Consider the following 56,608-nt stretch of genomic DNA (forward strand, 5'->3'; position numbering starts at 1 on the left):
GGGGATACTCCAGATTCTGACCTCGCGTAACAGCACCATGATCATCATTTCCCATGATCGCCATTTTCTCAACAGCGTCTGCACGCACATGGCGGATCTGGATTTTGGCGAACTGCGCCTGTTCCCCGGCAACTACGATGAATACATGACGGCCGCCACCCAGGCCCGCGAGCGTCTGCTGTCTGACAACGCGAAGAAAAAGGCGCAGATCGCCGAGTTGCAGACCTTCGTCAGCCGCTTTTCGGCCAACGCCTCCAAGTCCAGGCAGGCCACCAGCCGCGCCAGGCAGATCGAGAAGATCCAGCTGGATGAGGTGAAGCCTTCGAGTCGGGTCAGCCCGTTTATCCGTTTCGATCAGTACAGGAAGCTGCACCGCCAGGCCGTGATCCTCGACAAGGTCAGCCAGGGTTTCGACGGCGAGCCGCTGTTCAAGAACCTGAGTCTGCACATCGAGGCCGGTGAGCGCGTGGCGATCATCGGCCCCAACGGCATCGGCAAGACGACATTGCTACGCACCCTGGTGAATGAACTGCCGCCGATGACCGGCACGGTCAAATGGGCTGAAAGCGCTGATCTGGGCTATTTTGCCCAGGAACACGCCGACGACTTCAAGAACGACGAGACCCTGATCGACTGGATGGCGCAGTGGACCCTCGGCGGCGATCAGTTGGTGCGCGGCACCCTGGGCCGCATGCTGTTTTCCAACGATGACATCCTCAAATCGGTCAAGGTGATTTCCGGTGGCGAGCAGGGCCGTATGCTGTTCGGCAAGCTGATCCTGCAGAAACCCAACGTGATGATCATGGACGAACCGACCAACCACCTGGACATGGAATCCATCGAGGCGCTGAACCTGGCCCTGGAGAACTACCCCGGCACGCTGATTTTCGTCAGCCATGACCGGGAGTTCGTTTCCAGCCTGGCAACACGCATCATCGAGCTGAACGAAAACGGCGTGACGGATTTCAATGGTACCTACGATGATTATCTGCGTGAGTTGGGCGTAGCGGTCTAAGCGCTGCCTCAGCAGCAGGCCTCCTCCACCCAGGTGAGCAGGGCCTGGGCGTCTTCATCGCCGCATGCCTCGAACAGTTCGCGGATCCGGTTGATGTTGGCGTGGATCAGGAACAGGTCGTCCGGTTTGGGGCCGGATTTCGGGTTGCGTTTGCCCAGGAAGTAGTCCCAGAAGGGAGACTGTTGGGCCGGATCGGCGGTGTATTCCTCGATCAGGCTCATGACCCGGCGGGCGTTGCCGTCGCAGTCCAGGTCCTTGAAGCTGATGTAGCGGGCGTTGGCGGCGTCGGGGTGGAGATTGGGACGGGTCACGAACGGGCTCCTTGAATCGGTATTGTGCTGAGTATCAAGCAAGGAGCGAGCCAGTTTCTATGGATTTTTAAGTGCCTGTTAATATGACGGAATTTTCGGGGCAGGGCACGGGATGTGCTGGGAATTGTAGGGAATATGACAGGTTTTGGGCTTTTTGAGGCCCTCACCCCAGGCCCCTCTCCCGCAGGCGGGAGAGGGGCTTTTTCAGCGCGACGGACTCACAGCCGCCGGATCTTCTCCAGCTGGGTTTCCAGTTCCCGCAGGGTCGTTGCCATTTCGGCCACCCGCTCCCGCTCCTTGGCCACGACTTCGGCCGGGGCACGCTCCACGAAGCCCGCGTTGGCAAGCTTGCCCTCGCACTGGGCCAGGTTCTTCTGCACCTTGGCGATTTCCTTTTCCAGACGGGCGATTTCCGCGTCCTTGTCGATCAGGCCCGCCAGGGGGATCAAAAGGCGCATCTCACCCACCAGGGTCATGGCGGATTCCGGGGCCTCGGTGCCTTCCAGCCACTGTACCGACTCGGGCCTGGCCAGGAACCGGATGAAGCCCTGGTTGGCGGCGAAGCGGGCCTGGTCTTCCGGTTTCCAGTTGTCCAGCAGCACCGGCAGGGGCTTGCCGGGGGAGATGTCCATCTCGGCGCGGATGCGGCGCATGCCCAGGATGAAGGTCTTCACCCACTCGATTTCCTGTTCCGCGCCGGCATCCTTGAGGGCTTCGTCCACCACCGGGTAGGGGCGGTGCATGAGGGTGTCGCCGGTCACCCCGGCCAGCGGGGCCACCTGGCGCCAGATGGCCTCGGTGATGAAGGGCATCACCGGGTGCATCAGGCGCAGCAGGGTTTCCAGGACTTGCACCAGGGTACGGCGGGTGCCGCGGCGGGCGGCCTCGCTGCTGTCCTCGCCGGTGAGCACCGGCTTGCACAGCTCCAGGTACCAGTCGCAGTAGTCGTACCAGGTGAACTCGTACAGGGCCTTGGCCGCCAGGTCGAAGCGGTATTCTCCCAGTTGGCGATGGGTCTCGGCGATGGTGTCCTGCAGCCGGGAGGTGATCCAGCGATCCGCCAGGGACAGTTCCACCGCGCCGCCGCAAAGGCCTGTGTCCTGGCCCTCGGTGTTCATGAGCACATAGCGGGCGGCGTTCCACAGCTTGTTGCAGAAGTTGCGGTAGCCTTCGATGCGGCCCAGGTCGAACTTGATGTCCCGGCCGCTGGAGGCCAGGGCCGCCAGGGTGAAGCGCAGGGCGTCGGTACCAAAAGCGGGGATGCCGTCGGGGAACTGTTTTTTGGTGGCCTGGGCGATGCGCTTTTCCATCTGCGGCTGCATCAGCCCGGTGGTGCGCTTGGCCAGCAGGTCTTCCAGGCTGATGCCGTCGATGAGGTCGATGGGGTCGAGCACGTTGCCCTTGGACTTGGACATCTTCTGGCCTTCCGCGTCACGGATCAGGCCGGTGACGTAGACTTCCCGGAACGGCACGTCGCCCATGAACTTGAGGCCCATCATGATCATGCGGGCCACCCAGAAGAAGATGATGTCAAAGCCGGTGACCAGTACCGCGGTGGGGTAGAAAGTCTTGAGTTCCGGGGTCTGCTCCGGCCAGCCCAGGGTGGAGAAGGGCCACAGGGCGGAGCTGAACCAGGTATCCAGTACGTCCGGGTCCTGGGTCAGGCGTACCTCGTCCCCCAGCCGGTGCTTGCGGCGCACGGCGGCCTCGTCCTCACCCACGTAGATGTTGCCGGCCTCGTCGTACCAGGCGGGGATGCGGTGACCCCACCAGATCTGGCGGGAGATGCACCAGTCCTCGATGTTGCGCATCCACTCGAAGTAGGTCTTGCTCCAGTTCTCGGGCACGAAGCGGATGCGACCGTCCTCCACTGCCCGGATGGCGGGTTCGGCCAGGGGCGCGGCCTTCACGTACCACTGGTCGGTGAGGAAGGGTTCGATGACGGCGCCGCTGCGGTCACCCCGGGGCACCATGAGCTTGTGATCGTCGATGCGCTCCAGCAGGCCCTGGGCCTCCAGGTCGGCGATGATCTGCCGACGGGCATCGAAGCGATCCAGGCCGCGGTAGGCTTCGGGCGCGGCGTCGTTGATGCGGGCATCCACGGTGAAGATGTTGATCATGGGCAGATCGTGCCGGGTGCCCACGGCGTAGTCGTTGAAATCGTGGGCGGGGGTGATCTTCACGCAGCCGGAACCGAATTCCGGGTCCACGTAGTCGTCGGCGATCACGGGGATCTCGCGGCCGGTGAGGGGCAGGGTGACGGTTTTACCAATGAGGTGGCGATAGCGCTCATCCTCCGGATTCACCGCCACGGCGGTATCCCCCAGCATGGTTTCCGGGCGGGTGGTGGCTACCACCAGATGACCGGAGCCGTCGCTCAGGGGGTAGCGCAGGTGCCAGAGCTTGCCCTGTTCTTCCTCGGAGATGACCTCCAGGTCGGACACGGCGGTGTGCAGCACCGGATCCCAGTTCACCAGGCGCTTGCCGCGATAGATCAGGCCTTCCTCGTACAGGCGCACGAAGACCTCGGTCACCGCCCGGGACAGGCCGGCATCCATGGTGAAACGCTCCCGGTGCCAGTCGATGGAGGTGCCCAGACGACGCAGCTGTTGCTGAATCTGGTTGCCGGAGTGGTCCCGCCATTCCCAGACCTTGTCGAGGAAGGCCTCCCGGCCTAGATCATGGCGGGACTGGCCGTTCCGGGCCAGCTGGCGTTCCACCACCATCTGGGTGGCGATGCCCGCATGGTCGGTGCCGCCCTGCCAGAGGGTGTTGTCGCCCCGCATCCGGTGGTAGCGGATGAGGGTATCCATCAGGGTGTCCTGAAAGGCGTGCCCCATGTGCAGGGTGCCGGTGACGTTGGGCGGCGGCAGCATGATGCAGTAGGGCGTGCCCTCGCCCGCGGGAGCGAACCAGCCACGGCCCTCCCATTCCTGGTAGATGGCTTGCTCGATGGCGTGGGGGTCGTAAGTCTTGTCCATGGTGCCTGTGTCTGGGTGCGGGCGAAAGTGGCGGATTATATGATGCTTTTCGGTGGGAGTGGTCATCCCAGCGGGTGGTGGTGCAGGTCGCAGCCGTGTTCCCGGTAGTAGCGGAAACGGTCGCGCCCGGCCTGTTTCACCACGGGGTCCTCGTTGACGATTTCCGCCACCCGGGCAAAGCCTTCGTAGCCTTCGGGCACGGTGTCGGCCAGGTTCAGCAGCAGATCCCGGGCCGTGGGTGGGACCCGGTCATGGCCGATGCTCACCGGCATGTCCGGATCCTGGGGGTTGATCCCGTGGGGGATGAAGGCATCGTCCCGGAAGGTCCACAGCAGCTCATCCAGTTGCCGTGACAGGCCGGGGGAGCCGGTGTGCACGTGCACCCGGTGCCCCAGCCCGAAGGCCTTTTGGATCAGCCGGCAGGTGATGGCCAGGCGGGCCTGGGGCTGATCGCTCTTGATGGTGTAAAAATCGACTCGGGTCATGGTGTGAGCCGCGGGGCGCCGTCTAGTCCTTCACCCGGCTGGCCAGGAACTGCATCAGCAGCGGCACCGGACGTCCGGTGGCCCCCTTTTCCTTGCCGCTCTTCCAGGCCACCCCGGCGATGTCCAGGTGGGCCCACTTGTACTTCTTGGTGAACCGGGACAGGAAACAGGCCGCGGTGATGGTGCCGGCCGGTCGGCCGCCGATGTTGGCCATGTCGGCGAAGTTGCTCTTGAGCTGTTCCTGGTATTCATCCCACAGGGGCATTTCCCAGGCCCGATCGCCGCTGTGCCTGCCCGCGGCCAGCAGTTCATTGATCAGCGGACCATGGTTGCCCAGTACCGCCGAGGCCTGATGGCCCAGGGCGATGATGCAGGCGCCGGTGAGCGTGGCCAGGTCCACCACCACGTCCGGATCGAAGCGTTCCACATAGGTCAGGGCGTCACACAGCACCAGACGGCCCTCGGCGTCGGTGTTGAGAATCTCCACCGTTTGTCCCGAGAGGGTGGTGACGATATCGCCGGGCTTGGTGGCCTTGCCGTCGGGCATGTTTTCGGCGGCGGCGATGACACCGATGATGTTCATGGGCAGGCGGAGCTCGGCCACGGCCTTCATGGTGCCCATGACCGCTGCCGCGCCGCCCATGTCGAATTTCATCTCGTCCATGGCCTCGCCGGGTTTGATGGAGATGCCGCCGGTGTCGAAGGTGATGCCCTTGCCCACCAGGACCACAGGCTTGTCGCCCTTTTTACCGCCCCGGTAGTCCATGACGATGAGCTTGGCCGGTTGTTCGGACCCCCGGGAGACCGCCAGCAGGGCGCCCATGCCCAGCTTCTCCATCTCTTCCTCGTCCAGCACTTCCAGCTTCAGGTCCTTGTAGGCCTTTTTGAGCTGTCGGGCCTGTTCCGCCAGGTGGGTGGGGGTGCAGACGTTGCCGGGACGGTTGGCCAGATCCCGGGTCAGGGTCATGCCCAGGGCGGTGGCCGAGGCCCGGGCCATGGCATTGGCGCCGGCTTCCAGGTCCTTGGCGTCCGCCACGTTGAGGACCATGCGCTTGAGGGGGAGCGGGTCGGATTTCTTGCCGCTCTTGAATTCATCGAATCGGTAAAGGCCGTCTTCCACCACCAGCACGCTCTGCACCAGCTTCCATTCCAGGTCATGTCCCTTGACCGGCAGATCCGTGAGATAATTATGCACCTGGTCGGCACCGGTCCGGCGCAGGGCGCCCACCATGGCGGCGGTGACCTGGCGGAAGGCGGCTTCGCCGAACTCCCGTTCCTTGCCGCAGCCGATCAGCAAAATCCGGTCCGCCAGATCATTGGGGACATGATGCAGCCACAGGCACTGCCCTCGCTCGCCGTCCATGTCGCCCCGCTTGACCAGGGCGCTGATGGCGCCGCCGGTGGCCTCGTCCAGGGCCTTGGCGGCGGCGGAGAGCTTCCGGCGCTCGAACACCCCTGCGATGATGCAGGCGCTGCGCTGTTGTGCGGGATGGGTGCTTTCGACTGTGAATTCCATGCCGTTCCTCGGGAGAAACTGGGTGGGGGATGGTGAGGGCAGGGCAAGGGCCGTGCTCATCAGCCTGCCCATGACTGACAAGAGTTTATCCATTCTATGGAAAATCCGTTCTCTTCACCAACAGGCGCCCGGGGCGCCGGGGCCGCGGTGACGGCATGCGCCTGAAGGTGCTCGACCGTTATCTGGTCCGGGAGATGCTGTTCACCCAGCTTGCCGTGACCCTGGTGCTGCTGCTGATCATCATGGGCGGCGTGCTGGCCCGGCTGCTACGGGAGGCGGCCGAGGGCCGCATTCCCGGCGATGTGCTGCCCCCCATCCTGATCCTGGGCACGTTCAACGGGCTAATCCTGCTGTTGCCCGTCTCGTTGTTCCTGGCGTTGATGCTCTCCCTGGGACGACTCTACAAGGACAGCGAGATGGCCGCTCTGATGGCCTCCGGGGTGGGGTACGGGCGCCTGTACAGGACCATTCTCATCCTGGCCCTGCCGCTGACCCTGATCCTGGCCTTCCTGTCCCTGTTCGTATCGCCCCAGACCTCCCTGATGGTGGACCAGATCCGTGCCGAAGCGAGTCAGCGCTCCGACCTCATGGGTGTCACGCCGGGCCGGTTCACCCGCGCCGGTTTCGGCGGCGTGGTGCTGTTCGTGGAGTCCTTCGCCGATGAGCGCCGCACCATGAACAACGTTTTCATCCAGCGCCGCATGGGTGACCGGACCGAGGTGGTGGTGGCGCGCACCGCCACCCAACAGGTGGACCCGGTGTCAGGACAGCGTTTTCTGGTGCTGCGGGATGGTTATCGCTACGAGGGCAGTCCGGGGGATCTGGATTTTCGCATCATCGAATTCAAGACCCATGGGGTGAGGATGCCCGAGCCCGATGCCGTGTCGGTGCGCAACCGCACGGATAACGTGCCCACCCTGACGCTGCTGGGTTCGGAGCGTCTGGATTACCGGGCCGAACTGCAATGGCGGCTGGCCGCGCCCATCTCCATGCTGCTGCTGGCCTTGGTGGCCCTGCCGCTGTCCTATACCTCGCCCCGTCAGGGGCGCTTTGCCAAGCTGGCCCTGGGGGTGGCGGTTTACGTGGTCTATGCTCAGTTGCAGATCATGGCCCAGTCCTGGTACGCGGACGGGGTTTCCCCCTCCTGGTTGGGGATGTGGTGGGTACATGTCCTGGTGGGGATATGGCTCATTTATCTGCTGGTGCATCGCTACGGCCTGCGCTGGCTGATGATCGCCTGGCGCCGCCGGGAGGTGCCGGCATGATGATCCTGCGTCTGTACATCGCCCGTCAGGTGATCGGCGGCACCCTGCTGGCCTTGTTGGTGCTGACCGCGCTGGATGTGGCTTTCACCTTCATCGGCGAACTGGATGACGTGGGGCAGGGGGCCTATGGCTGGATCCAGGCGGTGACCTATACGGCACTCACCATCCCCCGTCGCCTTTACGAGCTGTTTCCCACCGCGGTGCTGCTGGGCACCCTGCTGAGTCTGGGCACTGCCGCCGAGAACAGCGAACTCACCGCCATGCGGGCGGCCGGGCTGTCCGTTTACCGCATCGTCATCGCCGTGTTGCAGGCCGGACTGGTCATGATGCTGGCGGCGGTGCTGCTGGGAGAGGTGGTGGCACCGGCCGCGGAGCGTCAGGCCCAGAGCCTGCGCACCTTCTCCCATTCCGACCAGGTTCATGTGGGCAGTGGCGGCCTTTGGGCCAGGGATGGCGATCGCTTCCTGAATGTCCGCACCATCATGCCCGGATTGCGGCTGCAGGATCTGCGCATCTACCGGTTCGACGACACCGGACGCCTGGTGGAGTCGGTCCAGGCCGGCCAGGCCCGCTACCGGGAAGGTGTCTGGGTCATGGAGGACGTGGTGCGCAGTCGCATCTCGTCCACGGGCATCCAGGCGGAACGGGTGGCCATGGAACGGTGGGAGCGGTTGCTGGCCCCCGAGCTGTTTGACGTCATCGTGGTGGAGCCCAGGCAGATGTCCGCCTGGGCGCTGGCCCGCTACATCACCTATCTGCGGGAGAATAACCTGGAGTCGGCCCCCTACGAGCTGGCCTTCTGGTCCCGCTTCACCACCCCGTTGTCCAGTCTGGTGATGCTGCTGCTGGCGATACCTTTCATCTTCGGTTCCCTGCGCACCGGCGGTGCGGGGCAGCGACTGTTCATCGGCATCCTGATCGGGGTGGGATTCCACCTGCTCAACCGGACCCTCAACCATATGGGGCTGGTGTACGGGATTCCCCCCTTCCTCAGCGCCGTGCTGCCGCTGACGGTATTCCTGCTGGTGGCCCTGTGGGCCTTGCGACGGGTGCGTTAGCCGTTCTGCTCAAACCCCGGTTTTCTTGTGATCCGGCAGGCGCACCAGGCGGGTGTCCGACAGCAGATCGTGCAGCATCAGCTTCTGCGGGTGGCGCCAGGTCCAGACCAGACCGGCGGCCACCACCACCAGCACGCCCAGCGCCACCGGCCACAAGCCGGTGCGCCACGCCTGGAGACCGACGAGGATCACCACCCACTGCAGCAGGGCCACCAGGAAACGGCGCATGGCGTGCATCCAGGTCACGGCCTGCCCCCGCCGGCCCACCAGCTGAATGCGCCAGGTCTGCATGGCCAGGGAAACACCTCCCCGGGTCCAGAACCAGCCGAAATAGAGAAAGGCCACGCACAGGGTGAACAGGGTGAACAGCGGGAACAGGGGGTGTTCCTCGTTGATACCGGTCAGCAGGGTGGCACCCAATGCGGTCAGCATGAGCACGGCCAGCAGCAACATGCTCTCATAGATGATGCAGGCCAGGCGGCGCAGGATGCCGATGGGCTGGAGGGGGGCGGATGTCTGGGCGTCGGTCATGGCAAGTTCCGGCTGCGTCGGTGCGTGTCTTGGGGGATGGATGAAGCCGCGGGATGGGCGGGCATTATAGCCCCGGTCGCGGGCTTTTCAGCAAAGCACCCGGCGCGGTCTTATACTCGTGGGAGGTCGGTGGATGACCGGATCCCCCGCCATTGGCATGCGATGAGGACCCCATGAGCGAAGAACAGAGTCAGGAACGGCGTCATTTTCATCGGGTCAGCTTCAAGGGCGTGGCCTACATGACCCTGGAGTCGCCGGACGAAACCCCGGTGGAGCTGGTGGATCTCTCCCTGCAGGGGGTGCTGGTGCGAACTGCCCGGCCCATGCCCCAGCGGCGCCTGGGTGAATATGCCTATCTGCGGGTGCCCCTGGCCGAGGAACTGGACATTCTGCTCATGGTGCAATTGCAGCGTATCGAAGGTCGGGATCTGGGGCTTAGGATCACCCAGATGGAACTGGAGAGTGCCCAGCACCTCAAACGTCTGGTAGAGCTCAATTTGGGTGACCAGTCTCTATTGGAGCGTGACCTGGCCGCACTGTACGAGGTGCATTCGTCGTGACAACCATGATCCGAGCCTTCCGTTCGTTCCGATCATTCCCGGCCCGGCTGATGCTGTGGTTTCTGCTGCTGTGCCTGGGGGGCGGGCTGGCCTTCGTGACTCAGGCACAGGAGGGACGGATCGCCCTGATCCTGAATGTGGAGGGCGCCATCGGGCCGGCCACCAGCGATTATTTCGTGCGTGGACTGGAAAAGGCACGGGAGCGCAATGCCGAGGTGGTGGTGGTTCGCATGGACACCCCCGGCGGTCTGGATACCGCGATGCGCGACATGATCAAGGGCATTCTGTCCTCGCCCGTTCCCGTGGTCACCTATGTGTCGCCTTCCGGTGCCAGGGCGGCCAGCGCCGGCACCTATCTGCTCTATGCCAGCCACATTGCCGCCATGGCCCCCGCCACCAATCTGGGTTCGGCCACGCCGGTGCAGGTGGGCGGGATGCCGGGCATGCCCGACGAGCCCCAGGAGCGGCCTGGGGGCGAGTCCGACCAACGCCTGGATGTGACGGCAGACGACGGGACCGCGGATGAGGTACGGGAATCGGATGCCGCGGAGACCGAGGCCAAGGAGGAAGCCAAGCCGCAGCCGCGCCGTGGCGCCACGGCCATGGAGCGCAAGGTGCTGGAGGACGCGGTGGCCTACATCCGCGGACTGGCGGAGCTGCGGGGTCGCAATGCCGACTGGGCCGAGGAGGCCGTGCGCGAGGCGGTCAGCCTGACCGCCAGCGATGCCCTGGAAAAGAACGTCATCGACGTGGTGGCCGAAAGTCTGGAGGATCTGCTCGGCCAGATCCATGGTCGGGTGGTCAAGCTGGAGGTGGGTGAACGTGAACTCAACACTGAGAATCTGCAACTGGTGGAACTGGAACCCGACTGGCGCACCCGCCTGCTGGCGGTGATCACCAATCCCAACATCGCCTACATCCTGATGCTGGTGGGCATCTACGGCATCATCTTTGAACTGGCCAATCCCGGCAATATCTTCCCCGGGGTGGTGGGGGCCATCTGCCTGGTACTGGCCCTGTACGCCTTCCAGGTACTGCCCATCAATTATGCCGGTCTGGCCCTGATTTTCCTGGGCATCGTCTTCATGATCGCCGAGGCCTTCCTGCCCAGTTTCGGCATTCTGGGCTTCGGTGGCATCGCCGCCTTCGTGGTCGGGTCCATCATCCTGGTGGACGAGGCCAACCTGCATATCTCCTTGCCTCTGGTGGGCGGCACCGCCCTGGTCTCCGCCGCCTTCCTGATGTGGGTGCTGGGCAAGCTGGTGGGTATCCGCAGGCGTCAGGTCACCACCGGCCGGGAGGAGCTCATCGGCGCCACCGGCACCGTCATGAAGCCTTTTTCCGGCGGCAGCGGCCGGGTCTGGGTGCATAGCGAATCCTGGCTGGCCCGCTGCGATGTCCCCCTGGCCAAGGGAGACACCATCCATGTCAAGGCCATCGATGGGTTGACGCTGACCGTCGAGCCCGTCTCCGACAAGACCATCACGACAGGAGTGTACACGTCATGATCACTGCACTATTGGTCCCGCTGGGCCTGATTCTCGGCTTTCTGGTGATGTCCATCCGGATTCTTCCGGAGTACGAACGCGGCGTCATCTTCTTTCTGGGACGATTTCAGTCGGTCAAGGGACCGGGCCTGATCATCGTCATTCCCGGCATTCAACAGATGGTCCGGGTGGACCTTCGAGTCATCACTCTGGACGTGCCCAGCCAGGACGTGATCTCCCAGGACAATGTCACGGTGCGGGTGAACGCGGTGCTCTATTTCCGGGTGGTGGACCCGGCCAAGGCCATCATTCAGGTGGAGGACTACAACAACGCCACCAGCCAACTGGCCCAGACCACCTTGCGATCCGTGCTGGGCAAGCACGACCTGGATGAAATGCTTTCCGAGCGGGACAAGCTCAACGACGACATTCAGAGCATTCTGGACAGCCAGACCGACGCCTGGGGCATCAAGGTGGCCAACGTGGAGATCAAGCACGTGGATCTCAACGAGAGCATGATCCGCGCCATCGCCCGTCAGGCAGAGGCCGAACGTGAACGGCGGGCCAAGGTGATCCATGCCGAAGGGGAACTGCAGGCAGCGGTGAAACTGACCGAGGCTTCGGACATCCTCGCCAAAAGCCCCCATACCCTGCAACTGCGTTATCTGCAGACCATGGGTGACATGGGCAACAAGAATGCCTCCACCGTGATTTTCCCGTTCCCAATGGATCTGCTGAGCGCCTTCAAGAGTGTGGCGGGGGACGGTCTGCCCCGGGTGGTATCGAAACAGGACGAGGATAAAGGTTGATTCGTGGCGGAAGGACTCAAGGATCAGCCGGTCATCGACCGGTTTCTCGACACACTATGGATGCAGGAAGGCCTGAGTCAGCACACCCTGGCGGCCTACCGGGCCGATCTGAGCGGTCTGGCCCGATATCTGGAGATGGAAGGTATCTCCCTGGCCGACGCGGACCGGGGGCGATTGCTGGCCTATCTGGCCCTGCGCCTGGAGGCCGGGGCCAAGCCGCGGAGCCTGGCGCGGTTGCTGTCCACCCTGCGTCGTTTCTACGGCTCTTTGCTCCAGGCTGGCCAGATCCGGGATGATCCCACCGCCCGTATCGATGCCCCCCGGCTGGGGCGGCCGTTGCCCGATACCCTGACCGAGGCGGAGGTGGAGGCCTTGCTGGCCGCCCCGGACGTGGAGGACACCAACGGTCTGCGCGACCGGGCCATGCTGGAGGTGCTTTATGCCACCGGGCTGCGGGTCTCGGAGTTGGTGGGGCTGCGGCTGGGGCAGGTGAGCCGTCGTCATGGGGTGGTACGTACCCTGGGCAAGGGCGGCAAGGAGCGGCTGGTCCCCCTGGGGGAAGAATCCATGGACTGGCTGGAACGTTATCTGGCGGAGGGCAGGCCGGCACTGATGCAGGGCCATGGTCAGTCGGAGGCCCTGTTCGTCACCCGTCGGGGCGAGGGCATGACCCGGCAGGCCTTCTGGTACCTGATCAAGCGCCATGCGCAAAGCGCGGGCATCCGTAAGCACCTCTCGCCCCATACCCTGCGTCACGCCTTTGCCACCCACCTGCTCAATCATGGGGCGGATCTGCGGGTGGTGCAGATGTTGCTGGGCCATTCCAGTCTCTCCACGACCCAGATCTATACCCATGTGGCCACGCAGCGGCTCAAGGATCTGCACGCCGTCCATCATCCCAGGGGGTGAACCCACCATCGGTTCCCGTTACCATGGCCCCCCTTTGATGAATCTCATGTCTTGCCAGGGGATCGAATGGCGCCGTGCCTTGTCTTACCCTGACAGCGTTGCGATTTGCAGTGATCGCCAAACACCACCAAAGAGTCATCCACATGTACAGATACGGTCTTTCGCTTGTCCTCGTTATCCTGCTGGCGGTGCCGGCCATGGCCGGTGCCGACGCCCAGATCCAGCGACAGCTCAAGGAGCGGGTCTCCCTGCTGGTGCCCAATGCCGAACCCACCAGTATTCAGGAAACGCCGGTGAAGGGACTCTATGAGGTGAGATACGGGGCTCAGCTGTTCTACATCAGCGCGGATGGCCAGTATGTCCTGGATGGTGAACTGGTGGAACTGGACACCCGGCGCAGCCTGACGGCGGCATCCCGCTCCTTGGGGCGGCGCGAGATGCTGACCGAAATGGATGAAGCCGGCATGGTGGTCTATGCCCCCAAGGGCAGGACCGAGCATGTCATCACCGTGTTCACCGATGTGGATTGCCCCTATTGCCGTCGCCTGCATGAAGAAGTGCCGGCGCTGACCGAGCAGGGGGTCAAGGTGCGTTATGCCATGTTCCCCCGTTCCGGTGAGGGCAGCCCCACCTTCCGCAAGATGGTGGGTATCTGGTGTGCCGATGACCGCGCCAAGGCCATGGATCAGGTCAAGGACGGCAAGAATGTCACGGAAAAGACCTGTGACACGCCGGTCATGGAACACGTCATCATGGGGCAGATGATGGGCATCAACGGCACTCCGGCCATCCTGCTGGAAAGCGGCGACCTGATCCCCGGCTATCGTCCGGCCGGCGACATCATGGAAATGATCCGGCACGTGAAAGCTGCGGCACAGTGATCCTTTTTTCATCCCCACCCATCTCCGCGGGGGAGATGGGTGGGTGTGGGAGCGGTCCTGCCGGGATCAGTACATCAGCGCCATCATCCTGCGCCGATACTCGTTCACCAGTGGGTGTCTTGCCCCCAGCAGTTCGAATGCCGCCAGCAGGCCCTTGTGGCCGGCATCGTCACCATACTTGCGGTGCTTGCGCATGAGCTGGAGCAACTTCTCCAGTCCGGCCTGATGCTCTCCCTTGAGGATCAACGCGCAGCCCAGTCGATGTAGGGCGTCCGGGTCATCCGGATCGTTTGCCAGTCTTTTTTCCAGCGCCGACAGGGTTTCCGGTTGCCCGGCCGCCCGCGCAAAATGGAGTCGGGCTTCCAGCAGGCGCACCGCCTCCTGTTCATACAGATCCATGGGCAGGGTCTTGATGGCGGTTTCCGCCTCATCCACCCGTCCGGCCTGCATCAGGGCGTCGGCCAGGTCGATCTTCAGTGCCTGCCGGTCAGGATGATCTTGCAGCGCCTCCTCCAGCAGAGTCACCGCCCGGGCCGCGTCCCCCGCCGCCAGAGCCGCTTGCGCCGCCTCCCGCTCGACCGCCTCGGGGCCGGGCAGGTATTTTTCCAGCTGGGCACGAATGGCGGATTCGGGCTGCATGCCCATGAACTGATCCACCGGCCTGCCGTCCCGGTAGAAGATCACCGTCGGGATGCTGCGCACGCCGTGCTCCATGGCCAGTCCCTGTTCCCGGTCACTGTTCACCTTGGCCAGCACGAACTTGCCGCCATATTCCTCCGCCAGTCCCGAGAGCAGGGGCAGCAGCATCTTGCAGGGCTGGCACCAGTCAGCCCAGAAGTCCACCAGCACCAAGTGTTCGCGGGAACCTTCGATCACCACTTGCTGGAAGTCGGCTTCCGTGACATCGACGATGAAGGGAGAAAGGCTCATGGGTAGAAGATCCTGTGGTTGTAGGTGTGGCCCTTTCATTGTTGGGGTGCTCACCGGCTCGTTTCAAGGGGCGTTCCCGCCGCGCGCTTGTAACTTGTTGTGATGTTTCATACATTAGGCGCGCCTTTGCAGCCGGAAGTATTGCGCATGAGCGCCAGTTCCTATACCGCCTCAGATATCGAAGTCCTCTCCGGACTGGACCCGGTGCGCAAGCGCCCGGGCATGTATACCGACACCACCCGGCCTAATCACATGGCCCAGGAGGTGATCGACAATTCCGTGGACGAGGCCCTTGCCGGCCACGCCGGACGCATCGACGTGGTGCTCCACGGCGATGGTTCCCTGTCGGTCAGCGACGACGGCCGCGGCATGCCCGTGGACCTGCACCCCAAGGAAAAGCGTCCCGGGGTGGAGGTGATCCTGGGTACCCTGCACGCGGGCGGCAAGTTCTCCAACAAGAGCTACAAGTTCTCCGGCGGCCTGCACGGGGTGGGTGTCTCCGTGGTCAATGCCCTGTCCCTGAAGCTGGAAGTCTGGATCCGTCGTGACGGCAAGGAACATCACATGGCCTTTGCCGACGGTCACAAGCTCAGTGATCTGAAGGTGGTGGGGGAGGTGGGTCGCCGCAACACCGGCACCATGCTGCGCTTCTGGCCCGATCCCAAATATTTCGACAGCCCGAAATTCTCGGTGCCCCGGCTCAAGCACGTGCTGCGGGCCAAGGCGGTGCTCTGTCCCGGTCTGGCCATGTCCTTCCATGACGAGGTCACCGGCGAGCACTGTGACTGGCGTTACGAGGCGGGCCTGAAGGACTACCTCATGGAGGCGCTGCAGGGGGCCGAGACCTTGCCCGAAGAGCCCTTCATGGGCAGCATCTCCGGCGACACCGACGCCGCGGACTGGGCCGTGGTCTGGCTGCCGGAGGGTGGCGAGGGCGTGGCCGAGAGTTATGTGAACCTGATCCCCACCGCCCAGGGCGGCACCCATGTGAATGGTCTGCGCACCGGCCTGACCGACGCGGTGCGGGAATTCTGCGAGTTTCGCAATCTGATTCCCCGGGGCGTCAAGCTGGCTCCCGAGGATGTCTGGGACGGGGTGTCCTACATCCTGTCTTTCAAGATGCTCGATCCCCAGTTCGCTGGGCAGACCAAGGAGCGCCTGTCCTCCCGGGAGGCGGCACCGTTCGTGTCCGGCGTGGTCAAGGACAGTTTCAGCCTGTGGTTGAACCAGCATCCGGCGGCGGGGGAGCGCATCGCCGAACTGGCCATCTCCTCGGCCCAGCGTCGGCTGCGGGCGGGCAAGAAGGTGGTGCGCAAGAAGGTGACCCAGGGGCCGACCCTGCCCGGCAAGCTGGCCGACTGCGCGGCCCAGGATCTGGCGCGGACCGAACTGTTCCTGGTGGAAGGGGATTCCGCCGGCGGCAGCGCCAAGCAGGCCCGCGACCGGGAGTTTCAGGCCATCATGCCCCTGCGGGGCAAGATCCTCAACGCCTGGGAGGTGGATCCGGATCAGGTGCTGGGTTCCCAGGAGATTCATGACATCAGCGTGGCCATCGGCGTGAATCCCGGATCCGCGGACCTGAAGGACCTGCGTTACGGCAAGGTCTGCATCCTGGCGGACGCGGACTCCGACGGTGCCCACATCGCAACCCTGCTGTGTGCCCTGTTCCTGCGTCATTTCCGTCCGCTGGTGGCCCAGGGTCGGGTGTACGTGGCCATGCCGCCCCTGTTCCGCATCGACGTGGGCAAGGAGATCTTCTATGCCCTGGACGAGGAGGAAAAGCAGGGGGTGCTGCAACGCATTGCGGCGGAGAAGAAGAAGGGCAAGGTGGCTGTGACCCGGTTCAAGGGTCTGGGCGAGATGAACCCGTTGCAGTTGCGGGAGACCACCATGGCCCCGGATACCCGGCGTCTGGTCCAGCTCACCCTGGATGAGGGGGATGGGACCGATGCCCTGCTGGACATGCTGCTGGCCAAGAAGCGGGCGGCGGACCGCAAGGGCTGGCTGGAGCACAAGGGCCACCTGGCCGAAGTGATCTGAGTGATTCAGAGTGCCGCACTCAGTGCGGGACTCACACGGAAACAGGAGCTTGAAATGGCAACACCCATCGGATTCGGAAAGCGTCTGGCGCTGGTCCTGCTCAGTTTCGCGGGCATCATCATGGCCATGGTGGGCATCATGGAACTGGCCACCGCCGGCATGGGGGGACTCTATCCTCCGGCCTGGCGCTTCCCGGGTTACGCCTGGATACTCACCGTGGGCGGCTATCTGCTGATGATCCCCATGGGCTGGCTGTACCTGCGGGACATGAAGTCCGAAGAGGACTGAAGCTTCCCGATTCCTTGCCCGCAATCGACGGACATTCATGAGCCATTACGATCTGAACCTGGAAGGCGTCGAACGCCTGCCGCTCAAGACCTTTACCGAAAAGGCGTACCTGGACTACTCCATGTACGTCATCCTGGACCGTGCCCTGCCCCACGTGGGGGACGGGCTCAAACCCGTGCAGCGACGCATCATCTACGCCATGAGCGAGCTGGGCCTGTCCGCCGTTTCCAAGCACAAGAAGTCCGCCCGTACCGTGGGGGACGTGCTGGGCAAGTTTCATCCCCATGGGGATTCCGCCTGCTATGAGGCCATGGTGCTGTTGGCCCAACCCTTCTCTTCCCGCTATCCCTTCGTGGACGGCCAGGGCAACTGGGGGTCGCCGGACGATCCCAAGTCCTTTGCCGCCATGCGCTACACCGAGGCGCGATTGTCTCCCTATGCCCAGCTGCTGCTGTCGGAACTGGGGCAGGGGACCGCCGACTGGGTACCCAACTTCGACGGCACCCTGGAAGAGCCCCGGGTCCTGCCGTCCCGTCTGCCCAACGTGCTGCTCAACGGCGGCACCGGCATTGCCGTCGGCATGGCCACGGACATCCCGCCCCATAATCTCAGGGAAGTGGCCGCCGCCTGCATCCACCTGCTGGCCCATCCCGAGGCCTCGGTGGAGGATCTGTGCCGCCATGTCCAGGGGCCGGACTTTCCCACCGAGGCGGAGATCATCACCCCCCGCCGGGAACTGGTGGCCCTGTACCGCACCGGCAACGGCAGTCTGCGCATGCGTGCCCGTTATGAACGGGAAAACGGCGACATCATCATCACGGCCCTGCCGCATCAGGTTTCCGGAGCCAAGGTACTGGAACAGATCGCCGCCCAGATGAACGCCAAGAAGCTGCCGATGGTGGAGGATCTGCGGGATGAGTCGGACCATGAGCATCCCACCCGACTGGTGATCACACCCCGCTCCAACCGGGTGGACATCCCGGGTCTCATGGCCCACCTGTTCGCCACCACGGATCTGGAGCGCAGTTATCGGGTGAACCTGAACGTCATCGGTCTGGACGGTCGGCCCCAGGTGAAAAACCTGGTCCAGCTCCTGACCGAGTGGCTGTCCTTCCGTACCGAAACCGTGCGTCGCCGCCTGCAGTGGCGCCTGGACAAGGTGGAAAAGCGGCTGCACATCCTGGCGGGGCTGTTGATCGCCTATCTGAATATCGACGAGGTGATCCGCATCATTCGCGAGCACGACGAGCCCAAGCCGGTGCTGATGGAACGCTTCGGACTCACCGATGCCCAGGCCGAAGCCATCCTGGAACTCAAGCTGCGCCATCTGGCCAGGCTGGAGGAAATGAAGATCCGCGGTGAGCAGGACGAGTTGTCCCGGGAGCGTGACCAGTTACGGGCCATCCTGGGCTCCGGCGAACTGCTCAGGAACCTGGTGCGTGACGAGATCGCCGCCGATGCGGAGAAGTTTGGTGATGATCGTCGTTCCCCCATCGTCGAGCGGGCCGCCGCCCAGGCCCTGGACGAGTCGGCCCTGATCCCCTCGGAGCCATTGACCGTGGTGCTCTCCCGCATGGGCTGGGTGCGCGCCGCCAAGGGCCATGAAGTGGATGCCGCCGGACTCAGTTACAAATCCGGTGACGGCTTTTTGTCCGCTTCCCCCGGACGCAGCAATCAGCAGGCGGTGTTCATCGATTCCACCGGTCGCACCTATGCCCTGGCCGCCCATACCCTGCCGTCGGCGCGAGGGCAGGGGGAGCCCCTATCCGGGCGTCTGTCCCCACCGGACGGTGCCCGCTTTGTCGGCGTGATGATGGGGGCACCGGACGATCTCTACCTGCTGGCCACCGATCACGGCTACGGCTTCATCTGCACCTTGGAAGACATGATTTCCCGCAACCGGGGAGGCAAGGTGGTGCTGACGGTACCGGAGGGGGCCAACGTGCTGCCGCCGGTCCGGATTCGGGATCCGGAGCGCCAGCGTCTGGCGGCAGCCACCAGTGATGGGTATCTGCTGGTCACGGTCCTGTCAGACCTGCCCCGGATGGCCCGGGGCAAGGGCGACAAGATCATCAACATCCCCTCGGCCCGTCTCAAGGCGAGGGAGGAATGGATGGTGGAACCGGCTCTGGTGGCGGAGGGCGAGGTGCTCAATGTGGTGGCCGGCAAGAAGTTCAAGGCGGTGAAGGGAGCGGAACTGGAGGAGTACCTGGGAGAGCGGGGCCGTCGGGGCCGGAAGTTGCCTCGGGGGTTTCAGAAGGTGGATGCCCTCAATGCCGTGATCCCTTAGCGGCCCAGCGAAAGCCGGGCAATGCCCTGCATGTGCCGGACTGAAGCTTTGTGCTTGAATTTTTCATGCCAAACCCCATCTAATACGCCGTACCCTGTCATTGACAAACCCCAACTTCAGATCATGGAGACAGCATGAAGCGCATCGCCCTGTTCCTGGCCACTAACCTGGCCATCATCGTGGTGTTAAGCATCACCCTGCGGATTCTGGGAGTGGAGCGCATCCTGGATGAATCAGGGACCAACCTGAACCTGAGCAATCTGCTGGTCTTTGCCGCCGTCTTCGGCTTCGGGGGTTCCTTCATCTCCCTGGCCATTTCCAAGTGGATGGCCAAGAAGACCATGAACGTGCAGGTCATCGAACAGCCTCGCACCGAGACCGAGCGCTGGCTGGTGGAGACCGTGCGCCGTCAGGCCCAGCAGGCCGGTATCGGCATGCCGGAAGTGGGCATCTTCGACTCACCGGACCCCAACGCCTTCGCCACCGGCATGAGCAGGAACAATGCCCTGGTGGCCGTGAGCACCGGCCTCATGGACAACATGAACCGGGATGAAGTGGAGGCCGTGCTGGGACACGAAGTGGCTCATGTGGCCAACGGCGACATGGTCACCCTGGCCCTGATTCAGGGAGTGATCAACACCTTCGTGATCTTCCTGGCCCGCGTCATCGGTCACTTGGTGGACCGGGTGGTGTTCAAGAACGAGGAAGGCCATGGCCCGGCCTTCTGGGTGACCACCATCGTGGCGGAAATCATCCTGGCCATCCTGGCTTCCATCATCGTCATGTGGTTCTCCCGTCAGCGGGAATTCCGTGCCGACGAAGGGGGCGCCAAGCTGGCCGGCCGGGAGAAGATGATCGCCGCCCTGGAGCGTCTGCGTGCCGCTCAGGGGCAGCCCAGCCAGATGCCCGACCAGATGCAGGCTTTCGGCATCCGTGGTGGCATGGGGCAGGGGATCAAGAAGCTGTTCATGACCCACCCGCCGTTGGAAGAGCGCATCATGGCCCTCAAGGCCGGCGGCCGCTGATCTTCAGTGCCCTCCCTTCTCCCCTTGGGGGAGAAGGGCAGGGTCACCCCATGGACGAGAAGTCGTATTCCAGGGCACCGGAGGGCGCCTGCAGGAAATTCCCCTGAATGAAGTTCACGCCCAGGCCCCAGAGCACCGAGAGTGTGGCAGCGTCTTCCACCTGCTGGGCAATGATCATCTTGCCCTGGGTATGGCCCGTGTTCGTGAGGTGCTTGAGCACTTCCTGGTCTTCGTGACTTTTGACCAGGTTGCGGGTGTAGGAGGCATCCACCTTCAGGTAATCCACCGGAATGTGCTGCAGTATCTGGAAGGGGTTGAGTCCGATACCGAAGTCGTCCAGCACGAACTGGCAGTGAATGGTCTTGAGCGACTTGACCAGATCCCGGGCCTGTTTGAGATGGGCGATGACGTTTGCCACTTTGATCTGGAACACCACGCATTCGGCCGGGATGCGGTGCTCCTTGAGTCGCTCCGCGATCCAGGGAACCATGCCCGGGTCGTGGAGAGTGCCGCTGGTGATCTTGATGAAAAATACCGTGTCATGACCTGTCTTGCGACGTGCCGCCAGGGTGCTTAGGGCCTGTTCGATGACCCATTGGTCCAATTGCCGTGCCAGATCGGTACGTTCCGCGCTGGGCATGAAGTGGCTGGGGCTGATGGCTTCGCCTCCTTCGTTGAGAAGACGCATGAAGACTTCATAGCGTTCCCCTGCCTCCCCGTGGAGACTGATGATAGGTTGGAACAGCAGGATCAGTCGGTTGGCCTTCATCGCCTCGTGGATGCGCCTGGACCAGGTTTCATCCAGTTGCTTCTGGCTCATCTCCCCTTCCTTGGGCTGATAGACCACCGTCCGGTTGCCACCCGATGCCGCCGCCTCCTCGCACGCCTTGTGTGAACGGGACAGGAGTTCATCGATATCGGGTGCATTTTCGTCGATCTGCACGGCTCCGACGGAGGCGGTGAAGCTGATGGAGCGTCCTTCCACTTCACAGATGTGTTCCGATATCCGGTCCAGCAGGCCGCGGGTAAAACGCGTGATATCCTGCATCTCCCAGTGCTGACTGAGGATACCGTAGGCCTGCCCTTCCAGTCGGGCCACGATGTCGGATTGGCCGCAGGCCTCCTCCAGCAGTTTGCCCAGGTCGCCGAGCACCAGGTCCGCTCCGGCCACGCCCACCAGTTCCCTGATGTTGCTGAACTGGTCAACGGCCAGTTCGATCAGCGTGGCATTGGACTTGCCCTGAGCGGCCTGGCCCAGGGATTTCTGCAGGCATTCGAGGAAATACTGCCGATTGTAAAGGCCTGTGATCAGGTCTCGCTGTGAGAGGTAGTTGAGTTTTTTTTCCAGTTCCAGGGTATTACCATTCTTGTCGGACCGGATGAGTACCTGAATGCAGGGTTCACCGTCGATAATGGCGCCGCTGAATTCCATTCGTGCCGAGAAACTATCCCCCGACATCCGCTTGAGTTGCAGGTCATGGGCCTCAGGGAGGGCGTCGGGGGGCGCCTCATCGTTCAGGGTGTCATCATGCTGACGCAGATACTCCCTGAGCTTTCGCTGGTCTTCGCGTACCACCATGTCCATGATGGGAATGCCTTCGATCTCTTCGATGTCGGAAAATCCGAACAGTCTCAGGTAGGCAGGATTGGCGTAAAGGTGCATGCCTTCGTGGACATAGGCAATGGCATCCCGCGCATTTTCCAGCAGCATTTTACAGCGTCTCTCCGCCTCTCTCAGCGAGGACTCAAGAGACTTCAGGGAGCGCCATTGCTGCTGAAAGGCCAGGGCTCGAGTGATCACCAGGCGCAGGTGATCCAGGTGATCCTTGCGCACCATGTCGTGAGCCCCCGATCCCAGGCACTCCACGACATCGGTGTCGGGATCCGTGGCCACGGCAACCACGGGGGCATGACGCCCCATCTGACGGCTGATCTGAATGACTTTCTCCAGGGAGAGTGAAGGGTGCCCAAGGGTGCAGATGATGACGTCGGGGGGGTGCTGCTTCAGTTTGGCAAGCAGGTCTTCTTCGTCTTCTGCGCGCTCGGGTCTGACGGCCAAGCCGGCGGACTTGAGCGTGCTCACCACCATCTCGGCGTCGTTTAGGTTGTCATCAATGATCAGTAGGCGTAGAAGGTTGTCCATTCGGTGCCTGGCCTGAGTACGCGGGATGGGGCCGGGCAGGGTGCCGGCGGAGGTCACTGGCCTCGATTATATAGACAACCCCCTCGATATCGCCAATCAGGTGCGGACCATGCCGTGATCAGGCAGGGCGCAGGGCGTTTTCCTAGATAGCGGACCAGACCGTGGCGTTCACCGTACTCTGTTCACCGTTGTCTACACTCTGTGGTAAGCCCCTGAGCGGCTCATAGGCGAACTGTTCGAAGCGACTGGAGTGCACCAACCTGCGGGTGAGTTTCACGGGTAGGCCGCGCCCCGCTAGATTTACGATCACTTCGTCATCGACCTGGAAAGCGCCGGCGGGACAGAACAGGCTGGTGGTCTGTTGCAGTATCTGGATGGTGGGGGACATGAGTCCCTCCAATGGCTGTCCGTGGGCCAGATTGCGCTGACCACGCCTGAGTATGACCGGCAAGCTGCGAGGGGCGAGAATCTGGACTCCGATTTCCAGGCCGGTTGAGGGGTGGAACATCATCCAGCGTACAATGCCCAGTTGCCAGCCAGCCCCGCCGCTTTCATGGTGGCGCAGACCGACCAGTTCTCCCACCTGGACACGTCCTGCCTGAGGTTGCTCCCAGCGCAGGCGAAAACCGCCGGCACTGCTGTCCACCAGTTGCCATGCCTGCGGAGTCTGGATCTCAGGGCTCGGTGGCGCGCTTCCGTTGTCCAGGAGGGTGGTGCTGGTTACCAGATTGCCCTTGGCAATGCTGTCCCAGGCGGAAGATCCCAGATCTTTGGGCATGTCGGCCAGATAACGTACCGAGATGCCCATCTCCATGGAGCGAAGGGTGTAATCGATCTCTTGCAGGGACAGTTGGGTCGGGTCCGTGGAGCGCTTGCCCAGGTCGGCATCAACCTTCCGGGTGATGCAGTGATGGATACCGGCCAGACCCGTGGCAACATCGATCAGGCCGCCCTTTCCGGTACGGTTGAAGCGCCGCCGAGCCGTGTTCGTCCAGGCGGTCAGTGCTCTTTGGATCAGGTCATTGTCGATCTTCCTGTCATGTTCCCGCCGCACCAGATCGCGGAGTTGACGAATCAGGGGGGCGATCTGCAGGAAACGGTCACCTGCTGTGCCGTTCACCTCATCCGACCTGATGTAGTCTGGTCCCTGGTCGCCGCGCAGATTGATCCGGTAGAGCATGCCGGCATGATCGGGCAGGGCATCCGGTCCGATATGGCAGCCTGTGCAATGGGCTTCCAGGTGGCGATGCAACCGGTCCGATTCACCCTGACGCAGGGTCAGTGGGGAAGCCAGGGCCAGCAGGGCTGCCTGGAGATAGGCCTGTGCGGGGGTACGTCGTTTCGACGGCTCGTCCGTGATCTCCTGGTAGAGCAGTTCATGATGCTCCGCATCACTCAGGAGTTCGTGCATGGCTTGCCAGGTTCCCGGCGGGGGGGGGCAGGTACAGGCGGGCAGCATGGCGCTGCTGGGTCCCCAATAGACACAAGCCCCGATAGACGGCCGTAGTCAGCTGTCTACTGGAGAGTCCCGTCCTCTTCGTCCCCCGCACATCTCTGAGAACCTTCAGATAGCCGGTGCTGGTTTCCGCCAGCAGTTCTCCCGCGACATGGGCAATTTGAAGGCCTCGCGGCGGCAGGGGAAGGGAGCGGTTGATGAAGTGTCGACCCAGGTGTTCCTGCGCCATATGCAGGGAGGGACGCATGAGTTCCATGATCTCAAGACGATCCGCCGCAGGCAATGACCGGTTATTCAGTGACCGGACGGCCTGGAGCAGTCTGCGGGTTGTCTCTCCCATGTCTGCCAAGGGCAGTGTCTTCAGCCAGAGCTTGACCTTCCTTGGCTGCAAGGGAAGGGCATCATCGCCTGGAGGCTGCACCATGGGGGTTCCGACCAGCATCTCGGTTTACTCTCGGGGCCAGTGTCTCGGCCTTGAGACTGATTTTTTGTGACGTGGTTCACCATTTTAACGGTTATAGACCCTATTTTTCCAGAGTTCAAATTGCAGAGTCATCCATGGCCTGGGGCGCCTGAACCAGGGGGGTCTTCTTATCCTGCCCCGGGATTTCTCGTACCAGGCGGGGGAGTAGGTAACCGGGGAGCTGCCGGCTCAGGCGATCCATGATGCCCAGGGCCCGCTCCTCGGTGACGGCGAAATGCGCCGCGCCCTGTACAGGGTCCAGCATGTGCAGGTAATAAGGCTGGACGCCACTGTCGAACAGGGCGTGACTGAGTGTCGCCAGGGCATCCGGATTGTCGTTGATACCCTTGAGCAGGACGGTCTGATTGAACAGGCGTACCCCGGCCAGTTCCAGTCGCTCCATGGCCGCCCGGGTGGTACCGTCCAGTTCCCTGGCGTGATTGGCATGGATGACCATGATGGGGCGCAGGCGGGTGCTGGTCAGCCAGCCCAGCAGGGCGTCGTCGATTCTTTCCGGCAGCACCACCGGGAGGCGGCTGTGCAGGCGCAGGGTGCGCAGATGGGGGATACCGGCCAGATCCGAAACCATCGCCGCCAGCTTTTCATCATTCAGGGTGAGCGGATCACCGCCGCTCAGGATCACTTCCTGGATATCCTGATGGGTGCGCAGGTACAGCAGAATATGGGGCCAGGCTTCCCGGATCGCGGAGGCGTCCCGATAGGGAAAATGCTGTCGGAAACAGTAGCGACAATGGATGGCACAGGCGCCGGAAGTCACCAGCAGCACCCGGCCATGATACTTGTGCAATAGCCCTGGAATCGGCATCGATTCCAGATCACCGACCGGATCACTCTGAAAGCCGGGGACTTCCAGGCATTCCTCGGCCAGGGGCAGTACCTGTCTCAGCAAGGGGTCGTTGGGGTCTCCCGGAGTCATGCGCCCCAGATACCCCAGGGGCACCCGCACCCGGAACCGTTCCGCGGCCTTCAGGGTGGCGGGCAGCAGGGCCGGATCCAGCGACAGGCGCTCAAAAAGTTCTTCCGGATCGGTCACGGCCCTGGCGAGGGCGCGTTGCCAATCCGCCGACTGACTGTGGGCGGTTAATCGCGTTATCATAGGCGGATTTTTCAGGGTGGATCGTGGCAGGCTGCTCCATTGTGCCGGTTTTGCGCGTCTCTTTGCCAGATTCACCGCTCACTCGGGATCATCCCTGTTGGAAACCCCTTCGAGCCCTGCTCGATCCGGAGATGCATCACTATGGCAATGTACAGTACCAATGAATTCAAGAGCGGACTCAAGATTCTGCTGGATGGCGATCCTTACGCCATCGTGGAAAACGAGTTCGTCAAGCCCGGCAAGGGGCAGGCCTTCAATCGTGTGAAGATGCGCAACCTCAAGACCGGTCGCGTGCTGGACAAGACCTTCAAGTCCGGCGACTCGGTGGAAGCCGCCGACGTGATGGACACGGACATGCAATACCTCTACGCCGACGGCGAGTTCTGGCACTTCATGATGCCGGAGAGTTTCGAGCAGTATGCCGCCAACGAGGCCGCGGTCATCGATGCCATGAAGTGGCTCAAGGAACAGGACATGTGCACCGTGACCCTGTGGAACAACGTACCCCTGTCGGTCAGCCCGCCCAATTTCGTGGAACTGAAGATTACCCAGTGTGATCCGGGCATCCGCGGCGACACCGCCACCGGCGGCACCAAGCCGGCCACGCTGGAGACCGGGGCTGTGGTCAAGGTGCCCCTGTTCGTGAACGAAGGGGACGTGATCCGCGTGGATACCCGCACCGGCGACTACGTCTCCCGCGCGTGAGTTGGTTCCCCTCCGCCGCTCCGGCGATGTTGCGTCGTCGGGCGGATCTGCTTCGGTCGATCCGCCACTTTTTCCATGCGCGGGGGGTATTGGAAGTGGAAACCCCCTGCCTGTCCAGGGCGGGGGCCACGGATCCCGCCATTGAGAGCCTGACCGTGACCCTGCCGGAGGCTACCCTCTGGCTGCATACCTCCCCTGAGTTTCCCATGAAGCGCCTGTTGGCCGCCGGGTCGGGGGATATCTATCAGATTGCTCGGGTCTTTCGTGCCGGGGAAGCCGGTCGCTTTCACAATCCGGAATTCACCCTGCTGGAATGGTATCGGGTCGGGTTCGACCACCATCGGCTGATGGCTGAAGTCGATGATCTGGTGCGTGGTCTGGCCGGTGACCGGCTATCCCGCCCGACCACCTGGCTGAGTTACCGGCAGGCCATGCTCGATCATGCCGGTATCGATCCCCTGCATGCCGATGTCGTGGAACTGGCCGACAGGGCGCGGGCGCTCGGGCTGGATGTGCGGGGTGAACTGGATCGGGATGGCTGGCTGGACCTGATCATGTCCATGGTGGTGGCACCCGCGCTACCCGCGGAGGGTCTGACTTTCATCCATGATTATCCTGCCAGCCAGGCCGCGCTGGCCCGGATCTGTCCGGAGAACCCGGCGGTGGCCGAGCGCTTCGAGCTGTATTGGGGTGGGGTGGAACTGGCCAACGGTTTTCATGAACTGGGGGATGCGGTGGAGCAGGGCGTCCGTTTCGAGGCGGACAATCGCCGCCGCCGGTCCGCCGGGCAAGCGGCGGTGGCGGTGGATCATCATCTTCTGGCGGCTCTGGCCGAGGGCCTGCCGGATTGCGCCGGTGTGGCCCTGGGCGTGGACCGGTTGCTCATGTGCCTGAGTGGTTGCGACCACATCCGGCAGGTGCTGGCCTTTGACTGGGAGCGGGCCTGAAAACAGGGCCTTTTGTCTCTTCAGGTGATCACCGTCGGTGCCTCGCACCCGGTATGTTCCCGGATGCCCGCCACCTCGTGGGCAATGGCAATCAGCGGCGCCAGCGCCGTCTGGGTCTCCAGTGCGTGCCGTTGCGGGTCCGGCTCATACCGTTCCACGTAGAGCCGTAGCGTCGCCCCCGCCGTACCCGTACCCGACAGTCGGAATACCAGCCGTGAACCGCCCTCGAACAGGATGCGAACCCCCTGTCCCTGACTGATGGACCCGTCAATGGGATCTTCATAGGCGAAGTCATCCGCCAGGCTCACGGTGTGGTCACCCAGGCGTTTGCCGGTCAGGCCCGGCAAACGGTCCCGCAACCGGTTCATCAGGGTTTCCGCCCGCTGGGCGTCCACCTCTTCGAAGTCATGGCGGGTGTAATAATTGCGTCCGAACTGACGCCAGTGGGACTTGACGATGTTTTCCACCGATTCGTGGCGCACCGCCAGCAGGTTGAGCCAGAACAGCACCGCCCACAGCCCGTCCTTTTCCCGTACATGGTCGGAACCGGTACCGAAACTCTCCTCGCCGCAGAGGGTGACCCGGCCGGCATCCAGCAGGTTGCCGAAGAACTTCCAGCCGGTGGGGGTCTCGAAGCACTCAATGCCCAAATGCTCCGCCACCCGGTCCGCCGCCTGGCTGGTGGGCATGGAGCGGGCAATGCCGACAATGCCGCCACGGTAGCCAGGGACATGGTGGGCATTGGCCGCCAGTACCGCCAGACTGTCGCTGGGGGTGACGAAGAAGCGGCGTCCCAGGATCATGTTGCGATCCCCGTCCCCATCGGAGGCGGCGCCGAAGTCGGGGCCATTGCGCCCGTTCATGGCCTCCACCAGATCGTGCGCATGGACCAGATTGGGGTCCGGGTGGTGGCCGCCGAAATCCGCCAGCGGCTCGGCCCGCATCACCGTGCCCGGAGGGGCACCGAGCATGTCTTCCAGGATGCGCCGGGCATAGGGACCGGTCACCGCGTGCATGGCATCAAAGCGCATGCGGAAGGGGACGCTGTTGAACAGGGCGCGCATGCGATCAAAATCGAACAGGTTCTGCATCAGTGCAGCGTAATCCTGCACCGGATCCACCACGGCAATCTCCATGGTGCCCAGCTTGCTGGTGCCCAGGTGATCGATGTCCACGTGCTGGATGTCGGCAATCCGGTACTCGCTCAGCGTCAGGGTGGCGGCGTGGATCTCATTGGTGACCTTTTCCGGTGCCGGTCCCCCGTTGGGCGTATTGAACTTGATGCCGAAGTCGGCATGGGGGCCGCCGGGGTTATGACTGGCAGAGAGGATGAGTCCACCCTGGGTGCGGTAGCGTCGGATCAGACAGGAGGCCGCCGGGGTGGAGAGGATACCGCCGAGTCCCACGATGACCTTGGCCACCCCATGAGCCGCCGCCATGCGCAGGATGATCTGGATGGCTTCCCGGTTGAAGTAGCGGCCATCACCGCCCAGCACCAGGGTGCCGCCCTTGAGCGCAGTCTGGGTGTTGAAGACGGCCTGGACGAAGTTTTCCAGATAATGGGGCTGCTGAAAGACGCGTACCTGCTTGCGCAGGCCGGAAGTGCCCGGTTTCTGGTCTTTGAAGGGGGTGGTGGCAACCAGGTTGATGTTCATGGGCTCGCGGCGTTGAGTGGCTTGAGTCATTGAAGTTACCAAATACGCGGTCATCTGTCCCGATCGGGCACGAAGGGTCTCGGCTCGATGGCTTTCCCAGTGTTCTCCTTGGTAATATGCCGCCCATGTTGATCGAGGCACGCAAACCCGCCTATCTGGACCCCAGGCCCCGCAGTTTTGCGGCGTTGATGGACCTGTATGAGGCCAATTACATCCGCCTGCGCCAACTCTCTCCCGAACTGAGATCACAGCGGGGTGCGCTGGTTTCCCGGGTGGCGGGGGCCATGGACCTGTATCTGGAGGTGATCGAGAGTTGTCCCTACACCACCACCCTGATACTGACCTATCACTTTGAAGGCGACGAAGGACGGCATCGTCGCAAGAGCCCCAATCTGCATCTGCGGGTCTATCATGACGCCCGTCAGGTGGAAGTGATGGGATGCGCCTGCCGTCGCTCCGGCGAGGAAGTCAGTCTGGGCGATCATCCGGATTGGCAGGCCCTGGAGCACCGCTGGCGTTTCAACCGTTTTCTCTATAAATGGCTCGGCTATTGTCTGCATCAGGGCCATCGGTTCGAGGGGGCCGGCGCCGCCGCAAAAAATTCTTGACTCCCCAGCTTGGTTTTGTAAGACTGCCTCTAAACCTGACTTAGAAGGTCGGAAATTGTGAAGCCTGACAACCGAGGAAGGGGGCGTCCATGAAACTGTCAACCAAGAGCCGATACGCAGTGACCGCCATGCTGGACCTGGCCATCCACGACGGGATCGGCCCTGTCACCCTGGCGGATATTTCCCAGACCCAGGGGATTTCCCTGTCCTACCTGGAACAGCTCTTCGCCAAGCTGCGCAAGCATGGTCTGGTGGAGGGGGTACGAGGTCCCGGCGGCGGCTATCGCCTGGCGCAGCCCGCCGATGAGATCACGGTGGCGAGCATCATTACGGCGGTGGACGAGAACGTGAAGATGACCCGCTGCCTGGGCACCGGTGACTGCCACGACGGGCAGCGTTGCCTGACTCACCAGCTCTGGGATGAACTCAGTCAGCAACTGTTTGCATTCCTGGACGGGATCACCCTGGACCAGTTCGCCAACCGTCCCGAGGTCCAGCAGATTGCCCGGCGCCAGGAACAGCAACATCCCCGCCATGCCCACCAGCATTTCATTTTCCGTCGCTCCGCCGCCTGAGGAGATCTCCATGTCATCGAAAAGGCCCATCTACCTGGATTATGCCGCCACCACGCCGGTCGACGAGCGGGTGGCGGAAACGATGTTCCGGTTCATGACCGTGGGCGGTGCCTTCGGCAACCCCGCTTCCCGCTCCCACAGTTTCGGCTGGGAAGCGGAAAAGGCGGTGGAAGAGGCCCGGGAGCAGGTGGCCGCCCTGGTGGGGGCCGATCCCCGGGAAATCGTCTGGACGAGCGGTGCCACCGAGGCGGACAACCTGGCCATCAAGGGGGCGGCCCATTTCTACCAGAAGAAAGGGCGTCATATCGTCACCCTCAAGACCGAACACAAGGCGGTGCTTGACACCTGCCGGCAGCTGGAGCGGGAAGGGTTCGAAGTCACCTACCTGGACCCGGAGCCCAGCGGCCTGCTGGACATGGCCAAGCTGGAGGGAGCCCTGCGTGACGATACGGTGCTGGTCTCCGTGATGCACGTGAACAACGAGATCGGCGTGATCCAGGATATCGAGGCCATCGGCAACCTGACTCGATCCCGAGGTGTCCTGTTCCATGTGGATGCCGCCCAGTCCACCGGCAAGGTGCCTCTGGACCTGTCGAAACTGCCGGTGGATCTGATGAGTTTTTCGGCTCACAAGACCTATGGTCCCAAGGGCGTGGGTGCCCTGTACGTGAGTCGCAAGCCCCGGGTGCGGATTGAGGCCCAGATGCACGGAGGTGGCCATGAGCGCGGTATGCGCTCCGGTACCCTGGCGCCCCATCAGATCATCGGCATGGGCGAGGCCTTTCGCATCGCCCGCGAGGAGATGGGGGCGGAGAACGAGCGCCTGCGCATGTTGCGGGACCGGCTCTGGGAAGGCCTGTCCGGCATGGACGAGGTTTATCTCAATGGTGACCTGGAGCGACGGGTGGCCGGCAATCTCAATGTCTCCTTCAACTTCGTGGAAGGGGAGAGCCTGATCATGGCCCTCAAGGACATCGCCGTCTCCTCCGGTTCCGCCTGCACCAGCGCCAGTCTGGAGCCCTCCTACGTGCTGCGTGCCCTGGGGCGGGATGATGAGCTGGCCCACAGCTCCATCCGCTTCTCCGTGGGCCGCTATACCACCGTGGAGGACATCGATCACACCATCGCCCTGGTCAAATCGGCGGTGGAGAAGCTGCGCGAGCTGTCCCCCCTCTGGGAAATGCACCAGGAAGGGGTGGATCTCAAGACCGTGGAGTGGGTGGCTCACTGAGCCACTCGGGACAACCCATTCGAGAGGTAATCGAACATGGCCTACAGCGACAAAGTCATCGACCACTACGAAAACCCCCGCAACGTGGGCTCCCTGGACAAGGCAGACCCCCACGTGGGCACCGGCATGGTGGGCGCACCGGCCTGCGGTGACGTGATGAAACTGCAGATCCGGGTCAACGATGCCGGCGTCATCGAGGACGCCAGGTTCAAGACCTACGGTTGCGGTTCCGCCATTGCCAGCTCCAGCCTGCTCACCGAGTGGGTGAAAGGGAAAACCCTGGAGGAGGCCGGCGCCATCAAGAATACCCAGATTGCCGAGGAACTGGCCCTGCCCCCGGTGAAAATCCACTGTTCGGTCCTGGCCGAGGACGCCATCAAGGCCGCGATCGCGGATTTTCGCAAGAAGTCGGTCCAGGGCCATCCCGCCGACCATGAGGAACCTCAACGACTATCGGCATGACCGCCGGCATCCCCCCGACAAAGCCCGGCTCACAGGGACGTGGGCTTGTCTGCCTCCCTCCCCATTGGGCTTTGTACCCGCCGGCAACGGCGGGTTTTTTGTTTCAGGGCCTGATCCGCCGCAACAGCCCGCGCAGTTGCCCGAAACGTTCCGGGTCGGGACCGGCACCGTAGCGCAGGGCCACGTATTCCCGGGTGAAGGCCGCCACCGGTTCCGCCAGATCCGGGCGTTCCCGGGCGATGCGTCGGGCAAAGTCCATGGGCGGTTCATGGGGGGCGCGGGTCAGTCCGGCCCGGGCCAGACGACGGCAGAAACGCCGATAGACCACGGCCAGCGGATCGGCGACCGGCAGGCGATTGCGCCACAGGAACACGGCCGCGAACACCAGCACCACCGCGCCGATGAGTACCACCATCAGGGTGATCATCCCGCGCCAGTCCAGGCGTCCCAGGCCCAGCCGCTCCAGCAGTTCTTCCTGTCGCTCGGGACCGAAGGCCAGCACCCAGCCGCTCCAGTAGTAGTCGATGCTGTCGCGCCATAGCGCCCACTGCAGCCTCACCATGCCCCAGTCCAGGCTGCGACGGATAAAGTCCGGGGCGCCCAGATCCCCCGACAGGGCGATCCGGATCCCTTGTTCGATGCGTTCCGGAGCGACCGCGGCGGTGGGGTCCACCCGTACCCAGCCCCGGCCTTCCAGCCAGACCTCGGCCCAGGCATGGGCATCGGACTGACGCACCAGCAGGTAATTGCCCAGGCGGTTGTATTCGCCGCCCTGGTAACCGGTGACCACCCGTGCCGGGATGCCGGCGGCCCGCATCAGCACCACGAAGGCGCTGGCATAGTGTTCGCAGAAACCGGCCCGGGCCTCGAACAGGAACTGATCCACCGGGTCCCGCTCCAGTCTGGGGGGAGACAGGGTGTAGAAGAAGGGTTCTTCGTTGAAGTGCCGCAGGGCGGCCTGGATCAGGGTGTCGTCTTCTTCATGTTGTGCCCGCCAGGCCTGCGCCAGTGCCTGGGCCCGTGGGGCCGCGCGAGCCGGCAGGCTCAGTGCCTGGCGGCGACGTGCCTCGGACAGTTCCGGTTCCAGGATCAGATCCGTCCGCGAGGCCAGGCTGTACTGCACCAGGCGCCGTACCGGGCGGTCGGCCACCAGATAGTGATCCTCGGTCATGCGGGCATCGGGCGGCACGGCGACGGGGACATCCAGGGCCAGCAGCCAGCGGCGTTCGTGGGGTTCCAGATTAAGGGTGTAGGTCACCATGCCATCGGTATCCGGCAGCAGGGGCAGGGCGTCGATTTCCGTCTCCCGGCCCGCCCGCCAGGTGCGCCCGTCGAAATGGGCGAATACCGGCCCGCGCCAGTACCGCTGTGCCGGCGCGGGCGGCTCGTCGGTGAATGAAACCCGGAAAGCGGGGGCGTCGGACTGCAGTAATTCACTGATGGAACCGGGGGACATGCTGTCGGACAGGCCGGTCACGCCGGTGGTGCTGTCCTGGGGCATGCCCCAGAGGGGGCCGGGCAGACGGGGAAAGAGCAGGAACAGGATGATCATCACCGGCACCGCCTGGCCCAGCATCAGACCGGCCAGGCCGAAGGACTCCCTGACCGGTTGTACCCCTTCACCGGCATTGAGCCTGACCAGGGCGGCGGTGGTGGCGAACACCGCCACCAGCATGTAGAGGGCGACCGGGATCTCCTGGGAGTAGAAGAAGTTGGTGATGATGACGAAATAGCCCAGGAACACCACCAGCATGGCATCCCGGTAGGTGCGGGTTTCCAGCAGTTTCAGGCCTGTCATCAGGACCAGCAGGGCCACGCCGGCGTCGCGGCCGAAGAGGGTGCCGTAGCGACCCAGGACCAGGCCGGTCATGAGTATGGTGAGCAGCACCAGTATCCAGCGGGAGGGCATGGGCAGTCGGCCCAGATGGACGCCGCCGCGCCAGGCCAGGGCCAGGACCGTGGTCAGCACCACCCACACGGGTTGATTGAACAGGTGGAGCACGATGGCCACGCCGATGGCGGCGATCACCCACAGCAGGGCGCCGGAACGGGCCGGTAGCCGGTCTTCCAGCCTCATGGGTGCGACGCTCATGGACAGGCGTCCGCCGGTAGGGCGAAGCAGGCCAGGTATTCCAGGCAGCGTCGCTGATGGGCCTCGCCCGTGTCCGGCTCCAGCTCCAGGCCGGGCATGCGCAGGCCGAAGCGTAGCCCCTGAGCCTGGGCCTGAAGGACCTGGTGACACATCATGGACAGCCGGATCTCCAGATCGCCCGCCGGCAACTGGTCCCAGTCCAGCCAGACCTGCCCGCCGCTCACCTCGCCGAACTGCTTGATGTAAAGATCACCGGTACGGGCCAGGGCCTTCCAGTCCAGATGGCGGGGGGAGTCTCCCGGCTGATAGCCCCGGACACCGGCAAACTCCTCTCCGGCGGGATCGGTCCGTTCCCGGCTTTCGCCTTCATCCTGCCCGGCAAAGGGGGGCGCCTGATCCATGGGCAGGGGCTTGGGGTAGACCAGCACGGACTCATCGAAATGCAGCCAGGACCAGGCCCGGAACAGTCCCATGGGATAGCGGCCATGGAGTCGTAGGCGACCGGGTCGCAACACACCCCGGCGCCGGGCGGGCAGGTCCAGAGTGACCTGGGTTTCATCCCGGGCGCCGACATCAAAGGGCACCGGTGTGCCATCCAGGGTCTCCAGCAGCAGGCCGCGACGGGTCACCCGACTGGGGTTTTCCATGGTGTAGACGAATTGGGCGGTCTGGCCGGCAAAGACCGGCTGAGCCGGTCGGCGCGTGACCCGCAGCCCCAGCAGGTTTCTGTGGGTATGCCACATGGCATTGGCGCCCAGGGCCGCCAGCAGGAAGGTCAGCATGAAGGCCATGCTGTTGCTGTAATTGATGGCCCCCAGCAGCATCACCAGGAGGATCAGGGCAAAGGTGTAGCCCTGACGGGTGGGCAGGATGTAGATGCAGCGCCGGTGCAGCCGCAGGGTCCGGCCTTCCGGCAGCTGGTGCCGGGTGATCCAGGCGATGGCCCGTTCCCGCAGCCGCCGACGATCCAGGACCTGGGCCTTCATCACGGGACCGGAACGGCCTCGATCAGACGCCGGGTGACCTGTTCCGGTGCCAGGCCGGGGGATTCGCTCAGGTGCAGTCGATGCCCGGCCACCGGCGGCAGGACCGCCTGGATGTCTTCCGGCAGCACATGATCCCGGTGATCCACCAGGGCCCAGGCCTGGGCGGCGCGCAGCAGTGCCAGCACCGCCCGTGGCGACAGACCCATCCGGTACACCCCCGGTCGGCGGGTGTGGGCGACGATGGCTTGCAGGTAGTCCAGCAGGGCATCGGAGACATGAACCTGCGTGACCTGTCGCTGCAGCGACAGCAGGGCAGGGGTATCCACCTGGGCGGGGAGTTCCTCCACCAGCTCACGGCGGTCCCGCCCCCGCAGCAGGGCACGTTCGGCCGCCGCGTCCGGATACCCCAGATGGATGCGCATCAGGAAACGGTCCATCTGGGATTCGGGCAGGGGAAATGTGCCGATCTGTTCCTGGGGATTCTGGGTGGCGATGACGAAGAACGGCTCCGGCAGACGCCGGGTGGTGCCTTCGATGGTGACCTGTTGTTCCTCCATGGCCTCCAGCAGGGCGCTCTGGGATTTGGGCGTGGCGCGGTTGATCTCGTCCGCCAGAACCAGTTGGGAAAAGACCGGACCGGGATGGAACTCGAAGCGCTTGCGCTCCGTGCTGAACACCGAGACGCCGAGGATGTCCGCCGGCAGCAGATCGCTGGTGAACTGGATGCGCTGGAACTGCAACCCCAGGGTGCGGGCCAGGGCATGGGCCAGGGTGGTCTTGCCGACCCCCGGCAGGTCTTCCACCAGCAGGTGACCCCGGGCCAGCAGGCAGGCCAGGGACAGCCGGATGGGGCCGGGTTTGCCAAAGATGACTGTATTCAACTGCGCCAGGATGGCATCGATGCGTGCGGCCGTGGCGGTATCCGGCTGGGTCTTGTTCATGGGCGGCTCCGGCCCTCCGTCATCGGTTGTGAACCCTGCTAGAGGGACTTGACCCAGAAGACCATGGTCTTTTCCGATTCCCTTGGCTGATCCAGATCCTTCCAGGAAAAGAGGGTGGTGAGGCTGGGTTGCTTGCGATAACCTCGTTTTTTCCAGAACTCATCCAGCGGTGTGTAGTCGGAAGGACGGCGGGGGTCGTCTTTCGGCCGATAGACGGCGCAGAAGGTGGCGTGGGTGAAACCGCCCAGGGATCTGGCATGGGCCTCCCGTTCCTGGAAGAATCTCACCCCTAGCCCCTGACCCCGGTATTCGGGCAGCAGCACGGATTCCCCCAGGTAGAAGACCCGCGCCGGATCGTAGCCGTGCTGACGCAGGGGGCGGATCACGTTCTCCGGCTCGTGCGCCAGGGGCAGGGCGGTGGAGGCGCCGACGATCCTGTCGCCGTCACGGACCAGCACCACGACGCTTTTGGGGGAGGCCGTGTAGGTGGCCAGGTAGTTTTCCTCATACGCCGGGTCGCCGTCATAGAGATAGGGATAGGCATGGAAAACGCTGATCCTGAGCCGGGCCAGCTCGTTTAGCCAGGGAGCGGCTTGTGGGCCCGTCAGGCGTTCGATGTGCAGGGTACTGGACATGACGATCCCGGATGTTCTGTCAAAAAATGGTTGGACTGTCCCCGTGCCAGGGGGTTCACCGTTGCTTTCTTCTCCTGTTCAGTCTGGCAATATGGAGCGACATGTTCAATGGTTTGCCATGGAGTTCGCGTGTTCCCGTGGGTAAAAAGACATCCGTGAATGAAGACGGCGCATATCTGAAGGTCTCACCCGGCCCGGCGGGTGAGTGTATCCTCGAGCTGTCCGGCCGCCTGGACGCCTATACGATAGGCCCACTCTGGCCCCGGGCCGGCCGCATGCTGGAGGATCATGCCGAGACGCCGGTGCGGGTGGATCTGGCGGCGGTGGACTACTGCGACGGTGCCGGTGTGGCCCTGTTGCTGGATCTGCTGCGTCAGACCCGGGCACCGGGGGCGGAGGTGGCGCTGGTGAATGTGCCGACCAAGATGGCGCAGCTGCTGGAACCCTTCGATGCCAAGGCCTTGACCGGTGCCCCGGAGGCGCGTCGCGCGCCCGGACTGGGTCGGCGCCTGGGTGACGGAGTCCATGACCTGGGGCGCGACCTTTACAATCATGTGGTGTTTGTGGGCGAGGCCGCAGCCGCCCTGGCCCACGGCCTGGCCCATCCCTCCCGCGTGCGCTGGAAGGATGCCCTGCGCATTGCCCAGGAAGCTGGGGTTAATGCCCTGCCCATCGTCGCCCTGATTGCCTTTCTCATGGGGGTGATCCTGGCGTTTCAGTCCGCCGTGGCGATGAAACAGTTCGGTGCCGAGATCTTCGTCGCCAACCTGGTGGCCTTGTCCCTGTTCCGGGAACTGGGTCCGCTGATGACGGCGATCCTGCTGGCGGGCCGTTCCGCTTCCGCCTTTGCCGCCGAGATCGGTACCATGAAGGTCAACGAGGAACTCAATGCCCTGACCACCATGGGACTGGACCCGGTCCGTTTCCTGGTGGTGACCCGGGTCATGGCGGCGGTGATCATCGCGCCTTTGTTGACCATCTTTGCGGACCTGGTGGGGCTGATGGGGGGGGCCATGGTGATGATGACCTTCGACGTGCCCCTGGTGGCGTTCATGAACCAGGTCAGTCAGGCGGTGTCGCCGGGAGACTTCCTGGGCGGCCTGTTCAAGGCCACCGTGTTCGGCCTGGTCATCGCCGGCGTGGGCTGTCTGCGCGGCCTGGAAACCCGCACCGGCGCCTCCGCCGTGGGGATTTCCACCACCCGGGCGGTGGTCAGCGCGATTATCCTGATCGTGGTTCTGGACGGTCTGTTTGCCGTGATCTTCTTCCATCTGGGTATCTGATGCAGCCCGACTCTCAATCGCCACCGCCGATCATCCAGGTACGGGACCTCACGCTGGGGTTCGGCGGTACGCCGCTGCTGGCGCATCTGTCCTTCGACATTGCGCCGGGTGAGATCTTCGTCATTTTGGGTGGTTCCGGCTGCGGCAAGAGCACCCTGCTCAAGCACATGATCGGACTCTACGAGCCCATGGCCGGAGAGGTGGTCATCGGCGGCGAGGTCTTTACCGGGACCGAGGGCCAGGCCCGTCGGGATATCCTGCGACGTTTCGGTGTCATGTACCAGATGGGTGCCCTGTTCGGTTCCATGACCCTGCTGGAAAACGTGCGCCTGCCCCTGGAGGAGTTCACCGACCTGCCCGAAGAAGCCATGGATCTGGTAGCCCGCCTCAAGCTGCAGCTGGTGGGACTGACCGGGTTCGAACAGCACATGCCGGCGGAGATTTCCGGCGGGATGCAAAAGCGCGCAGCCATCGCCCGGGCCATGGCGCTGGATCCGGACATCCTGTTTCTGGATGAGCCCTCCGCCGGTCTGGATCCCATCACCTCGGCGGAACTGGATCAGCTGATCCTGCGTCTGAGCCGCATTCTGGGCATCACCTTCGTGGTGGTGACCCACGAATTGCCCAGCATTTTCACTATTGCGGACCGGGTGATCATGCTGGACAAGGAAACCCGGGGTATCCTGGCAGAGGGTGATCCCGCCCATCTGCGGGACCACAGTGAACACCCGTGGGTACGTCGTTTCTTCAACCGTGAAGCCACGGAGGCATCGTGAGTAGTCGTGCCGGTTATTTTCGTCTGGGATTGTTCATCGTCGGTGCCTTTGCCGCTACCGTCGTGATCCTGCTGGCGCTGGGTGTGGGCGCGCTGTTGCGGCCCAAGTTGATGATGGAAACCTATTTCGACGGCTCCATCCAGGGGCTGGACGTGGGGGCGCCCATCAAGCTGCGCGGGGTCACCATCGGCGAGGTGAGTCAGATCAGCTTCACCTACGCCCATTACCAGAAAGAGCTGCCTGTCGCCGACCGTGCCCAGTATGTGATGGTCAGGGGCTGGTTGCGTCCGGATCTGCTCAGTACGCCCGTGAGGGAGGTGGATACCAAGGATGAGCTGGCGCTGTTCGTGGAACGAGGGCTGCGGGTGCGCATGACCAGCCAGGGGGTCACCGGTATCAACTTTCTGGAACTGGATTTCTTCGATGCGGACACCTTCACCCCGGTGGTCATCGACTGGACTCCGGAGTACCTGTACATCCCCTCCGCCCCCAGTACCATGACCCAGTTTCTGCAGTACGCGGACAATATCATGCGCCGGGTGGACAGGATGGACGTGGAATCCATCCTGCATAACATTGAGCGTTTCACCATCAATCTCAATGAACTGGTGGAAGGGGTGGATAGCGGCCAGTTGATGCGGGAACTGACCGGCAGCCTGGAGCAGACCCACGACATCCTCAAGCGGGTGCAGCGCCTGGCGGATTCGCCGCAATTGGCCAGGATTCCGGAAGACCTGGGGGCAACGGCACAGAATCTCCGGCGCTTGTCGGAGTCCCCCGAGATCCGCCAGTCGTTGGAAGGCTTGACCCGCTCCCTGGATCAGCTCAAGGGCACCGTGGGACGTGCCGACGACCTGATCGCCGGTCATGAGCAGGACATTGCCGCCTCGCTGGACAACCTGCGGGCCATGACCGACAACCTGCGTGCCCTCACCGAGGATCTGCGCCGCCATCCGGGGGCGATCCTGAATCGTCCCCCTGAACCCGCCGAACTGTCCCGATGATCCGGAGCCCGATCATGCCTCGACTCACCAAGTCCCTGTTGCTGTTCCTGCTGGTGCCGGCCTTGCTGATGACCGCCGCCTGCAGCGTGAGTCTGGACCGCGATCCGCCGGTACGTACCACCTATCTGATGGAGGCCAAGCGGCCGGCCCTGCCGGTGGACGAGCCGGTCGGTGGCAGTTTGGTCATGGGGACGGTGCGGGTGGCACCGGAGTTCGCCACCCGGGGTCTGATCTACCGCATGGATGACACACGGTATGTCTCCGATTTCCATCATGACTGGTTTGCTCCAGTGCGGGATCAGGTGTACAGCACGACCCGGGAGTGGTTGCATGACGCCCGGGTGTTCCACACCCTGCTGCCGCCCAGCCTGGCCCGGGAAGCGGACTACCGCCTGGATATTCTGGTCAACACCATCCATGGCGATCTGCGGGATGAGCAGTCTCCGGCAGCGGTGCTGGAATTGCAGGCCTACCTGTCATCCCGTGGACAGGAGGGAGAGCGTCGTATCCTGCTGGCCTCTACCCTGCAGTCCCGTCAGCCGCTGTCCGAAGCCACCCCGGCCCAGGTGGCCGCGGGCCTGTCCCGGGGGCTGGCGGATATCCTGACCCGGCTGGAATCGGAGCTCACTCAAGCCCTGCCGTAGAGCGGGCAGACCATAACGACCACCCACAGGAGGGCGGAGGATGTATCGAGCCATCGTACTGAACAAGACCGAAAGCGGCGTCGAGGCGAAGCTGGAATCCCTGGATGAGCAGGCGCTACCGGAAGGCGATGTGACCGTCAGGGTGGCCTGGTCCACCCTCAACTACAAGGACGGCCTGGCAATCACCGGCAAGGCCCCCGTGGTCCGCCACTATCCCATGGTCCCGGGAGTGGATCTGTCGGGCACGGTGGAACACAGCGATCACCCCTGCTGGCGGCCGGGTGACCGGGTCATCCTCAATGGCTGGGGGGTGGGTGAAGCCCACCCCGGCGGTCTGGCCGAGAAGGCGCGCCTCAAGGGGGACTGGTTGGTACCCCTGCCGGAGGCCCTTGACCTGCGCCAGGCCATGGCCATCGGCACCGCCGGCTACACCGCCATGCTCTGTGTGCTGGCTCTGGCCCGCCAGGGTGTCCGGCCCGACCAGGGCGACGTTCTGGTGACCGGCGCCGGTGGTGGGGTGGGCAGCATCGCGGTGATGCTGCTGGCGGGGCGCGGCTACCGGGTGGTGGCATCCACCGGGCGGCCGGGGGAGGCGGCATACCTCACGGGCCTGGGCGCGGCGGAAGTCATGGATCGGGCGGAGCTGTCGTCCCCCGGCAAGCCCCTGGGCAAGATCCGCTGGGCCGGGGCAGTGGACACGGTGGGCAGTCATACCCTGGCCAATGTGCTGGCTTCCACCTGCTACGGCGGCAGTGTGGCCGCCTGCGGGCTGGCCCAGGGCATGGACCTGCCGGCGACCGTGGCACCCTTCATCCTGCGGGGGGTGAACCTGCTGGGTGTGGACAGCGTCTACACACCCATGGAGCGGCGTCTGGAGGCCTGGGATTGCCTGGCCCGGGAACTGGATCCGGAGCGGCTGGCGGTGGCCACCACGGAGGTGGCATTGGCGGAGGTGATTCCGCTGGCCGACCGGATCCTGGCCGGACAGGTGCGGGGGCGCACGGTGGTGGACGTCAACCGCTAGGGGCGCGGGGAAACTGGATCTCGATCCGGGTGCCTTCATCGAGGCGGGAGTCGATCCACATGCGTCCCTGGAGGCGCTGGGTCACCCAATAGGCCTTGGTCAGGCCGAAGCCGCCGCCATAGGTTCGTCGATTTCTGACGTTATCCGCACGGAAGCCCAGCATGACGACGTCCTGAATCTGCTCGGCGGGAATGCCGACACCGGTATCCTCCACCACGAAGCGTATCCTGTGGCCGTCATCATCCAGGCCTGACAGGATGCGCCCACCGGGCGGGGTGTACTTGCGTGCGTTGGCCATCAGATCCCGTATCACGTCGCTGAACACGGCCGGCATGAAAATCTGGTTTCCATCCCGGCTGGTGACATCGAATTTCACCAGATAGTCCCGCTCTTCCTGTCCGGCGATGTTGTGCTTGATGCCGAAGCCGCCGTTGCTTTTCTGCTGCATCACCTGAAACAGGATCGCCAGATCTTCCTTGAGCAGCTCCAGGTCATACCATTGCCAGATCATCGGCACGCCGGCACGGGCCGTCAGCTCCTTGACCCGGGTCTTGAAGATCGCCATGACGGCTTCAATGTTGTCCAGACATTCCTGGGCGGCCGGGGTAGGGGTGATGCCGATCACGGCGGTTGCGACCGCCTGCTGGATTTACTGGTGAATGGCATCGATATCCCGGACCCAGAGTCTGGCTTGAAACGGGTCTTGCAGGGCACGGGCAAACTCATGCACGGCGCCGATGCCGCGTTTCAGCGGCTCAGGGCGGTCCAGATGCAGCGCCAGCAGATCCATTTCCGCTGAAAGTACGTTGAGCACATTGAGAAAACTGTGCAGATCCACCAAGGCTTCCTGCTCCGGTGTGAGATTCAAGGCCTTGATGATCTCTACCACAATGCGATATACCTCCCCGTGACATGGCGACAGGCTCAGGCTGTTGGATACAGTCTAGCGATGCCGCAAGGAAACGGCATTCCGGCCATCGGCCATTTTGCTGCCTTCATCTTCAGTACCAGCCACAATACTGTGAGGAGTGTCACATTTTAAGAGAGCACGGAACAAGTCTCTTCCCACGACTCCTCATCTGTCTTTTGTCTTTTCTCGTGCCTTTTCCACCCATGACTCCCGTTCTCTTTTTTCTTTTCCGTCACTCCCGCGAAGGCGGGAGTCCAGTATTTTCAGCCTGTGTTCCATGACCGGATTCCCGCTTTCGCGGGAATGACTGATTAAAATTTTGAGAGATCAAGGGTAGACAGACACCGGGACTCCATTCCCGGTGCCCACGGGACACTCGACTATTCCCGCACGCCTTCCACGGCTTCCTCCGCCGCGTCCACGGCGTCATCGATCTCACGACCGGCCTGCTCTGCCGGACCGGGTTCATCCACGGCATCGCCGATGGCTTCCGCAGCGTCGTCCAGCCTCTCTTCCGCGGCTTCCACGGCGTCTTCGTAACGTTCCTGAGCCTCTTCCATCACTTCATCCACGGTCTGACCGGCCTCTTCGGCCGGGCCTCGGTCGGAGCATCCCACCAGAAAGGCCAGGGGGAAGATGGACAGGGCGGCGATAACTGTGTGACGGTGCTTCATGCAAACCTCCTACACGAGTGATTGGGTGATGAATCCATTGATCAAAAGATGCGCGGGAAAGCCATGCCTCAATGACGGCAGACCCATGTCTATGGATTGCACGGCACAGCTTATGTTCCTTTGACCAGGGATTCGGTGCTGTGTCTCAAACTTTGGGACGAGAATCGGTGGGGCCCCACTCCGGACAGTACCGTGCATAATGCGCGGCATGTCTGACGCAATGCCCGTGGTGGGCCTGAATCCCTCATCCCTGACCCTCATTCTGCTGGGTGGCGCCCTGGGCGGGCTGCTCCGCTATTGGATGACCGCGTGGATCAGTTCGCGGATAGGGGACACCTTTCCCTGGGGTACCCTGGTGGTCAATGTCAGCGGCGCCAGCCTGATCGGCGTGGCCGCCGCCTGGATGCTGTCAGGAGGTCCGGGAGGAGGTCAGATCAATGCCTGGGCATGGCTGGTGGTAGGGATTCTGGGCAGTTACACCACCGTCTCTTCCTTCAGCCTGCAGACCCTGATTCTGTTGCGCGGTAGCCGACTTCCGCAGGCGTTTTTCAATATCTTCCTTTCCGTCTTTTTATGTCTGGGAGGTGCTGCGCTGGCGTATACCGTCACGGGATACGTACTGGCGCGAGGTATCTGATGCGTGACCGTTACCGAGTCTGGCTGGCCGTGGCCCTGGGCAGTGGCCTGGGGGCTGTGTCACGGCACTTGGTGTCGGTGGCCGCGCTCACCGCATTGGGACCAGCCTTTGCTTGGGGTACGCTGGTGGTGAACCTGGTGGGTTCCTGGCTCATCGGCCTCTATGCCGCCCTGACCGAGCCGGGTGGAGCCTTGGTGGTGGGGCCGGCCATGCGCCAGTTCGTGCTCGCCGGCTTTTGTGGTGGATTCACCACCTTTTCCGTTTTCAGCCTGGAGACGCTGATCTGGTTGCAGCAGGGGCGTCCCGGATTGGCCGCGGGGTATGTGCTCGGTTCCGTGGTCCTGTGGATGTTGGCGGTGTGGATGGGATACGCCCAGGGTATGAGGTTCAATGACCGCCTGGCACGGTCTGGATAAGCGCCGGCGGCTGGTTTTCATGGGTGGATAAAAAAGTGTTGACACCCTGAAGCAGATCTGTAAAATACGCGCCATCAAGTGACGCGGGAATAGCTCAGTTGGTAGAGCACAACCTTGCCAAGGTTGGGGTCGCGAGTTCGAGTCTCGTTTCCCGCTCCAAATAAGTCCTTGTGATTCAAGGAAAAAAGCCACCTAATAAGGTGGATTTTTGCGTTTCCCGTGCCGGTGGCCAGTGGGATTTTTGTCCATCGGAAAGATGAAGGCGTCAGGTTGCAAGGGGTTGCCAAACGCCGGGTATCTGGATAGAATCCGCCTTTCACTTGTCGATTCCCCTGGCTGGGTGGCAGAGTGGTTATGCAGCGGCCTGCAAAGCCGTGGACGCCGGTTCGATTCCGACCCCAGCCTCCAAGATAAATAGAAGACGACCTCTTGTCCTTCTGAAAAGGCCCGCCTGGATGCGGGCCTTTTGCAATCTACATCCACGCCGTTTCCTGGCGTGGGGATATCCGTAGCCTGCCTATTTGTACCTGTATGGGTTCTCGTGACGAGTGTCAGTAGCGCAGGTTCTGAAATGAGTCAGGATAGGTCTGAGGGATGCCTTGACGTGCGGGTGTTGAGCCAACACTAGGGTAGGTGGTCATTGCTCAAGAAGATCGCTATCGAAGACCTGAAAATGGGCATGTACATCACGGAGTTCTGCGGCTCCTGGATGGAGCACCCCTTCTGGCGTACCCGTTTCCTGCTGACTCATGCAAAAGACCTGGAGCGAATCCAGACCAGCAGCATCAAGGCGGTGTGGATCGATTGCGACAGGGGGCTGGATGTTGACGGCGCGGTGCCCTCGGTTTCCAGGGACGAGGAAGATGCCAGGGTTGCCTCTCAGCTTGAGCAGGCTGCCCAGATTGGTTCACATCTTCAGCCGGCCTCCATGGAGGAAGAGTTGGTACGGGCCAGGAAAATCCTGCATCTGTCCAGGCATGCCGTGGCCGAAATGTTTTCCGAGGCACGCATGGGCAATGCCGTGGACATGAGCGTGGCCTGGAACGTCGTTGACCAGTTGTCCCATTCCATTGCCCGCAATCCCATTGCACTGATCAGCCTGAGCCGGCTCAAGCAGGCGGACGAGTATACCTACATGCATTCCGTGGCGGTCTCGGCCATGATGATGGCGCTGGCCAGGGAGTTGCAATGCAGTGAAGGGATGGTCATGGAGGCAGGCGTTGCCGGCTTGATGCATGACCTGGGCAAGGCCGTCATTCCCCTGGAAATCCTCAACAAGCCGGGCAAGCTGACGGACCAGGAGTTCGCCATCATGAAGGCCCATCCGGTCAAAGGCGGGGAGATGCTCCGATCCCAGGGCATTGCGGAAGACTCCATCACCTTTGATGTCTGTATTCATCATCATGAGAAAGTGGATAGCTCCGGTTATCCCGACGGTCTGACCGGTGATCGGATCAGCATGCTGGCCAAGATGGGGGCGGTTTGCGACGTCTATGACGCCATCACGTCGAACCGGCCTTACAAGATGGGCTGGGATCCGGCAATTTCCATCCAGAAGATGATGAGCTGGGCTGGAGGTCATTTTGATCAACGCATCTTCCAGGCCTTCGTCAAGACGCTGGGCATCTATCCTGTTGGCTCGCTGGTCCGGTTGAGTTCCGGGAAACTGGCCATTGTCACGGAACAGTCGGAGGGATCCTTGCTCAAGCCCATCGTCAGGACATTCTATTCGGTGAATCGGGCCCGGAAGATCTCTCCGGTGGTGATGGATCTGTCCCGCCCCGGATGCGACGAATCCATCATCCAGCGTGAAGACCCGCGAGACTGGGGCCTGACCGATGTTCATGCCCTGTGTTTTGGTGATGTACTCAATGACTGATCCCGGTGGTTCAGATCACTGACCTCAGGATGGCCGCCACGCCGGCGATGCCGGAAAGCCACAGCACGGCAGGCCGTAGCCAGTGACGGTCCAGATACCCCGCCACCCAGCCGGAGATCCAGAATCCCACCAGGATGGCCGGCAGCAGTGACAATCCCAGCAGGATTTCCGTCATTCCGAATCGGTCCAGCAGGGCCAGGGCGGTCAGGGACAGCAGGCCGGCGGGCACGAAGATGGCCGACAGGGTGCCCCGCAGCCGGGGGCCGGTGACATTCTGGAAGGCCAGGGCCAGAGGCGGGCCGCCGATGGATGTGATGGTGGCCATGAAACCGGATAGGCCCGCGGCACCCACCAGGTGGGCCGGTCGAGGTTCTGGCACCCGATGCACCAGGCTCAGGGCCACGGCCAGCAGCACCAGGCCACCCAGCAACACCCCCATGACATCTTCCGCGATGCTGCCCAGCAGTGCGGCGGCCAGAGCAGTGCCGGCCAGACTGCCGGGCAGGGCCCAGGCTACGTCCCTTGGACGCACGGCGCGCCATTCCCGGGACAGGATCAGCAGCGGCAGGGTCATGCCGATGATGATCATGGGGGCCGGAATCAGTTGGGGATGGATCAGGTAGAGCAGGGGCGCTCCCAGCAGGGCCACGCCGTAGCCGATGCCGCCCTGGATGACGGCGCCGATGATGATCACGAGACTGGCCATTAGCCACTGAGAGATGTTGAGGGGAAAGTCCATTGTGATGTCCCTACAGTGGCCGGATCAGATCTCTGGCCACCGCCTCGGCTACGCGGATGCCGTCCACCCCGGAGGAGAGAATGCCGCCGGCGTAACCGGCCCCTTCGCCCGCCGGGTACAGACCCTTGAGGTTCAGGCTTTGCAGGTCCTGGCCGCGGGTAATGCGCAAAGGGGCGGAGGTCCGGGTCTCCACTCCGGTGAGTACGGCATCGCCCATGGCGAACCCCTTGATCTGTCGATCAAACACCGGCAATGCCTCGCGCAGGGCCTGGATGGCGAAGTCCGGCAGGGCCTGGGCCAGGTCCGTGGCCGTGACGCCCGGTGTGTAGGAGGGCTCCACACTGCCCAGGGCACTGGAGGCCTGGCCAGCGAGAAAGTCCCCCACCCGCTGGGCCGGGGCGTGGTAATTGCCGCCCCCCAGCCGATAGGCCAGGGATTCCAGACCCTCCTGAAACTCAATGCCCGCCAGCGGACCACCAGGATAATCCTGCGCCGGGGAAATACCCACCACGATCCCCGCATTGGCGTTTCTTTCATTGCGGGAGTACTGACTCATGCCATTGGTGACCACCCGCTCCGGTTCGGACGTGGCGGCCACCACGGTGCCACCCGGGCACATGCAGAAGCTGTAGACCGAGCGACCATTGCCGGCGTGGTGGACCAGCTTGTAGTCGGCCGCACCGAGCTTCGGGTGTCCCGCATACTTGCCCAGACGGGCCTTGTCGATCAGGGACTGGGGATGTTCGATGCGAAACCCCACCGAGAACGGCTTGGATTCCATGAATACCCCACGGGCGTGGAGCATGCGGAAGGTGTCCCGGGCGCTGTGACCCAGAGCCAGGATCACATGACGGCTCTGGATCTCTTCCCCGCCTTCCAGCATCACCCCCCGCACATGGCCATCTTCCATCAGCAGGTCCGTGACCTTGTTCCGGAAGCGCACCTCGCCACCCAGGGCCTTGATCTGTTCCCGGATGTGCGCCACGACGCCGGTGAGCCGGAAGGTGCCGATATGGGGTTTGCTGCTGTAAAGGATCTCTTCCGGCGCCCCGGCCTTGACGAACTCCTCAAGCACCTTGCGCCCGTGGTGCCTGGGGTCCTTGATCTGGCTGTAGAGCTTGCCGTCGGAAAAGGTCCCGGCCCCGCCTTCACCGAACTGCACGTTGGATTCCGGGTTCAGGATCTCGTTGCGCCACAGGCCCCAGGTGTCACGGGTGCGCTGACGGACCTCGGGACCCCGCTCCAGCACGATGGGCCTGAAACCGCCCTGGGCCAGGATCAGGGCGGCGAAGATGCCGGCGGGACCAAAACCCACGATCACCGGACGCTCCCGCAGACCTTCCGGTGCATGCACCTCCGGCCTGTAGCGCATGTCCGGGGCCGGACCCACATGCCGGTCCTCGGCCAATTGCCGGAGCAGGTCCGCCTCGTTGCGGACTTCCACATCCACCGCATAGATGAACTGGATCTCGCTGTGTTTCTTGCGGGCATCATAGCTGCGGCGGAACAGCCGAAAGGTGATCAGGTCCGCTGCATCGATCCCCAGGCGCCTGATGATGGCCTCGCGCAGGGCCGCGTCGGGGTGATCCAGGGGCAGCTTGAGTTCGGTGATGCGCAGCATGGGAGATTTCGCTATCGGAAGAGGTGGCAGGGGCGGAATTATACCCGCCGGATTTCACCCATGCGCCGGTGCAGCCAGGCCAGTCCGAGCAGCGACAGCCCCAGCCCCATGAAGGAGGCCACCCGCCACAGGCCATCCAGGCCCGACAGGTCCACCAGGAACAGCTTGGCAATGACGATGACCAGCAGGGCCATGCCGGCCCGGTACAGGCGGATCCCGCGCCAGTAACCGCCGGCGACAATGGCACTCGCCGCCAGGATCAGCCAGGCCGCGGAGTAGGTGTAGAGTTCGCCGTTGCCGGTGGGCAGGGTGATGGACAGTGCCCCCTGCTGCCAGAGATGGCGGATCTCCAAAGTGATGAACAGCCACAGGCCCAGGCCGGCGATGGCCAGCGCGACGGGACGAAAACGCGCTTCGTGGTAGCGGGCCACCAGCAGGGCCATCATCACCGGCAGGCCGTAGGCCAGGAGCAGCAGATTGGCGATGGGGCGGGTGGCGACGGTTTCCTGTCCCCACAGGGGATTGAGGATCGTGACCGCCAGGGCATAGCTGCCCAGGGCCATGAGCAACAGGAGCCTGGAGCAGAGCCGGTAGAGACCTGCCAGTGTCTGGCTGTGCCGGGCCCGTTGCCGGTAGGTCAGAGCCAGGCCCGACCAGAGGGCGGCGTTGATGGCGGCTTCCGTGAGGCTGTAGCGGGCAATGAAGATATTGCCGTCATAGAGCTGGTAACGGACCTCGGCCCCCAGGGTGAGGACCAGCAGATGCAGGGCGCCCGCCTCCAGCCAGCGTTGCAGATCCGGTCGGGATCGGGTCTGCCAGGCGGCCAGGGCGCAGAACAGGGTGGCGCCGCCGCCGGTCCACAGGGACCAGTGCAGCTCGGGCGGATAGCTCAGGATCCAGGGATTGAAGGTGAGGCGGATGACCACCAGCACCAGGATGCCCTTGATCAGGGTGTCCAGCCAGGGCAACTGGTAGCGCTTCATCACCCAGGCCAGGGACAGCAGCTGGGCCGACAGGACCAGGGTCAGTCCGGCCTCCCGGAACATGATGGCCGCGGCCAGGGAGTAGGCCAGATGCCCGCCGATGACGAACCAGACCCCGGCACCGGTCTCACCCCGGTGCCGCTCCAGGCGCCAGGCGGCAATGGCACCATAGATCATGCCCGTCAGCAGCAGGCCCGCGGCCCAGCCCGGTGAGCGGGACAGATCCTCGGTCAGCAGATAGGCCAGGGCCACCCAGACCAGCGGGGAGACGAAGGCCAGGGCGGCCCAGGGGTGGGAAAATCCCCGTACCCGCAGGTGCAGGACCGCCATAACCGCATAGAGCAGGGCCATGAGCGCGGCGAATTGCAAAAAGGCCGGTTGCAGATCGGCGTCAATGCCGATCAATCGATACTGCCCGCCTGTCCAGTCCAGGACCATGGCGGCACCCATCCAGGCCAGCCACTGCACACCCAGGGTCATCCAGGGCAGCCAGCGCAGGCTGTCCCGATGCCGGGCAGCCAGGGCCAGCAACAGCACCATCGGCCCCCATTGCCACAGGGCTTGGTCGTCAAAGCCTTGTTGCCGGATGGATAGACCCCAGGCCAGGATGATGAGCACGAGGGTGATCTGGTCCAGCCGAAACACCCGGCCAAACAGGCTCATGGGTTGATGTCCGGGCCGGGTATCGGCGGGCTCGCCGCGATCCAGGCGCCAGTCGAAGGTGGGGATGGCCAGCACGCCCCAGGCCAGCAAGGCCAGATACAGACCCCGGAATCCATCGGCCTGAGGGAGGGTCAGGGACAGCAGCCACCAGCCCAGGGCGCCGACCACCACGCCCCACCAGAGCCAGGTACGGAATATCCGCCGCAACAGCAGCAGGGCGGCGCCGCTGATGATCAGGGCGTAGAGCAGGGCGCTCAGGATGTTGCCGCTCTCTTCGGACACCAGCAGGGGAACCCCATAGGCACCCACCAGACCCATGGCCGCCAGGGCAGGGCCGTGGAGCAGGGACTGCATCATGGTGAACAGGGAAACCAGGGCCAGCAGGACGAAGATCAGCCTGGGGTCCATGAGGCCGTACAGGTGCAGGGCGGCCAGCAGGGCGGCGTAGAGGGTGATGCTGGCGCCGCCGGCCAGGGCGGCGATGGACGGGTCCGGCCCGTTTTTGCGGCGCAGCCACTCGGCCAGGACGTGCAGGCCGATCCCGGTGACCAATCCCATCATCACCCGTCCCCAGGGACCGAGCAGGCCGGCATCGATGCTGTACTTGACCATGAAGACGCCGGCCAGGGCCACGCACAGGCCGCCCAGCCAGATCATCCAGTGTCGGGACAGGTGAGCCAGCCAGGCCGGGCGTCCCGGCGCCCCGTCGGCGGACCATGAGGTATCCGAAGGCGGGGCGGATGAGGGCATGGCCGTGACCGGTTGCGGGTCCGGCGTGGGTGTCTCCGTCGCCTGATCGGGTTCAGGGAGCGGTATCGGTACCGTGGATGGCCGGGCGGTCAGTGCCTGTTCCAGCCGGAAGACCCTTTGCCGCAGGGCGCGTACATGAAAGAAACTCACCCAGCCCAGGACAGTTCCAATGATGACGCCCAGAAAGAGCACAAAGGACAGGAGGGAGAGCAGGTCCAGGGCGGTCATGGGATGGGGTTTAGTCCGTTGTGGCAACGATGGTCAGGTTTCTACCTTCGGATTTGGCCCGGTAGAGCGCTCGATCGGCACGGACAATGAGGCGATTGATCTCCTCGTTCAGACCGGCCTCCGCCACGCCGAGGCTGATACTGAGTTGTTCAAGCGGAGGCACGCGCAGTCGGCCTGCCTCGTGACGCAGACGCTCCGCCAGATTTTCCGCCTCCCTTAGTCCCGTGTCCGTTGCCATGACCATGAACTCCTCGCCGCCCCAGCGGGCAATGACGTCCTTGCATCGCACGGTTTCCCGGAAGGTATCCGCGAGTCTGCGCAATACCTTGTCTCCTACGTCATGACCGAAGCGGTCATTGATCATTTTGAAGTGGTCCACATCCATCAGAATGATGGATAGCGGGATGGGCGTGCGCTGGCGGCGGGCCGCTTCCCTGGCCAGGCATTCCTGCATCCAGCGACGGTTGGAGAGTTCCGTGAGCGGGTCGGTACGAGCCAATCGCTGGACTTCCTCCAAGGCTTCTCGCAGGCGCTGGTTGACACTTTCAAGTTCGATTCTGGCCTGCTGTACATGTTGATACTGGCGCTGCCTGGCCAAAGTGGCGGCAAAGTTTTCCGCCGCCAGACTGAGCATGGCCTGTTCCGTGGAGGAAAAGTCTCGTTCGTCCTCGATATCGTCAAAACCCACAAACCCCAGCAGTTCCCCGTCGGTGAGCAGTGGGTGGAGGATCATGGAGCGGATACCCTGCATTTCCAGAAATGCCTGTCCGGGTGCCATGCTGGGCGGCAGGTCATGGAGGCTGGTGAGGACGAATGATTCTCCTCTCAGGAAAAGCTCCGCCAGCCCTGGAACGCTGTCGAAACTGACGTGCTGGAGTGCTTCCCGGTATCCCTGCACGCCCGGTGCGCACCATTCATGGGTGTTGGTCCAGTATCGTTCCTCCAGATTGTTGATGAACAGATAGGCTCGGTCCGCATCCAGAAATTCACCCAGGATGCCCAGGCATTCGTGCAGTCCTTCATCAATCTGTTCAAGCCGCAGTCGTGCGTTGGCGGTGGCCAGCCGGGCGGCGGCGTCATGAAAACGGTTAAGTTCCTGGAGGACTGCGGCCCTGCGCTCTGCCTGCCGTTGCAGGTGTGCTGAGGGCTCCTGTGTCGGCTGTATTTCAGGCGGGAACTGTTGGTGGTGCCTGGCCACATCGCCCTCCTTCAATCGACATAAGTCTCGTTTATATGAGCCTTGGGTTCTGCCCGCAAGATCTTTCTTGTCCGACGAATGGCGGGTCTTTTCCGGCAAGCATGCCATGTATCCACAAAAGCGTGGACAATCCTGTGGATAATAGATGGATACAAGCCCGAATTCCTTGTCGGCAAAGGACTCTTGAACAGTTCATTATATTCTCTAAAGATATAGGGGCATGCCGCTATAGTGAGTGATCACCGTGTTTCCACGCATCCACTCACGGTCAAAACCGCACAGGGAAAAACAGGAGTCGCAGTGATGCTCAAGAACTTTCGGATCGGGACGCGCCTGATGGTCGGGTTTGCCCTGGTGCTCCTGGTGGCCCTGGGAACGACCGTGCCGGTGGCGCTCAATGCCATTGATCGCGTCAGTGATCGTGCCCAGATCAGGCAGGCGGAGGAACTGTTCAGAACACTTCAGGCGTCGATCGAAGATGCCGGTGTGAGAGCCGAGTCCCAAGCCATGGTGGTGGCCTCCATGCCCGCGGTACAGCAGGCATTTGCAATGCGGGATCGCGAGGCTCTGCAGGCGATCACATTGCCTGTTTTCGAAGCGATGCGTGATACCTATGATGCCGTGCAGTTTCAGTTCCTGACCGCACCGGCCACCTCGTTCCTGCGTCTGCACATGCTGGATCGTCATGGGGATGATCTGAGCCGCATGCGGGAGACCATCGTCCAGGCCAACCGTGACCGTCGCCCTCTCCATGGTCTTGAGCGTGGTGTGGCAGGTCTCGGATTGCGAGGGGTGGCGCCCGTGTTTCATCAGGGCACGCATGTCGGGGTGGTGGAGTTCGGTCTGTCTTTCGGGGCGTCCTTCTTTACGGAATTCACCGAACAGTACAATGCGCCCGCGGCCCTTCATCTACGGGGAGAGCGTGGTTTTGAAACGTTTGCCGGCACCATCGCGGGGGATGCCCGTTTCACGTCCGCGGAACTGCAACGGGTCCTTGACGGAGAGCCGCTGATCCGCAACATCACCCATGGCGGCGTCCCCGTCGCTGTCTATGGCCATGTGGTCCGTGATTTTGCGGGACAGCCTTTGGGTGTGCTGGAAATCCTGATCGATCGGACCGACTATGTGGTCGAGTATCGACAGGCGGTGACCACCATCCTGGGCATCGCCCTGCTGCTGGTGGTGATCGGGCTGAGTGTCGCCTGGCTGATCGCCCGTGGCATTGTAGGCCCCTTGCAGGCCACTGCCGCGCGGATGAACGAGATCGCCCAGGGGGATGGAGATCTGACCCAGCGCCTGTCCACGGAAGGACGTGACGAACTGTCCGATCTCTCAAAGGCTTTCAACGGCTTCGTGGACAAGATCCATCAGTTGATTCGACAGATCGTGGGGGCTTCCTCGCAGCTGGCGGCCGCTGCCGAAGAACTGTCATCGACGACCGAAAACACAGTCAAGCAGGTACGACAACAGCAAAGCGAGTCGGATCAGGTGGCCACTGCCATGAATCAGATGGCCGCCACGGTGCAGGACGTGGCACGTAATGCGGCCGATGCCGCCCAAGCCGCCACCTCGGCCCGGCAAAGCTCGTTGTCAGGCAGTCGGGTCGTGCAACAGAGCATTGCCTCCATCGAGACGCTGGCGGCGGAAATCGAGAATGCGGCCGGGGTCATCGGATCCTTGTCCAGCGATACCGAAGCGATCGGCAAGGTCCTGGAAGTGATCCGCGACGTGGCCGAGCAGACCAATCTGCTGGCCTTGAACGCGGCCATCGAAGCCGCCCGCGCCGGCGAGCAGGGGCGGGGCTTTGCGGTGGTGGCCGATGAGGTACGTACCCTGGCGAGTCGTACCGAGGCTTCCACCCAGGAGATTCACGAGATCATTTCGCGTTTGCAGCAGGGTTCCCGGAATGCGGTGGACGCCATGGAGGAAGGGCGGGGCAAGGCAAGAGGCAGTGTGGCGCTGGCCAGCCAGGCGGGGCAGAGCCTGCAGACCATCGATGAGGCGGTCGGTGCCATCAATGACATGAATGCGCAGATTGCCAGCGCCGCCGAGGAACAGTCGGCGGTGGCTGATGAAATCAACCGCAATATCAACAATATCAGTCATGCGGTGGAACAAACCGCAACGGGATCTGATCAGATCGCCCGCGCCAGCGACGAACTGGCCCGCCTGGCGTCCGATCTGCAGGGCTGGGTCGGGCGGTTCAGGATTTAGGCGGCCGGTATCCACAGAAAACGTGGACAATCCTGTGGATAATGTCGGGATACCTCTCCGGATGCCTTGAAGGACGTGGGGGCCTGAACGGATTGATCATTTTATGATCAATCCGTTCAGTGCCTCGGATCCACGATGTCTGCTCAGGGGGTCTCCAGCTGGAAGGAAATGGTGGTGACTACCCGTACCTTCTTGATTTCAGGGGTGTAGTTATCCAGATCCTCGATGCTGAACAAGCCTTGGGTCGCGGTGAGGATACCGCCCACCCGGCTGCCGGAATCCTGGGCGAACTGCTCGGCGGCACGGCGTGCGTCCCGGGTGGCTTCGGCCACCATGTCCGGTTTGACCCGCTCCAGTTCCGTGAACAGGAACTGGGGTCGGTGTTCATAGCTCTGGGTCAAGGCCACACCCGCGCTCACCAGGGCGCCGGTCTCGCGCATGGCCTGGCTCACCTGCCGGGCATCATCGCTGCGTACCAGCACCACCACGTCCGCCCCGAATCGGTAGGACGGACGGTGTTCTCCGTAGATGTTCTGTTCCCGGTCGGTAATGGTGGGCGGCACGATCCGGATCTGTTCCCTGTCAAACCCCTGGCCGAGCAGAAAGTCGATGACCTGACCACGCTGGCCGTCGATACCCTGTTGCAGCTCATCCAGTCGCTGCGCCTGGACCTGGAATACCACCGGCCAGAGAACCAGGTTGGCAGGAATTTCCCGTTCCGACAGGCCCCGTACCGTCACCTGTCGATGCGCACTGGTGATCTTGTCGGCGGAAGTAGTCATGCCCAGGCGTACCTAGGAGCCCAGCAGGGTCGGACCCAGGATCAGCGCCACGCAGGCCAGGGAGAGGGCCAGGATGGAAACCAGTAGAAGCGGACGTTCTTTCATCAAGAGATCTCCTTGAGAAAACCGGATTTTGGTACGGATTTGTTATTTCATAAAACCATATAAAAAAAGTTCCTTAGAACTTTATCGCACATCCTGTGGTCAGAGTATTCCGGTATCAGGCCGGTTTTTTCGTCGTGTGGGTCATGTGACGGCCCATCCACGCCTTGCACTGGGAGGATCAGGATCATGCTGTGGTTCGCCATCTTCGTATCGGTCGTGACCATTATGGTGGGAGTGTGGTCCAGTTGTCTCTCGTCCCAGTGGTCGCGGGTGTCCCCGGTCGCAAACCCCCGGGATATCTTCTGGGTGCGACTGCTGGGCGTCTCGCTGACGCTGTTCATTCTGGAGCGGATCTGGCGGGTGGAGCAGGCGGGACTGATTCTGGGGTTCGTGATCTGGTGGCTGGCACTGGGGCCGATCGTCGCCCTGGTTTCGATCTTTGCGGCCATGGGCCTGAGAGAGTCGGTGCTGGCGATGCTGAAAATGGAACAACCCGGTGCCGGGTCGTTCTGAAAGCCTGGTTGGGTCTGTGCCGTTGCTACCCGGCCCGGCGTACTCCCGCGGAAGACTGCTGTTGCAGGGCGCGCAACAGATCCAGTCCCTGGGGCCAGGGGTCGAAGCCGGATGCCACGTTGATGTGGCCGGCATTGCCGATGTTGATGACCGGAGCGCCCCATCGAGTGGTCCAGGGGAGCAGCTTGGCCATGGGCATCCAGGGGTCGTTGGTGCTGGCCACCACCAGACCGGGAAACTCCAGCGGGCGGGAGGGCAACCGGGAGGCCAGGCTTTCGGCCGGGTCTGACGGGTCCCGTGTACCGAAGGAGGAGAACCTGTCCGGGTCCGCCGGTGCCACCAGCATGACCCCGGCCACCCGTGAGGACAGATGACTGGCGGCGGTGACCGTCGCCAGGCAGCCGAAGCTGTGGGCCACCAGCCAGACCGGTCCCACCGAACGTGTGATCTCGTTGCCCACGGCCTCCACCCAGCGGGACAGGACCGGCGATTCCCAGTCGATGCCGGTGACCCGGCAGGCATCCGGAAGCAGCGATTCCATCCAGGTTTGCCAGTGTTCGGCTTCACTGCCGTGAAAGCCGGGTACGATCAGCGTGGTATGGGCCATGATAGTGCTCCTCAACGATCCTGGCCTGACTTTACAGGGATTGCTTATTATCAATAAAGAATTAATTTTTCCTTTGTCATTCTTTTTTTGAATTTATGGGTCGTCCTGATCCGTGCACTGGGTCAGGCAAGAAAGTCCCCATCCACGTATTGCCAGCGCCCGTCGATGCGCAGAAAATGGCTGCGCTCATGCAGACGGATACCCTTGCCGCCGACCCGTGACCGGGCTACGAATTCCACCTCGCCGTTCTCGTCCGCCGGTCCACCTCCTGACGTTGCGCGGATGCTCAAGCCCAGCCATCGCTGTTTTGCCTCCAGTTCCAGCACCTCGGGCCGGGTTTCCGGGTGCCAGGTATCCAACAGATAGTCCGCGCGCCCTTCCACGAAAGCCGTGTAGCGGGAGCGCATCAGGGCTTCGGCGGTTTGGGGGATGGACCGACCATCCAGAAACGGGCCGCAACAGTGCTCTCGGGTGAGTCCCGAGCCGCAGTGACAGTGATGATTTCCCTCCCGGGATGTGTGCTTGCGTCTTGCCATGCGGTGTCTCCTGAAGATGAACCCG

52 protein-coding genes and 2 tRNA genes are annotated in these 56,608 nt (G+C 63.1%); 30 read left to right on the top strand and 24 right to left on the bottom strand.

From position 1 onward, the window contains the following. Positions 1-1,015 (top strand): ATP-binding cassette domain-containing protein (locus ECTPHS_RS04845; protein WP_008931576.1); only part of this gene is annotated, 1,015 nt, incomplete at its 5' end. A gap of 8 nt (positions 1,016-1,023) precedes the next feature. Here the strand turns inward: ECTPHS_RS04845 and cowN are convergent. The 4 genes from cowN to ECTPHS_RS04865 all read right to left on the bottom strand — a co-directional run bounded on the left by cowN (position 1,024) and on the right by ECTPHS_RS04865 (position 6,308). Then, on the bottom strand, positions 1,024-1,326 hold the full coding sequence (gene cowN, locus ECTPHS_RS04850) for a N(2)-fixation sustaining protein CowN (protein ID WP_008931577.1): 303 nt from the start codon (positions 1,324-1,326) through the stop codon (positions 1,024-1,026). A gap of 218 nt (positions 1,327-1,544) precedes the next feature. Continuing rightward, positions 1,545-4,307, bottom strand: coding sequence for a valine--tRNA ligase (locus ECTPHS_RS04855; RefSeq protein ID WP_008931578.1), 2,763 nt, complete (start codon positions 4,305-4,307; stop codon positions 1,545-1,547). A gap of 62 nt (positions 4,308-4,369) precedes the next feature. After that, positions 4,370-4,792 (bottom strand): DNA polymerase III subunit chi, encoded by a 423-nt coding sequence (locus ECTPHS_RS04860; RefSeq protein ID WP_008931579.1) that lies wholly within the window; start codon positions 4,790-4,792, stop codon positions 4,370-4,372. 22 nt (positions 4,793-4,814) lie between these two features. Continuing rightward, positions 4,815-6,308: a leucyl aminopeptidase gene (locus ECTPHS_RS04865; RefSeq protein WP_008931580.1), complete on the bottom strand. Its 1,494-nt coding sequence runs from the start codon at positions 6,306-6,308 to the stop codon at positions 4,815-4,817. 155 nt (positions 6,309-6,463) lie between these two features. Between ECTPHS_RS04865 and lptF the strand changes: the two genes are divergently transcribed. Together lptF and lptG are read left to right on the top strand one after the other, a co-directional pair. Then, the gene (gene lptF, locus ECTPHS_RS04870) at positions 6,464-7,573 is read left to right on the top strand and encodes an LPS export ABC transporter permease LptF (protein WP_008931581.1); all 1,110 of its coding nucleotides are present in this window, start codon (positions 6,464-6,466) and stop codon (positions 7,571-7,573) included. Further along, positions 7,570-8,631: an LPS export ABC transporter permease LptG gene (gene lptG / locus ECTPHS_RS04875; RefSeq protein ID WP_008931582.1), complete on the top strand. Its 1,062-nt coding sequence runs from the start codon at positions 7,570-7,572 to the stop codon at positions 8,629-8,631. Before lptF ends, lptG begins: the two co-directional genes overlap by 4 nt. A 9-nt stretch (positions 8,632-8,640) precedes the next feature. Here lptG and ECTPHS_RS04880 read toward each other — a convergent pair whose 3' ends face one another. Then, positions 8,641-9,162 (bottom strand): RDD family protein, encoded by a 522-nt coding sequence (locus ECTPHS_RS04880; protein ID WP_008931583.1) that lies wholly within the window; start codon positions 9,160-9,162, stop codon positions 8,641-8,643. Positions 9,163-9,335: 173 nt separating this feature from the next. Between ECTPHS_RS04880 and ECTPHS_RS04885 the strand changes: the two genes are divergently transcribed. The 5 genes from ECTPHS_RS04885 (at position 9,336) to ECTPHS_RS04905 (ending at position 13,808) form a co-directional block, all read left to right on the top strand. Then, positions 9,336-9,722, top strand: a complete 387-nt coding sequence (locus ECTPHS_RS04885) for a PilZ domain-containing protein (RefSeq protein ID WP_008931584.1) — start codon at positions 9,336-9,338, stop codon at positions 9,720-9,722. 5 nt (positions 9,723-9,727) lie between these two features. Next, positions 9,728-11,230 (top strand): nodulation protein NfeD, encoded by a 1,503-nt coding sequence (locus tag ECTPHS_RS04890; RefSeq protein ID WP_008931585.1) that lies wholly within the window; start codon positions 9,728-9,730, stop codon positions 11,228-11,230. Next, positions 11,227-12,018, top strand: a complete 792-nt coding sequence (locus ECTPHS_RS04895; protein ID WP_008931586.1) for a slipin family protein — start codon at positions 11,227-11,229, stop codon at positions 12,016-12,018. Before ECTPHS_RS04890 ends, ECTPHS_RS04895 begins: the two co-directional genes overlap by 4 nt. A gap of 3 nt (positions 12,019-12,021) precedes the next feature. Next, positions 12,022-12,927: a site-specific tyrosine recombinase XerD gene (gene xerD / locus ECTPHS_RS04900; RefSeq protein ID WP_008931587.1), complete on the top strand. Its 906-nt coding sequence runs from the start codon at positions 12,022-12,024 to the stop codon at positions 12,925-12,927. Between the two features lie 143 nt (positions 12,928-13,070). Continuing rightward, the gene (locus ECTPHS_RS04905; RefSeq protein WP_008931588.1) at positions 13,071-13,808 is read left to right on the top strand and encodes a DsbC family protein; all 738 of its coding nucleotides are present in this window, start codon (positions 13,071-13,073) and stop codon (positions 13,806-13,808) included. Positions 13,809-13,874: 66 nt separating this feature from the next. On the opposite strand, the gene trxA is transcribed toward ECTPHS_RS04905, so the two are convergent. After that, positions 13,875-14,738, bottom strand: coding sequence for a thioredoxin (gene trxA, locus ECTPHS_RS04910; RefSeq protein WP_008931589.1), 864 nt, complete (start codon positions 14,736-14,738; stop codon positions 13,875-13,877). A 147-nt stretch (positions 14,739-14,885) separates the two neighbouring features. Between trxA and parE the strand changes: the two genes are divergently transcribed. The 4 genes from parE to htpX all read left to right on the top strand — a co-directional run bounded on the left by parE (position 14,886) and on the right by htpX (position 20,381). Then, positions 14,886-16,778, top strand: coding sequence for a DNA topoisomerase IV subunit B (gene parE, locus ECTPHS_RS04915; RefSeq protein ID WP_008931590.1), 1,893 nt, complete (start codon positions 14,886-14,888; stop codon positions 16,776-16,778). A 54-nt stretch (positions 16,779-16,832) separates the two neighbouring features. Further along, positions 16,833-17,066, top strand: a complete 234-nt coding sequence (locus ECTPHS_RS04920; protein WP_008931591.1) for a hypothetical protein — start codon at positions 16,833-16,835, stop codon at positions 17,064-17,066. 37 nt (positions 17,067-17,103) lie between these two features. Beyond that, complete coding sequence (gene parC, locus ECTPHS_RS04925) at positions 17,104-19,356, top strand: DNA topoisomerase IV subunit A (RefSeq protein WP_008931592.1); 2,253 nt, start codon at positions 17,104-17,106, stop codon at positions 19,354-19,356. 134 nt (positions 19,357-19,490) lie between these two features. Further along, entirely contained in the window at positions 19,491-20,381 is an 891-nt protein-coding gene (htpX, locus tag ECTPHS_RS04930) for a protease HtpX (protein ID WP_008931593.1), read from the top strand. A gap of 43 nt (positions 20,382-20,424) precedes the next feature. On the opposite strand, the gene ECTPHS_RS04935 is transcribed toward htpX, so the two are convergent. The 3 genes from ECTPHS_RS04935 to epmB form a co-directional block, all read right to left on the bottom strand. After that, a complete protein-coding gene (locus tag ECTPHS_RS04935; protein ID WP_008931594.1) occupies positions 20,425-22,524 on the bottom strand; it encodes an EAL domain-containing protein in 2,100 nt (699 codons plus the stop codon). Positions 22,525-22,666: 142 nt separating this feature from the next. Next, entirely contained in the window at positions 22,667-23,935 is a 1,269-nt protein-coding gene (locus ECTPHS_RS04940; RefSeq protein WP_008931596.1) for a hypothetical protein, read from the bottom strand. A gap of 584 nt (positions 23,936-24,519) precedes the next feature. Next, positions 24,520-25,560, bottom strand: coding sequence for an EF-P beta-lysylation protein EpmB (epmB, locus tag ECTPHS_RS04950; protein WP_050814214.1), 1,041 nt, complete (start codon positions 25,558-25,560; stop codon positions 24,520-24,522). Between the two features lie 141 nt (positions 25,561-25,701). On the opposite strand from epmB, the gene efp reads away from it, so the two are divergent. Further along, a complete protein-coding gene (efp, locus tag ECTPHS_RS04955; RefSeq protein WP_008931599.1) occupies positions 25,702-26,265 on the top strand; it encodes an elongation factor P in 564 nt (187 codons plus the stop codon). Then, on the top strand, positions 26,262-27,212 hold the full coding sequence (gene epmA / locus ECTPHS_RS04960; RefSeq protein ID WP_083838770.1) for an EF-P lysine aminoacylase EpmA: 951 nt from the start codon (positions 26,262-26,264) through the stop codon (positions 27,210-27,212). The genes efp and epmA overlap by 4 nt, the downstream gene beginning before the upstream one ends. A gap of 20 nt (positions 27,213-27,232) precedes the next feature. Here the strand turns inward: epmA and ECTPHS_RS04965 are convergent, their stop codons facing one another. After that, a complete protein-coding gene (locus ECTPHS_RS04965; RefSeq protein WP_008931601.1) occupies positions 27,233-28,867 on the bottom strand; it encodes an alpha-D-glucose phosphate-specific phosphoglucomutase in 1,635 nt (544 codons plus the stop codon). A gap of 125 nt (positions 28,868-28,992) precedes the next feature. On the opposite strand from ECTPHS_RS04965, the gene ECTPHS_RS04970 reads away from it, so the two are divergent. The 4 genes from ECTPHS_RS04970 to iscU all read left to right on the top strand — a co-directional run bounded on the left by ECTPHS_RS04970 (position 28,993) and on the right by iscU (position 31,743). Beyond that, positions 28,993-29,475: a DUF1249 domain-containing protein gene (locus ECTPHS_RS04970; RefSeq protein ID WP_008931602.1), complete on the top strand. Its 483-nt coding sequence runs from the start codon at positions 28,993-28,995 to the stop codon at positions 29,473-29,475. Positions 29,476-29,564: 89 nt separating this feature from the next. Further along, positions 29,565-30,050 carry an Rrf2 family transcriptional regulator gene (locus ECTPHS_RS04975; protein ID WP_008931603.1) on the top strand — a complete coding sequence of 162 codons (486 nt, stop codon included), beginning with the start codon at positions 29,565-29,567 and terminating at the stop codon, positions 30,048-30,050. A gap of 10 nt (positions 30,051-30,060) precedes the next feature. Then, complete coding sequence (locus tag ECTPHS_RS04980; protein ID WP_008931604.1) at positions 30,061-31,281, top strand: IscS subfamily cysteine desulfurase; 1,221 nt, start codon at positions 30,061-30,063, stop codon at positions 31,279-31,281. A 36-nt stretch (positions 31,282-31,317) separates the two neighbouring features. Then, positions 31,318-31,743 carry a Fe-S cluster assembly scaffold IscU gene (gene iscU, locus ECTPHS_RS04985; RefSeq protein WP_008931605.1) on the top strand — a complete coding sequence of 142 codons (426 nt, stop codon included), beginning with the start codon at positions 31,318-31,320 and terminating at the stop codon, positions 31,741-31,743. A 103-nt stretch (positions 31,744-31,846) separates the two neighbouring features. Here iscU and ECTPHS_RS04990 read toward each other — a convergent pair whose 3' ends face one another. The 4 genes from ECTPHS_RS04990 to ECTPHS_RS05005 are packed head-to-tail and all read right to left on the bottom strand — an operon-like array spanning position 31,847 to position 36,397. After that, entirely contained in the window at positions 31,847-33,835 is a 1,989-nt protein-coding gene (locus ECTPHS_RS04990; RefSeq protein ID WP_246828314.1) for a DUF3488 and transglutaminase-like domain-containing protein, read from the bottom strand. Continuing rightward, on the bottom strand, positions 33,832-34,821 hold the full coding sequence (locus tag ECTPHS_RS04995; RefSeq protein WP_008931607.1) for a DUF58 domain-containing protein: 990 nt from the start codon (positions 34,819-34,821) through the stop codon (positions 33,832-33,834). The genes ECTPHS_RS04990 and ECTPHS_RS04995 overlap by 4 nt, the downstream gene beginning before the upstream one ends. Then, positions 34,821-35,762, bottom strand: coding sequence for a MoxR family ATPase (locus tag ECTPHS_RS05000; protein WP_008931608.1), 942 nt, complete (start codon positions 35,760-35,762; stop codon positions 34,821-34,823). Before ECTPHS_RS05000 ends, ECTPHS_RS04995 begins: the two co-directional genes overlap by 1 nt. Positions 35,763-35,800: 38 nt before the next feature. Next, positions 35,801-36,397, bottom strand: a complete 597-nt coding sequence (locus ECTPHS_RS05005; RefSeq protein ID WP_008931609.1) for a GNAT family N-acetyltransferase — start codon at positions 36,395-36,397, stop codon at positions 35,801-35,803. Between the two features lie 137 nt (positions 36,398-36,534). Here ECTPHS_RS05005 and ECTPHS_RS05010 point away from each other — a divergent pair, with 137 nt between their 5' ends. From ECTPHS_RS05010 to ECTPHS_RS05030, 5 genes are read left to right on the top strand one after another with little or no spacing between them, the layout of a single operon-like run. Further along, positions 36,535-37,680 carry an ABC transporter permease gene (locus tag ECTPHS_RS05010; RefSeq protein ID WP_008931610.1) on the top strand — a complete coding sequence of 382 codons (1,146 nt, stop codon included), beginning with the start codon at positions 36,535-36,537 and terminating at the stop codon, positions 37,678-37,680. Further along, positions 37,680-38,456, top strand: a complete 777-nt coding sequence (locus ECTPHS_RS05015; protein ID WP_008931611.1) for an ABC transporter ATP-binding protein — start codon at positions 37,680-37,682, stop codon at positions 38,454-38,456. Before ECTPHS_RS05010 ends, ECTPHS_RS05015 begins: the two co-directional genes overlap by 1 nt. Next, positions 38,453-39,460: an MlaD family protein gene (locus ECTPHS_RS05020; RefSeq protein ID WP_008931612.1), complete on the top strand. Its 1,008-nt coding sequence runs from the start codon at positions 38,453-38,455 to the stop codon at positions 39,458-39,460. The genes ECTPHS_RS05015 and ECTPHS_RS05020 overlap by 4 nt, the downstream gene beginning before the upstream one ends. A 14-nt stretch (positions 39,461-39,474) precedes the next feature. Further along, positions 39,475-40,104, top strand: a complete 630-nt coding sequence (locus tag ECTPHS_RS05025) for an ABC-type transport auxiliary lipoprotein family protein (protein ID WP_008931613.1) — start codon at positions 39,475-39,477, stop codon at positions 40,102-40,104. A 40-nt stretch (positions 40,105-40,144) separates the two neighbouring features. Further along, complete coding sequence (locus ECTPHS_RS05030; protein ID WP_008931614.1) at positions 40,145-41,128, top strand: MDR family oxidoreductase; 984 nt, start codon at positions 40,145-40,147, stop codon at positions 41,126-41,128. Here the strand turns inward: ECTPHS_RS05030 and ECTPHS_RS05035 are convergent. The 3 genes from ECTPHS_RS05035 to ECTPHS_RS05045 all read right to left on the bottom strand — a co-directional run bounded on the left by ECTPHS_RS05035 (position 41,118) and on the right by ECTPHS_RS05045 (position 42,712). Then, a complete protein-coding gene (locus ECTPHS_RS05035; RefSeq protein WP_008931615.1) occupies positions 41,118-41,753 on the bottom strand; it encodes a sensor histidine kinase KdpD in 636 nt (211 codons plus the stop codon). The two genes, ECTPHS_RS05030 and ECTPHS_RS05035, sit on opposite strands and share 11 nt — an antisense overlap. A gap of 24 nt (positions 41,754-41,777) precedes the next feature. Next, complete coding sequence (locus ECTPHS_RS05040) at positions 41,778-42,017, bottom strand: hypothetical protein (RefSeq protein WP_008931616.1); 240 nt, start codon at positions 42,015-42,017, stop codon at positions 41,778-41,780. 401 nt (positions 42,018-42,418) lie between these two features. Further along, positions 42,419-42,712, bottom strand: a complete 294-nt coding sequence (locus tag ECTPHS_RS05045) for a hypothetical protein (protein WP_008931617.1) — start codon at positions 42,710-42,712, stop codon at positions 42,419-42,421. A 208-nt stretch (positions 42,713-42,920) separates the two neighbouring features. On the opposite strand from ECTPHS_RS05045, the gene ECTPHS_RS05050 reads away from it, so the two are divergent. The 5 genes from ECTPHS_RS05050 to ECTPHS_RS05070 all read left to right on the top strand — a co-directional run bounded on the left by ECTPHS_RS05050 (position 42,921) and on the right by ECTPHS_RS05070 (position 45,644). After that, on the top strand, positions 42,921-43,349 hold the full coding sequence (locus ECTPHS_RS05050) for a CrcB family protein (RefSeq protein ID WP_141565263.1): 429 nt from the start codon (positions 42,921-42,923) through the stop codon (positions 43,347-43,349). Further along, positions 43,349-43,765 (top strand): CrcB family protein, encoded by a 417-nt coding sequence (locus ECTPHS_RS05055; protein ID WP_008931619.1) that lies wholly within the window; start codon positions 43,349-43,351, stop codon positions 43,763-43,765. The genes ECTPHS_RS05050 and ECTPHS_RS05055 overlap by 1 nt, the downstream gene beginning before the upstream one ends. Before the next feature lie 83 nt (positions 43,766-43,848). Next, positions 43,849-43,924, top strand: a tRNA-Gly gene (locus tag ECTPHS_RS05060). Positions 43,925-44,099: 175 nt separating this feature from the next. Next, positions 44,100-44,173 (top strand) — tRNA-Cys (locus tag ECTPHS_RS05065). A 232-nt stretch (positions 44,174-44,405) separates the two neighbouring features. Next, positions 44,406-45,644 (top strand): HD-GYP domain-containing protein, encoded by a 1,239-nt coding sequence (locus ECTPHS_RS05070; RefSeq protein ID WP_040405211.1) that lies wholly within the window; start codon positions 44,406-44,408, stop codon positions 45,642-45,644. Positions 45,645-45,654: 10 nt separating this feature from the next. On the opposite strand, the gene ECTPHS_RS05075 is transcribed toward ECTPHS_RS05070, so the two are convergent. The 4 genes from ECTPHS_RS05075 to ECTPHS_RS05090 are packed head-to-tail and all read right to left on the bottom strand — an operon-like array spanning position 45,655 to position 51,841. Next, complete coding sequence (locus tag ECTPHS_RS05075) at positions 45,655-46,383, bottom strand: sulfite exporter TauE/SafE family protein (protein WP_008931621.1); 729 nt, start codon at positions 46,381-46,383, stop codon at positions 45,655-45,657. A 10-nt stretch (positions 46,384-46,393) separates the two neighbouring features. Continuing rightward, a complete protein-coding gene (locus ECTPHS_RS05080) occupies positions 46,394-48,004 on the bottom strand; it encodes an NAD(P)/FAD-dependent oxidoreductase (RefSeq protein ID WP_008931622.1) in 1,611 nt (536 codons plus the stop codon). Between the two features lie 38 nt (positions 48,005-48,042). After that, positions 48,043-50,628 (bottom strand): DUF2339 domain-containing protein, encoded by a 2,586-nt coding sequence (locus ECTPHS_RS05085; RefSeq protein ID WP_008931623.1) that lies wholly within the window; start codon positions 50,626-50,628, stop codon positions 48,043-48,045. Between the two features lie 10 nt (positions 50,629-50,638). Then, positions 50,639-51,841, bottom strand: a complete 1,203-nt coding sequence (locus ECTPHS_RS05090) for a sensor domain-containing diguanylate cyclase (RefSeq protein WP_008931624.1) — start codon at positions 51,839-51,841, stop codon at positions 50,639-50,641. Between the two features lie 288 nt (positions 51,842-52,129). Here ECTPHS_RS05090 and ECTPHS_RS05095 point away from each other — a divergent pair, with 288 nt between their 5' ends. Then, positions 52,130-54,040: a methyl-accepting chemotaxis protein gene (locus ECTPHS_RS05095; protein WP_008931625.1), complete on the top strand. Its 1,911-nt coding sequence runs from the start codon at positions 52,130-52,132 to the stop codon at positions 54,038-54,040. 143 nt (positions 54,041-54,183) lie between these two features. On the opposite strand, the gene ECTPHS_RS05100 is transcribed toward ECTPHS_RS05095, so the two are convergent. Then, the gene (locus ECTPHS_RS05100; RefSeq protein WP_008931626.1) at positions 54,184-54,822 is read right to left on the bottom strand and encodes an SIMPL domain-containing protein; all 639 of its coding nucleotides are present in this window, start codon (positions 54,820-54,822) and stop codon (positions 54,184-54,186) included. 291 nt (positions 54,823-55,113) lie between these two features. Between ECTPHS_RS05100 and ECTPHS_RS05105 the strand changes: the two genes are divergently transcribed. Beyond that, positions 55,114-55,440, top strand: a complete 327-nt coding sequence (locus tag ECTPHS_RS05105; RefSeq protein WP_008931628.1) for a hypothetical protein — start codon at positions 55,114-55,116, stop codon at positions 55,438-55,440. Between the two features lie 25 nt (positions 55,441-55,465). Here the strand turns inward: ECTPHS_RS05105 and ECTPHS_RS05110 are convergent, their stop codons facing one another. Continuing rightward, complete coding sequence (locus ECTPHS_RS05110; RefSeq protein ID WP_008931629.1) at positions 55,466-56,047, bottom strand: alpha/beta hydrolase; 582 nt, start codon at positions 56,045-56,047, stop codon at positions 55,466-55,468. Positions 56,048-56,169: 122 nt separating this feature from the next. Further along, positions 56,170-56,583, bottom strand: a complete 414-nt coding sequence (locus ECTPHS_RS05115) for a YchJ family protein (protein ID WP_008931630.1) — start codon at positions 56,581-56,583, stop codon at positions 56,170-56,172. Between the last annotated feature and the right edge of the window lie 25 nt (positions 56,584-56,608).

Source organism: Ectothiorhodospira sp. PHS-1 (assembly GCF_000225005.1).
Taxonomy (GTDB): Bacteria; Pseudomonadota; Gammaproteobacteria; order Ectothiorhodospirales; family Ectothiorhodospiraceae; genus Ectothiorhodospira.

Bases quoted from the DNA above. Each gene is read 5' to 3' on its own strand.
- ECTPHS_RS04855 (WP_008931578.1), bottom strand. From the start codon at position 4,307: ATGGACAAGACTTACGACCCCCACGCCATCGAGCAAGCCATCTACCAG.
- ECTPHS_RS04860 (WP_008931579.1), bottom strand. From the start codon at position 4,792: ATGACCCGAGTCGATTTTTACACCATCAAGAGCGATCAGCCCCAGGCC.
- ECTPHS_RS04865 (WP_008931580.1), bottom strand. From the start codon at position 6,308: ATGGAATTCACAGTCGAAAGCACCCATCCCGCACAACAGCGCAGCGCC.
- lptF (WP_008931581.1), top strand. From the start codon at position 6,464: ATGCGCCTGAAGGTGCTCGACCGTTATCTGGTCCGGGAGATGCTGTTC.
- lptG (WP_008931582.1), top strand. From the start codon at position 7,570: ATGATGATCCTGCGTCTGTACATCGCCCGTCAGGTGATCGGCGGCACC.
- ECTPHS_RS04880 (WP_008931583.1), bottom strand. From the start codon at position 9,162: ATGACCGACGCCCAGACATCCGCCCCCCTCCAGCCCATCGGCATCCTG.
- ECTPHS_RS04885 (WP_008931584.1), top strand. From the start codon at position 9,336: ATGAGCGAAGAACAGAGTCAGGAACGGCGTCATTTTCATCGGGTCAGC.
- ECTPHS_RS04890 (WP_008931585.1), top strand. From the start codon at position 9,728: ATGATCCGAGCCTTCCGTTCGTTCCGATCATTCCCGGCCCGGCTGATG.
- ECTPHS_RS04895 (WP_008931586.1), top strand. From the start codon at position 11,227: ATGATCACTGCACTATTGGTCCCGCTGGGCCTGATTCTCGGCTTTCTG.
- ECTPHS_RS04905 (WP_008931588.1), top strand. From the start codon at position 13,071: ATGTACAGATACGGTCTTTCGCTTGTCCTCGTTATCCTGCTGGCGGTG.
- trxA (WP_008931589.1), bottom strand. From the start codon at position 14,738: ATGAGCCTTTCTCCCTTCATCGTCGATGTCACGGAAGCCGACTTCCAG.
- parE (WP_008931590.1), top strand. From the start codon at position 14,886: ATGAGCGCCAGTTCCTATACCGCCTCAGATATCGAAGTCCTCTCCGGA.
- ECTPHS_RS04920 (WP_008931591.1), top strand. From the start codon at position 16,833: ATGGCAACACCCATCGGATTCGGAAAGCGTCTGGCGCTGGTCCTGCTC.
- parC (WP_008931592.1), top strand. From the start codon at position 17,104: ATGAGCCATTACGATCTGAACCTGGAAGGCGTCGAACGCCTGCCGCTC.
- htpX (WP_008931593.1), top strand. From the start codon at position 19,491: ATGAAGCGCATCGCCCTGTTCCTGGCCACTAACCTGGCCATCATCGTG.
- ECTPHS_RS04935 (WP_008931594.1), bottom strand. From the start codon at position 22,524: ATGGACAACCTTCTACGCCTACTGATCATTGATGACAACCTAAACGAC.
- ECTPHS_RS04940 (WP_008931596.1), bottom strand. From the start codon at position 23,935: ATGCACGAACTCCTGAGTGATGCGGAGCATCATGAACTGCTCTACCAG.
- epmB (WP_050814214.1), bottom strand. From the start codon at position 25,560: ATGATAACGCGATTAACCGCCCACAGTCAGTCGGCGGATTGGCAACGC.
- efp (WP_008931599.1), top strand. From the start codon at position 25,702: ATGGCAATGTACAGTACCAATGAATTCAAGAGCGGACTCAAGATTCTG.
- ECTPHS_RS04965 (WP_008931601.1), bottom strand. From the start codon at position 28,867: ATGAACATCAACCTGGTTGCCACCACCCCCTTCAAAGACCAGAAACCG.
- ECTPHS_RS04970 (WP_008931602.1), top strand. From the start codon at position 28,993: ATGTTGATCGAGGCACGCAAACCCGCCTATCTGGACCCCAGGCCCCGC.
- ECTPHS_RS04975 (WP_008931603.1), top strand. From the start codon at position 29,565: ATGAAACTGTCAACCAAGAGCCGATACGCAGTGACCGCCATGCTGGAC.
- ECTPHS_RS04980 (WP_008931604.1), top strand. From the start codon at position 30,061: ATGTCATCGAAAAGGCCCATCTACCTGGATTATGCCGCCACCACGCCG.
- iscU (WP_008931605.1), top strand. From the start codon at position 31,318: ATGGCCTACAGCGACAAAGTCATCGACCACTACGAAAACCCCCGCAAC.
- ECTPHS_RS04990 (WP_246828314.1), bottom strand. From the start codon at position 33,835: ATGAGCGTCGCACCCATGAGGCTGGAAGACCGGCTACCGGCCCGTTCC.
- ECTPHS_RS04995 (WP_008931607.1), bottom strand. From the start codon at position 34,821: ATGAAGGCCCAGGTCCTGGATCGTCGGCGGCTGCGGGAACGGGCCATC.
- ECTPHS_RS05000 (WP_008931608.1), bottom strand. From the start codon at position 35,762: ATGAACAAGACCCAGCCGGATACCGCCACGGCCGCACGCATCGATGCC.
- ECTPHS_RS05005 (WP_008931609.1), bottom strand. From the start codon at position 36,397: ATGTCCAGTACCCTGCACATCGAACGCCTGACGGGCCCACAAGCCGCT.
- ECTPHS_RS05015 (WP_008931611.1), top strand. From the start codon at position 37,680: ATGCAGCCCGACTCTCAATCGCCACCGCCGATCATCCAGGTACGGGAC.
- ECTPHS_RS05025 (WP_008931613.1), top strand. From the start codon at position 39,475: ATGCCTCGACTCACCAAGTCCCTGTTGCTGTTCCTGCTGGTGCCGGCC.
- ECTPHS_RS05030 (WP_008931614.1), top strand. From the start codon at position 40,145: ATGTATCGAGCCATCGTACTGAACAAGACCGAAAGCGGCGTCGAGGCG.
- ECTPHS_RS05045 (WP_008931617.1), bottom strand. From the start codon at position 42,712: ATGAAGCACCGTCACACAGTTATCGCCGCCCTGTCCATCTTCCCCCTG.
- ECTPHS_RS05050 (WP_141565263.1), top strand. From the start codon at position 42,921: ATGTCTGACGCAATGCCCGTGGTGGGCCTGAATCCCTCATCCCTGACC.
- ECTPHS_RS05055 (WP_008931619.1), top strand. From the start codon at position 43,349: ATGCGTGACCGTTACCGAGTCTGGCTGGCCGTGGCCCTGGGCAGTGGC.
- ECTPHS_RS05075 (WP_008931621.1), bottom strand. From the start codon at position 46,383: ATGGACTTTCCCCTCAACATCTCTCAGTGGCTAATGGCCAGTCTCGTG.
- ECTPHS_RS05080 (WP_008931622.1), bottom strand. From the start codon at position 48,004: ATGCTGCGCATCACCGAACTCAAGCTGCCCCTGGATCACCCCGACGCG.
- ECTPHS_RS05085 (WP_008931623.1), bottom strand. From the start codon at position 50,628: ATGACCGCCCTGGACCTGCTCTCCCTCCTGTCCTTTGTGCTCTTTCTG.
- ECTPHS_RS05095 (WP_008931625.1), top strand. From the start codon at position 52,130: ATGCTCAAGAACTTTCGGATCGGGACGCGCCTGATGGTCGGGTTTGCC.
- ECTPHS_RS05100 (WP_008931626.1), bottom strand. From the start codon at position 54,822: ATGACTACTTCCGCCGACAAGATCACCAGTGCGCATCGACAGGTGACG.
- ECTPHS_RS05105 (WP_008931628.1), top strand. From the start codon at position 55,114: ATGCTGTGGTTCGCCATCTTCGTATCGGTCGTGACCATTATGGTGGGA.
- ECTPHS_RS05110 (WP_008931629.1), bottom strand. From the start codon at position 56,047: ATGGCCCATACCACGCTGATCGTACCCGGCTTTCACGGCAGTGAAGCC.
- ECTPHS_RS05115 (WP_008931630.1), bottom strand. From the start codon at position 56,583: ATGGCAAGACGCAAGCACACATCCCGGGAGGGAAATCATCACTGTCAC.